The sequence below is a fragment of the Paenibacillus sp. UASWS1643 genome, assembly GCF_008693195.1.
GTDB classification, from domain to species: Bacteria; Bacillota; Bacilli; order Paenibacillales; family Paenibacillaceae; genus Paenibacillus; species Paenibacillus amylolyticus_B.
In genome coordinates this window covers 1-57,671 of the sequence record NZ_VXKZ01000101.1, presented here as the reverse complement: position 1 = coordinate 57,671, position 57,671 = coordinate 1, and the positions used below count along the sequence as shown (strand labels likewise).

Below are 57,671 nucleotides of genomic sequence, written 5' to 3'. Positions count from 1 at the left end.
TTTTAACCAGACACAGGCACTAACGTCTTCCGCTGTCATTGCCGTATTTTACGATGCTAACAACGTTGAATACATGGAAGAGATCTTCAGAAAATCAGTGGAACTTGGATACATGCCACAAGACATCATGGATACGCAGATGCAGCAGGTACAACCTTATTATGCGAACATAAATCCATCCGAACTTCGTGATATGAACCTCATTGATTCAGGCCTCATATCCATGCAACTCATGCTCGTTGCCCGTGCTCATGGCTATGATACGAACCCTATGGCTGGTTATGACAAAGGTCAGATCGCCGAAGCGTTCGGCCTGGATAAAGAACGGTTCCAACCCGTGATGTTGATCTCCATAGGTAAAGCAGCCAAAGATGGCTATCCTTCCTATCGTCTCCCGGTTGAAACGATTACAACTTGGGCATAATCAACAGCTACTCTCAAGACTAAAATGACTATGGATGATGCTATTCTTGAGTATTAGACATAATGAAGTAATATCTCTTGTATTAAATAGTTAAGTGAATATAACAACTATAAGTAAACACTAAGTCTGTAAAATAGATGAAAGTCACTGTGCGTCCCATAATACCAGAGTACTCATCCTATATCAGTTAAAGGCTTTCATTATAATAGCCTCATACTGATTTGGACATAGAAACATTAACGTTCATAAACAAAGGGTCCTGATGACAACTGTCATCAGGACCCTTTGTTACATAACTTAAATACTTTTGTCAGGTGATAAAAAAGTCGTGAAACCACCACAAATTTTCATTACCACTTCCTCAATATACCGAATGTCGCATATAACGTGCTTAAATGATCCATTTTCACCCAAGCCGGGGAAGGGATTAGAAAATAATATCAATGGCTTCTAGCATATCTTGCTCCTGTTCGGATTGCCCGTTCAGGGAAATATCCTTGAGCAGCACCGAAGGCTGTTCGCCAATTTGGGTGATGATCACGAGCAGGTCCTGAGCGAAATTGTCGATCAGATTGCGCGTAAACAACTTGGTGGCATATTCAAACTGCCCATTCATACCCTCATCCAGCAACGAAATGATCAAGGTAAGATCAAATTGGGAAACCGTATGCGTTTCCGGATAAGATTCGATCTGGATATCCCCGAAGTTTTGAACGTTATCTTCCTTCGTTTCCACTGCAAACATGACATCAAATACAGGATTGCGGCTTTGATCGCGCGGTACCTGCAGCTTTTTCACAAGTTCTTCAAACGGATAATCCTGGTGGTCGTAGGCCCCCAGCATCGTTTCTTTGACTTCGTTCAAGTAAGCGAGGAACGTCTTCTCCCCGGATGGATAATGGCGGATCGCCAACGTGTTGACAAACATTCCGATGAGTGGCTCCAGGTCGGCATGTGTGCGGCCCGAAACCGGTGTGCCTACAATGAAGTCTTCTTGTCCCGAGTACTTGCTGAGCAGGATTGAATAGGCCGCCGATAACACCATATATAGGGTAGCACCGTTCTCATCGGCAATACGCTGCAAGCTGTCGGTCTTCTGCTTGTCGATACTGAAAGGCAGCACATCTCCCTCAAAGCTGCGAGCGGCAGGTCTGACAAAGTCCGTAGGCAGCTCAAGCGTTGGCAGTTCACCTTCTAGCATGTCCAGCCAGTAAGCTTCCTGACTTTTCAGCCGTTCTTTTACAGGTTCGGACTGCTGCCAAGCAGCGAATTCCTTGTATTGAATCCGAAGCGGTTCCAGCGTCTCACCGTTATACAGGCGCAGCAGCTCTTCGATGAAGATACCCATCGACATGCCATCCGTGACGATATGATGAATGTCCAGCATAAGCAGATGACGTTCCGCTTCCCATTCAACTAAGCCCACACGCAGCAGCGGCGGCCGCTCCAAATCAAAGACACGTACAAAGGCATCTGCAATGCTTTTTGTTTCACTTTCCGGCGCTTTTTTATACTCGACGGAAAACTCCAAGTCCGAATAAACCCGTTGTACCGGTTCGCCGTCGACCATCTCGAAGCCAGTTCGCAAAACTTCGTGACGAGCGATTAATCCTTGGAGCGCCGCCTCGAATTGATTCCGCTCCAAGCGCCCGGCGAGAACCGTCATGCCGGACATGTTGTAGCTAAGCTCGGCACCTTCCATCTGCTGCTGGATGTACAGCCGTTTTTGCACAGAGGAAAGCGGATAATACTCCCTTTTATCCAGAACCGGAATGGAGAAGAATTCCTGCTGCTCCAATCGGCTAATCACTTCTGCCATCGCTTCAATAGTCGAGTACCGGAATACATCGCGCAGTGGCAGGTCCACGTGCAGCTCCTTGTGCACCTTACTGACCAGCGTTGTCGCCCGCAGCGAGTGACCGCCGAGGTCGAAGAAGTTGTCTGTCACACCAATCGTAACTGACCCAAGCACGTCCTGCCAGATGGAGACCAGTTTCGTCTCCAGATCCGTGCGCGGCCCCACGTATTCGCGCCCTGCACTTGCTCCCTCTTCCGGCGCCGGCAGCGCTTTCCGGTCGATTTTCCCGTTTGGTGTCAGAGGTAAATGCTCCAGCTCCACGAAGTACGATGGGATCATGTAACCCGGCAGCTCGCTGGAGATCGCTCGTTTCAGGTCGGCCACCGTCAGTTCGCTTTCCGTTGTGTAGTACGCGCACAACGCCTTTTGCCCGTTCGCATCACTTCGAACCAGCACCACCGCTTCTCGTATACCTACCACCCGCAGTAGCTGTGACTCAATCTCACCCGTCTCGATCCGGTAGCCCCGGATTTTCGCTTGATTGTCGATCCGGCCGATGAAATCCACGTTGCCGTCCACCATCCACCGTGCCAAATCTCCCGTGCGATACAACCGCTCACCCGCGGTGAAAGGGCTGTCTACAAACTTCTCTTCCGTCAGCTCCGGACGGTTCAAGTACCCGCGCGCCACACCGACTCCGCCGATAACCAATTCGCCCAGCACGCCGACTGGAACAGGATTCAGATGTGCATCCACGATATAGAACTTCGCATTCAACCACGCTTTGCCAATTGGCACATGGCCAGTCTGCGGCAGTTTCGCCAACTCCTCGTCATAGAAACTGGAGTCAATTGCCGCTTCCGTCACACCGTAGGCGTTAATAATGCGGAACGATGAGCCAAACCGTTCCTGCAAGGTCCGGTAATCTGCCACACTGCAGCTGTCCGAGCTTGTGATCAACAGCTCCATCCTGCTCAACTCCAGCCCTTGCTCATGCACGTATTCCATAAACGGCACGATCAGCGCCGGCGTTGATTCAAAGATCGTCACTTGCTCCCGCTCTATCCAGTAGTGCAGACGAGACGGATCGATCCGGTCGTCTTTCGGTACAATGACCATGCTGCCTCCGTTGTACAATGTCCGCGCGATATCGCCCACGAACACGTCAAACGAGAAGCTGGCGAGCTGCAGCAGGCGCACCTGGAACTGATCCAACCGATATTCTCGTCGGTAACCCGCTGCCGTGTTTACCAGGTTGCGGTGCTCAATCATCACACCCTTGGGCTTGCCCGTCGTTCCGGACGTGTAGATGACATACGCCAAATCCTCCGGACGGGCTTCATGGAAGCTGTCCATACCGACAACATCATTTGGATGAATCTCGCCACCACCGTTCACAGCCCCCGTTAGCTTGCCGTTAACTCGATCGGGAGCACTGTTGGAGCCTTGGCCAAAGTCCATTGGCACATTGCTTCGTTCCTCGCTGTATGACGTTTCGTCGTCGAGATACAGCACCTTCGCCAGTGCCAGTTCCTCTTCACCGAGCCAGGCTTCGGCACGCTCTCGCAGCAGCGTTTGTGTCAGGAGCACCTTTGCTCCGCTGTCTTCCAGCATAAACCGCACGCGGTCGGCCGGATAATCCGGGTCAAGCGGTACATACGCCCCTCCCGCTTTCCAGACGGCCAGAACGGCTACCAGCAGGTCCACCGAGCGCTCGGCGAGAATGCCCACAATCTCCTCCCGGCCGACTCCACTTGCGCGCAGCGTGGCCGACAGGCGATTCGCCCTCTCGTTCAACTCCGCATACGTCATCCGATCGTTCTCGTATACGATGGCTTCCGCTTCTGGTGTGTATTCCGCCTGTTCCTCGAACAGGCGATGGAACGCTGCCACAGGAGCCACTTCCGGCTGCCCCGGGTTAAACGCGCCGACAATTTCTTCTTTTTCCGCCGCCGTTAAAATATCCAACTCGGAAATCGTCGCTGACGGGTTGGAGAGAATGGATTCAAGCAACTGCAAGTAGTGTGCAGCCAACTTCTCCACCGTTTCGGTTTTATATAGAGCCGTGGCGTATTCAAACAGATATTCCAAGCCATCCTCAATCTCCGTGACGTCCAAGCTGAGATCAAATTTGGAAACAATTTCTTCGCTGGCATACGTCGACAAATGCAGTCCCGGAAGCTGGATTTCGACATTTTCTGTATTCTGCAAAGCAAACATCGTATCAAACAGGGGATTTCGGCTTAAATCACGAGCTACGTTTACCTTATCCACCAGTTCCTCAAACGGATAATTCTGATGTTCAAAAGCACCCAGCGTTGTCTCCTTGATTTCCTTCAAGTAGTCAAGGAACGTCTTACCGGCAGCCGGGTAACTGCGAATGGCCAATGTATTAACGAACATCCCGATCAGCGGTTGAACGTCGCTGTGATTTCTGCCCGCAATCGGCGTACCTACCACCACGTCTTCCTGACCTGAATATTTATGCAGAAGCACGTTATACGCTGCAAGCAGAACCATGTAAAGCGTTGCGCCGTTCTCAGCTGCAAGCCGTTTCAGACCTTCGCTTTTCTCAATATTCATAAACAATTGCAGCGTGCGGCCCTCATAGCTCTGCATAGCCGGGCGCGGATAGTCCGTCGGCATTTCGAGAACTGGCAGTTCTCCGCGGAACATGTCGTGCCAGTAGGCTTCCTGCTTGGCTAGCTGAGCTTTCTGGTTGTCCGATTGCTGCCATACTGCATAATCTTTGTACTGAATGCGGAGTGGCTTGAGCATCCCCCCGCTGTACAAGTGCACAAACTCTTCGATCAGTACGTCCATTGAAACGCCGTCCGATACGATATGATGTGTATCAAACATCAGAATGTGTCGGTCCGGCGCGAGTTCGGCAATGCCCACCCGCAGAAGTGGCGGCTTTGCCAGATCAAACGCACGAACGAATTGGCTCACCGTTTCTTCCGCCTGCTCACCATTGATCTGCACATATTCCACCTGGAAGGTGACTTCTTCGTAAATTCGCTGAACCGCTTCGCCTTCAACCATCTCAAAGCCGGTACGCAGCGTTTCATGACGAGCTACAAGCCCGCGGAATGCTTCTTCAAACCGCTGCCGGTCGAGCTGCCCTTCGAGTAACATAGCTCCCGATATGTTGTAGCTCAGCTCGCCTCCTTCCAGCTGGTTCAAGATGTAGAGACGTTTCTGAGCAGAAGAGAGCGGATAGTACTCGCTAGGTTCCGCAGCCGGAATAGCCGTAAACGAGCCGACCCCTAACCGCTCCATAGCTACAGTCATTTCCTCAACTGTCGAGTAGCGGAATACGTCGCGAAGCGGGAATTCAATGCCCAGCTCCTTATGCATTTTGCTGACAAGTGTTGTCGCCCGCAGGGAGTGTCCACCGAGATCGAAGAAGTTGTCCGTTACGCCTACCGCCTTCTCCCGAGCAAGCACTTCCTGCCAAATGGCGGCCAGTTTTCCCTCCAGTTTGGTGCGGGGCGCCACGTATTCGCGGCCTCTGCCTGCTCCCCCTTCCGGCGCTGGCAGCGCCTTCCGGTCAATTTTCCCATTCGGCGTTAGAGGCAATTGCTCCAGTTCGACGAAATACGACGGAATCATGTATCCCGGTAGCTCGCTGGAGATCGCCCGTTTCAAATCTGCCGCCGTCAAGCCTTTTTCCAATGTATAATAAGCGCACAACGCTTTCTGCCCCTCTTGATCTTCCCTGACAACAACGACCGTTTCCTTCACGCCATCTACACTCAGCAGCTTCGCTTCGACTTCGCCCGTCTCGATCCGGTAACCCCGGATTTTCGCCTGGTTATCGATCCGGCCGATGAAGTCCACGTTTCCGTCCTCCATCCACCGCGCCAAATCTCCCGTGCGATACAACCGCTCACCCGCGGTGAAAGGGCTGTCTACAAACTTCTCTTCCGTCAGCTCTGGACGGTTCAAGTACCCGCGCGCCACACCGATTCCGCCGATAACCAATTCGCCCAGCACACCGACGGGTACGGAATTCAGATGTGCATCCACGATGTAAAACTTCGCATTTAACCACGCTTTGCCAATCGGCACATGGCCTGTTTGCGGCAGCTTCGCCAACTCCTCGTCATAGAAACTGGAGTCGATCGCCGCTTCCGTCACACCGTAGGCGTTAATAATGCGGAACGATGGGCCAAACCGTTCCTGCAAGGTACGGTAATCCGCCACGCTGCAACTGTCCGAGCTTGTAATCAACAGCTCCATACCGCCTAACTCTAGCCCCTGCTCATGCACGTTTTCCATAAACGGCACGATCAACGCCGGCGTTGATTCAAAGATCGTCACTTGCTCCCGCTCTATCCAGTAGTGCAGACGAGACGGATCGACCCGGTCGTCCTTCGGTACAATGACCATGGTACCACCGTTGTATAACGTCCGCGCAATGTCGCCCACGAACACGTCAAACGAAAAGCTGGCAAGCTGCAACAGCCTTACCGGGAACTGATCCAACCGGTATTCCCGTCGGTATCCCGCTGCCGTGTTCACCAGGCTGCGGTGCTCGATCATCACGCCTTTTGGCTTACCCGTCGTTCCCGACGTGTAGATGACGTACGCCAGATCGTCCGGACGGGCTTCATGGAAGCTGCCCATACCGACAACATCATTTGGGTGACTCTCATTACGGTCGTTCACAGCACCCGTCAGCTCGCCGGAGACCAGACCTGAAACCATGCTGGAGCCCATCGGGGCATTTACCCGATCTTCGCTGTATGACGTTTCGTCGTCGAGATACAGCACCGTCTCCAGTGCCAATTCCTCTTCCCCGAGCCAGGATTCGGCACGCTCTCGCAGCAGCGTTTGTGTCAGTAGCACCTTCGCTGCGCTGTCTTCGAGCATAAACCGCACGCGGTCCGCCGGATAATCCGGATCAAGCGGTACATACGCCCCTCCCGCTTTCCAGACGGCCATCACGGCCACCAACAAATCGACCGAACGCTCGGCGAGAATGCCCACAATCTCCTCCCGGCCGATTCCACTTGCTCGCAGCGTTGCCGACAGTCGGTTCGCCCGCACGTTCAGCTCCGCATACGTCAGCCGATCGTTCTCGTAGACGACAGCTTCCGCTTCTGGTGTGTATTCCGCCTGTTCCTCGAACAGGCGATGGAACGCTGCCACAGGAGCCACTTCCGGCTGCCCCGGGTTAAACGCGCCGATAATTTCTTCTTTTTCCACTGCCGTCAAAAGCTCTAACTCATTTACACGAACATTCGGATTAGCCGCAACCTGCTCCAATGCACGGGCAAAATGACCGTGGATCTGCCTGATGTCATGCTCTCTGAATGTCTGTGCATTGTACGTAAACCGCAGCAAAATATGCTCTTCCGGAATGACGGTAATGTCCAGTTCGTAGTTCGTTTGTTCCGGCGATTGGATATTAGCGATTTTCAGCGCTTCTTGTCCTCCGCTGACAACCTGCTCAATCTGTTCTTCCATCGGATAATTTTCAAAGACCATAATATGGTTGATCAAGTCGCGCTTTTGTTCACTCAGCGACTGAATTTCGAACAGCGGGAACGTTTCGTAAGCTCCCGATGCCAGCGCTTGATCCTGGGTTTTTCTCAAAATATCGGCTACCGTCTCCTCGGCTTTACCTTGAATACGGACCGGGATCGTATTAATAAACAGGCCAATCATGCTTTCAATGCCCGGAATTTCCGCCGGACGGCCGGATACAACAGAGCCGAATACAACATCCTCGCTGTTGTTGTATATCTGTAAGACCAGTCCCCATACAGTCTGCATAAATGTGTTGAGTGTCACCTGCTGCTGGCGTGCCACACGCTCAATCTGCCCAGTCAGTCCTTTGCTGAGTTCCACATCGATTTCAGCCATTTCAAAAGCATGCTGTTTCAGCTGCGTTCTCTCCTGCGGCAGCTTGGTCTGTTGATCGTAACCCGCCAAATACTCAGACCAGTAACCCGAGGCTTTCGCTGCATCTTGAGCTTCCAGCCATTCGATATATCGGGAGTACGAGGTAACCAGAGGGAGCTCTGGCTCTCGCTTCTCCTGAAACGCAAAGTAAGTGTCGAACACTTCCTTGATCATGAAGGACATGCACCAGCCATCCATCAAAATGTGATGATGACTCCAAATCACATGGTAAGACTCGTCGCCTGTGCGCAAAACGGTCACACGCATAAGAGAGTCTTGGGCCAAATCAAACTTGTTCGCTTTATCTGCGCTGACAAAATCGGCTATCGTCTTTTCCGGGTGTTCATCTCTTGCCGAGCGAATATCTTCAAAGTACACTTCACACTTCCGCTCGCGGAATACCACTTGAATCGGCTCGTCTCTCCAGCCGGTAATAAAGTTGGTACGCAGCGCCTCATTTCGCTGTACCAGCGTATCCAATCCACGGGTGAAGGCTTCCACATTCAGACTTCCATACAGATCGAAGGTCACCTGTTCGAAGTAGGCTTCCGAATCGGCATCCAGCAAGCTGTGGAACAACATCCCTTTTTGCAGCGGAGTCAGGGTGTATACATTCTCCAGTTCGCCGAGTGCCGCAGTATGTTCGGACAGTCGCTCCAGTTCCTCCACCGTCACATCTTGAAGCAGTACATCACTAGGCGTAAGCTCCGGCCGCTCTTTCGATACGCAATGGCTGATGACTTCACGCAAACTCGATTGAAGCAGGGTGCCCAAGCGCTCTACCGTTTCTCGTTTATACTGAGTTTCCCCGTAACGGATCGTGAGTTCCAGCGCTCCTTCTGACACCATACCGTTGATATCGAGGACAAAATCCATCAATGCATTCGGGCTTGAATCGGAGCCCGGGCTGAACGGAGAAGGCTGCGAGCCGCTGCTTTCGTAATCCTGGTCGAACTGGCCCAAATAGTTAAAACTGATCTCCGGCTCCAAAACGAAGCGTTCTCCGTCACTCGGCGCCGACAAATAACGCTGGATGCCGTAGCCGATTCCTTTGTTCGGAATGCGGCGCAAGTTTTCTTTCACCTGTTTCACCTGATGACCGAGTGCCTGAGCATGACCTAGCTCCAGAACAACAGGGAATTGGCTTGTAAACCAGCCTACCGTGCGCGTAATGTCCACATCTGGCAAAAGTTCCTCCCGGCCGTGGCCTTCGAGATTCACCAGCACACGTTCCTGACCGCTCCAAGCTTGTACTGAGAGGCCCAGCGCAACAAGCAGCAAATCGTTCATTTCCGTATGGTAAGCACGATGAGCCTGCTTCAGCAACTGTTCAGTTTCGTCCGCTGTCCATCGAACGGTTACCAGCCCGCTGTCCTTCAGTTTGGATCTGCCTTGATCAAAATCTTTTGGAATCGGCTCATAGGACAATTGCTCGATATGCTGCCAATACGCTCTCTCACTTTCCATCGCAGGACTGTTCGCATAATCAGCGAGCTGTTTCGCCCATGTTTGGAATGAATCCGTTTTGAGCGGCAGACGGATCGGCTGCCCTTGCAGCGTCTGCTCATAGGCGGCAGCAAAATCCTCAAGCAGAATCCGCCAGGATACCCCGTCTACGACCAAGTGATGGATTGCGATGAGCAGATGGTCGCCATCGTTGCAGCGGAACAAACCGAGCTTCACCAGCGGACCGTTTTCCAGATCAATGCTCGCTTGAATATCATTTGCCTTAGCCTCTACCGCTTCTTTCACGTCGCGGGCTCCCTTGAAATCAACAACCTCCAGATCGAACAGCACTTCGCTCTTCCCGGCGCCATGGTTCCAAGCGGTATATCCATTCTCGGTTTGACGATAAACCGTACGAAGAGCATCGTGATGCACGATAAGCTGACGCACCACTTGGCGTAAAGCTTTTTCATCAAAGCCTTGCTTGGAGAACTGCATGATCGCCTGATTGCTGTGATGTACATCGACCGGATTTTGTTCAAAGAACCAGCGCTGAATCGGGGTCAGGATAACCTCTCCCGTCACTTCGGCCTGGCTTGCCGTTCTCTCCGCTGTTTGCAACCGCAAACTAAGGGCGGAAATTGTCGGGTAATGGAACAAATCTTTCATGACCAGCTTATACCCCGTTTGCAAAAGACGAGAAGATACCTGTAAAGCTTTAATTGAATCGCCACCAAGCGCAAAGAAATTATCCATGGTGCCAACCTGATCCACGCCTAACACTGACTGCCAGACCAAAGCGAGTGCTTTCTCAGCAGGAGTACGCGGCGCCGTGTATGCAGCCTCGGCACGAATGCTTCCTTCTGGCACAGGCAACGCTTTACGGTCGATCTTGCCGTTCGGTGTAAGCGGCAATTGATCGAGAAGCATGATGCGCGAAGGCACCATATGAGAAGGCAGTACGGCGTCCAGATGGGCCACAAGCCCTTCCAGATTGAAGCTGGAATCCACTACGACATATCCGCACAGATATTTCTGCCCCTGCTCGTCCGTCCGGTCGATGACTAGCGCTTGCCGCACCTCGGCAACATTTTTCATGGCCGCTTCAATCTCACCAAGCTCAATCCGGTAACCGCGAATTTTCACCTGATTGTCGATTCGGCCGATGAAATCTACGTTTCCGTCCGGCATCCAGCGTGCCAGATCACCCGTCCGGTACAACCGCTCCCCAGCGGTGAACGGGCTATCTACGAATTTCTCAGCCGTTAAATCCGGGCGATTCAAGTAACCGCGGGCCACACCCACTCCGCCGATAACCAGCTCGCCGAGCACCCCGATCGGCACCGGCTTCAGATTTGTATCCACGATGTAGAACTTGGCGTTCAGCCACGCTTTCCCGATTGGCACGCTACCCGTTTTCGGCAACTTCTCCAGCGGCTCGTCATAGAAGCTGGAGTCAATCGCTGCTTCCGTTACGCCGTAGCTGTTAATAATACGGAACTGCGAGCCAAAGCGCTCCTGCAAGGTGCGGTAATCCGCTACACTGCAGGCATCCGAGCTTGTGATCAGCAGCTGCATCGAGCTGAGGTCCAGACCCTCGGTATACACATGCTCCATGAACGGCACAACCAGCGCAGGAGTTGATTCGAACACTGTCACGGCGTAGTCGCGAATCCAGCCATAGAGGCGGGTTGGATCAATCCGGTCTTCCTTCGGCACGATGACCATAGTTCCACCGTTGTACAGCGTCCGTGCAATGTCACCAACGAACACGTCAAACGAGAAACTGGCAAGTTGCAGCAGCCGGATCGGAAACTGATCCAGACGGTAGTCCCGCCGGTAGCCCGCCGCCGTGTTCACCAAGCTGCCGTGTTCCACTGCCACGCCCTTCGGACGGCCCGTCGTACCGGAGGTGTAGATGACATAAGCCAGATCACCCGGCTTGTTTACATTTGCCGGATTTGATGCGAGATCCGCCGCTTGTACGTTCTGCTCAGCTTCTGCCGTGACGGACGTTTCAGCTGCAGCCGTTGCCTCTTGCGCCAAAGCCGCCTCCGCCTCTGCGCCCGCTTCGCCCAAAGCTTGTACGCCTACAGCCGTTTCCGCCTCTCCGAGGCTGTACGCCGCGGCGTCATCAAGTGCAAGCACCGTTTGCAGCGTTAAAGCTCCGTTGCAGCGCCAAGTTTCCGCCTGCTCCAACAGGCAGGTCTGAGTAAGCAGCACTGACGCCCCGCTATCCGCGAGCATATATTCGATCCGCTCCGCTGGATAGTCGGGGTCAAGCGGTACATAAGCACCGCCAGCTTTCCATACGGCGAGCACCCCGATCAACAGCTCGGCTGAACGGCCGGCCAGAATGCCGACCACCTGTTCCGGTTTCACCCCACGTGCCCGCAGTACATACGCCAGACGATTCGCTTTGGCATTCAGCTCCGCATATGTCAATTTGCTGTCTTCGTATACAACCGCTAGCGCTCCCGGAGCGCGTTTCGCCTGCTCCTCGAACAGCTCGTGGAACGTTCTCTCTCTCCATGACTCATCCGCTTCCAGACCTGTACCCTCTACGGCGGGTTGCTTCACAAGAGCCGAAGACGACACGTCAAACCCGACCAATAAATTATCCTTTTCGCTGTCCGTCAATATATCCAAATCCGAAATCCGCGCACCCGGCTGAGCCAGGATCGACGCCAAAAGCTGCTCGTAATGACCCGCCAGCCGTACCATCGTGTCCTGTCTAAACAACGAGGTAACGTACTCGATCTTGCAAACCAACTCGTTACCTTCTTCCACGATATCCAAGCTAAGATCAAACTTTGCCGTCTTTTCCTCGATGTCAAACAGTGACCATTGCAAGCCTTCAAGAATTAAATCCAGGCTTTCGTGCTTTTGCAAAGAGAACATGGTGTCAAACAGTGGATTCCGGCTTAAATCCCGGCTCACCTGAAGAGCTTCTACCAGTTCCTCAAACGGATAATCCTGGTGCTCGTAGGCTCCAAGTGTCGTTTCCTTCACTTCCTGCAAGTAATCCATGAACGTCCGCTCTGCCGTCGGACCCAAGCGAAGGGCCAGCGTATTGACAAACATGCCGATAATCGGCTGCAAGTCGGCGTGAGAACGAGCGGCAATCGGAGTGCCGACTACTATATCTTCCTGTCCCGCGTATTTATGAAGCAATACGGAGTACGCAGCCAGCAGAAGCATGTACAACGTTGCCCCCGAATCGCTGGCAAGCTGTTTGAGAGCTTCGCCTTTCTCAGCATCTAGCGTAAACGTGAGCGTTTGACCGTCAAACTGCTGAACAGCTGGACGGGAGTAGTCAAGAGGTAGCTCAAGAACCGGAAGCTCGGAGCTGAATACCCCGCGCCAATATTCCTCCTGTCGTTTGATGCGTTGACGCTGTTCCTCGGATTGCTGCCAAACAGCGTAATCTTTGTATTGAATCCGCAGCTCCGGCAGCTCTTCCCCATTGTATAGCCGCACGAATTCACGCAGCAGCACATCCATGGAAAGGCCGTCGGAAGCAATGTGATGCATATCCAGCGCGAGCAGGAATTTTTCTTTCTCCAATTCAATCAACAGGGCGCGCAGCAAAGGCGGCAGGTTCAAGTCAAAAGGCTGAATGAAGCCTTCAAGAATGGCTGCAACCTGATTTTCGCTTGCTTGAATCTTCTCGACCTTGAGAGCGACGAGCGGATGAATACGCTGAATCGGCTCCCCATTTACGATTTCAAAACCGGTGCGCAGCATATCGTGCCGGGCCATCAAAGTAGTCAGCACATCTTCTACTTTGGCCTCGTTCAAAGCCCCTTCCAATTGCAAGGCGCTTGGAAGGTTATAATTCAGCTCCAAGCTATCCAGCTGATGCAGGACGTACAGCCTTTTTTGTGCAGAGGAAACCGGATAGTACGCTCTCTCTTCCGCTTTTGGAATCGAGCTGTGCTCTGATTCTTCCAAGCTGGCAATAGCCCCAGCCATCGATTCTACCGTCATATAGCGGAACACATCGCGTAGCGGAAGTTCAACGTTCATTTCCTTCCGAATCTTGCTGACAAGGTTTGTTGCCCGCAAGGAATGTCCTCCGAGCTCGAAGAAATTGTCCAGAATTCCAATGCCGGAGTAACCCAGCACTTCCTCCCAGATTTTCACAAGCTGGGACTCCGTAAGGTTACGAGGGGCTACGTATTCGACTCCCGTTTGCAGGCCGTCTTGCGGCTCCGGCAGTGCTTTGCGGTCCACTTTGCCGTTGGACGTCAGCGGCATGCGTTCCAGCTGCACGAAGTACGACGGGATCATATATCCCGGCATTCCCTGGGCCAGCGAGGTTCTCATTTCGCTAACCGTCAGCGTCCGGTCCGCCACAAAGTAGGCAACAAGCGCCTTCTCGCCCCCACTGTCCTGACGGGCGAGCACCACCGCTTCTTCCACACCCTCCACGTTCAGAAGCTGCGTCTCAATTTCGTCCAGCTCGATCCGGTACCCGCGGATTTTGACCTGATGATCGATCCGGCCGAGGTATTCAATGTTGCCGTCCGGCAGCCAGGCCGCCAAGTCGCCTGAGCGATACAGTTTTCCCCCCTCCGCAAACGGGGAATCAACGAACTTTTCCGCCGTCAAATCCGGGCGATTCAAGTATCCTCTCGCCAGGCCCTCTCCGGCTACGTACATTTCACCTGCTACGCCGATCGGAACAGGACGACGGTTTTCATCCAGGACGTACACGCTCAGCGTCGGGATCGGCTTGCCGATATTACTCTTCGCCGCCTCCATCTCGATCCATGTAATTTCCTTATACGTCACGTGAACCGTCGTTTCGGTAATTCCGTACATATTGATCAGCTTTGTCTCCGGGTACTTTGTCTTGAAACCCTTGAGCAACAGCGGGCTGAGCGCTTCGCCGCCGAAGATGACGTTGCGAATCCGCAGATCGTACGGATGGTCCGCTAAAACCTCACGCAGCAGTTGATAGAAATATGTTGGCGTCTGGTTCAAAATCGTGACCCGTTCGCGGCTCAACAGTGCCAGGAATTCGGCCGGATTTTTCGCCGTGAGCGGCGGTACGATAACCAGCCTTCCTCCATTCAGAAGTGCTCCGTACATCTCCCAGACGGAGAAATCGAAGCAGAACGAGTGGAATAACGTCCATGTGTCGGACGTCCCAAAGTCAAACAGGTTCTTGTCGTTGAACAAAAGGCGCACGACGTTTTTATGCTCAATCAACGTGCCTTTGGGTTTGCCAGTCGTTCCCGATGTGTAGATGACATAAGCCAGGTTACCCGGCCCGGAAATCGGCTCCAGATTCGAAGCGTCCAGCTCACCAGCGGAGTCCGCCCCTTTGTTGCTCCAAACGAAATCGTCCAATTCAAGGCGCGTTCCTGCGAAGTTGGTCTTCTCATGCAAGTGCTTTTGAATCAGCAATAACGGTGCGCCCGAATCTTCGATCATGAAGCGGATGCGCTCCTCCGGGTAGTCGGGATCGACAGGCACGTAGGCTCCACCCGCTTTGAGAATCGCCAGAATGCCGACGACCATATCAAGCGAACGTTCGGCCAGAATCGCTACCAACTGATCCCCTTCGACTCCTGTCTCCCGCAGCTTACGTGCAAGGCGGTTGGATCGCTCGTTCAGTTCGCGGTAAGTCAACTGCCACTCATTCATGACGGCGGCCACGTTATCCGGGTAAAGCTTCGCCTGCTCTTCGAACAAGCCATGAATCGTCTGCTGCGGGTAGTCTGCCTCCGAATCATTGAAACCGCACACCAGTTCACGGATTTCCTGCTCCGTTAGCATTTCCAGCGAAGCAATATCCCCTTCCGGCGCTGTTGCGATAGTTTCGAGTAGCTTGTCATAATGTCTGGCGAACCGCTCCGCAGTCTCCTGTTTATACAAAGCCGCAGCGTATTCCAACCGGCATTCGAGCTGACCATCCAGCTCTGAAATATCCAGAAGCAGCTCGAACTTGGACGTTCGATTTTCCAACGGATAAAACGATTGCTCCAGCCCCTCGATGACAATTTGCTCATTCTCCGTATTTTGCAGAGAGAAGAACGTATCAAAGAGCGGATTCCGGCCGGTCGCGCGCGGAATGTGAAGACTTTCCACCAAATCTTCGAACAAATAATTTTGGTGTTCAAAAGCCCCGAGCGTGATGTCCTTGATTTCTTCCAGATACGAAAGGTACGGCTTGGAACGCTCCGGACGGCTACGAATAGCCAGCGTGTTGATAAACATCCCTACGATCGGCTGCACTTCTTCCTGCGTTCTTCCGGCAATCGGCGTTCCCACGATCAGATCTTCCTGACCCGAATATTTATGCATAAGGATGGAGTAAGCAGAGAACAGCACCATGTACAGGGTCGTACCCGTCCGTGCGGCCAGTTCTTTCAGCTTCTCCGTCCGCTCTTTCCCAATATCAAACTTCACGGTCCGGCCATCAAAACTTTGCACCGCAGGCCGCGGGAAGTCCGTTGGCAGTTCTAATACAGGCAGCTCGCCCGACAGCTGTTCCAGCCAGTATTCCTTCTGCGGCTGGATCAACTGCCCGTAGGCTTCGGAATGCTGCCAAACGGCATAATCTTTGTATTGAATATGCAACGGAGCCAGCTCCTCACCCCGATACAGGCGGCTGAACTCGTCGAAAAGCAATGCTGTCGAGATACCATCCGAGACGATATGGTGCATATCGAACAGCAGAATGTGGCGATTCTTGGCGACTTCGATCAGACCAATGCGAAGAAGTGGCGGCATGGTCAGATCAAACGGGTGATAGTATGCTTCCACCACTTGGTCCACTTCTCGCTCGCTCACCTGGAAATAATCTACAGCAAACTCCACCTCGTCATAGATGTGCTGAACAAGCTCGCCTTGAACCTGCTCAATCCCGGTACGCAGCGTCTCATGGCGCTGAATCAGCATCTGGAACGCATACTCTACGCGCGTGCGGTCCAGCTTGCCTTCGAGAAGAAGCGCCGCCGACATATTGTAGCTGCGCTCGGCCGCGTCAAGCTGGCGCAGGACGTACAGACGCTTTTGCTCGGATGAAACCGGATAGTACTCGGCCTCTGCCGCCTTTGTAATCTCATACGTTTCCTGCTGCTTTAAACCGCTAATTCTTTGGGCAAGTTGTTCAATCGTGGTGTAGCGGAAAACGTCACGCAGCGGAACCTCGACTTGCAGCTCTTTTCGAATCTTGGAAACAAGCGCGGAGGCCCGCAAGGAATGACCACCCAGATCAAAGAAATCATCATGAACCCCAACTCGCCCAATACCCAGCACCTGCTGCCAAATAAGAGCAAGTCTTGTTTCCAGCGTTGTGCGAGGAGCCGCATACTCACGGCCTGCTCGTACCTCACCGGTCGATTCAGGCAGCGCTTTACGGTCTATCTTGCCGTTCGGTGTGAGCGGAAGCTGATCAAGAGACACCAGCCGGGCCGGAACCATATGCGCAGGCAGCTCTTGCTTCAATTGGGACAGCAGATCACTCAGCTGCAAGGAAGCATCCGCCGCCACGTATCCGCACAAATACTTTTGCCCCTGCTCATCCGTACGGTCTGTCACCACAGCCTGCTTGACACCCGGAAAACGCAACAAGGCCGTTTCAATTTCGCCGAGTTCGATCCGGAACCCGCGAATTTTCACCTGATAGTCGATCCGGCCGATGAAGTCAACGTTGCCGTCTTCCAGCCAGCGGGCCAAATCTCCTGTCCGATACAGACGTTCGCCAGGCACAAACGGGCTGTCTGCAAACTTCTCGACGGTCAGGTCCGGACGGTTCCAATACCCGCGCGCCACCCCGGCGCCGCCGATGACAAGCTCACCCGGAACCCCTACAGGAACCGGCTTTAACCCTGCATCTACAATGTAAAACCGGGCGTTCAGCCAGGCTTTGCCGATCGGCACATGACCCAACAATGGCAGCTTGTCCAGCGGCTCATCGTAAAAGCTGCTGTCAATGGCCGCTTCGGTAACGCCATAGCTGTTGATGATGCGGAATTGTCCGCCGAATTTTTCCTGCAGCAATCGGTAATCGGTGACACTGCAAGCATCCGAGCTGGTAATCAGCAACTGCATGGAGCTGACGTCCAGCCCTTCTTCATAAATATGCTGCATGAACGGTAGGATGAGCGCAGGTGTCGATTCAAATACCGTAATGTTTTGCTGCCGAATCCAGCCGTATAAGCGGTTCGGATCAATCCGGTCATCCTTTGGCACAATTACCATCGTTCCTCCGTTATACAGCGTCCGCGCGATGTCTCCAACGAACACGTCAAACGAGAAGCTGGCCAGTTGCAGAAGGCGCACCGGGAACTGATCCAATCGGTACTCACGGCGGTACGCATCCGCCGTATTCATGAGACTACCATGCTCGATCATGACGCCTTTTGGGCGTCCCGTCGTACCCGAGGTGTAAATCACATAAGCCAAGTCTTGCGGGGCACTGTCAGCAGATTCAAATTCCACGGCTGAGGTATCCACGTTATACATCTGTTCATCATCCATCGCATAGACAGCTTGAAGCTTCAGCTGGTCATCGGCCAGCCAACCTCCGGTCCCCTCCAACAGATGACGCTGCGTAAGCAGCACCGATGCTCCGCTATCGCTGAGCATGTACTCAATCCGCTCCGCCGGATAATCGGGGTCCAGCGGTACATAAGCTCCGCCGGCTTTCCATACGGCGAGCACACCGACCAGCAGTTCCACCGAGCGCTCCGCCCAGATCCCCGTAATTGTCTCCCTTCCCACGCCCTGTTCACGAAGGAGCGAAGCCAGTCGCTCGGCGCGATTGTTCAATTCGCCGTAGGTCAGCTTTTTGTCCATGTAAACAACTGCCGGGTGATCCGGAATGTCTCGTGCAAACTTTTCGACATACCGGTGAAACGCTATTCCCTCGCTCAGTGCTGCCACCGGCGGGTTAAACACATCCAGAATTCGGCGTCTCTCCTCATCGCCCAGTAGAGAAATCTCGCGTACCCGCAGTTCGGGAGTCTCAAGAAACTGGTCCAAAACGGTTACATACTGTTCCATAATGCGATCAATCTCGGTCGTCTCGAACAGGCCGGTACGATAGGAAGCATGGAGAATGACATGACCTTCATTCAGCATATGGTCGAAGCGCAGCAGTAAATCATCCATCTCGTGCCTAGCAAAGTGAGCCTCCAGACGTACCTTGATTTCTTCGTACTCCACGATTTTTAAAGGCAGATATTCCAGAGACGTGCGGAACAGCTCCGAAAGATCGTTGCGGCCGTGTTGTTCGCGTAAATCCTGGATCAATTGGTTATAAGGATATTTCTGATGCCGCAGATCCGCCGTATTTTCCTTGGAAACCGTTTGGATCAAGGAAAGCACGGACCCATCTGGATTCAGACTAATCCGCGTAGCCACGGTGCTGACGAACATACCGATCGTTTCTTTTTCCTTCTTGCTGGTGCGATTGGCAAAAACCGTTCCGACCGGCACATCGGTGCTGTCGGTCAGCTTGTACAATAAGACGTACATGGCGGACAAAAATAACGTATATAAACTGACCTGATATTGTTCGCTAAAAGCCAGAATGCGGTCGTAGCGGGAATCATCCAAAGTGATTGAACGTTTATTCGATTCGCTGCCAATCGAGAATGGCGGAACCGATTTAATGCCGCTCGTTTCAGGCAAAGTGTTGTACTTGGTCAGCCAATATTCCTTGCCTTTTTGATAACGCTGCGATTGCTCATACTCACGCTCAGTTGAAATATAATCCAGATAGGAAGGTGCCTGACAACTGTTGAAGATACCTTTGCGCAGTTCGAGGTATTTTTCCATCACCGCATGCAGCAAAGCAGTGACGGACAAGCCATCGGCTATGATATGATTTACAGTCAAATTAAGCCATACTTGGCCGTTCGCAAAATGGATCATCGTAAATTGGTAGAGGTGTTCGTCGAACACACTGGCCGGTTTTTCGGTTACTTCTTTCACCCAAGCATAGAATTTTTCGGTCGTGCCTATTTCGAGGTGGCTTATCCTGGTTTGGACATTCTCTGGCTCTTCGAACCACTGCGTTGGATTTTGCAAATCCCCGCTAATGCGGATTCGGAAAGCGTCATAGGTTTTGACAATCTCTGCCGCCGCTTGCTCCAGCAGCTTGGTGTCGATCTCGCCCGTAATCTGGTAGGTCGCGGAAAGCATCGTGATGGATGTGCCCGGATTCATAATTTCCATGAACCATATCCGGCGCTGGGCTTGCGTTAATCCATATTGCTTGTTCGTATTCTCTCTCACATCGACACACTCCCGTATTAGAGATTGTTTGTAGATAGGCTTTATACCTGGATATCAGAAGGAAGCCGCCCGCCGTAAAGCGGGTCTATCCGTACAGCCGTGCGTAATAACCTCCGAGCGCCAGCAGGTCCTGATGGCGGCCCCGTTCCACTACGGTTCCTTGATTCATGACCGAAATCAAATCCGCATGTTCCACCGTGCTGAGACGGTGGGCAATCAGAATGGTGGTCCGCCCCTTCATCAATACGTTCAGGGCTTGCTGTACCCAGTGCTGGGATTCGTTATCCAATGCAGAAGTCGCTTCGTCCAGCAGCAAAATTGGGGCGTTTTTGAGAATCGCCCGGGCGATCGCAATTCGCTGCCTTTGTCCGCCTGACAACGACGCTCCCCTCTCTCCCACCGGCGTTTTATACTGTTCAGGAAGTTCCTGAATGAAATGGTGAGCGTACGCCGCTTTGGCCGCTTCAACCACTTCTTCATCCGTTGCATCCGGGTTGCCGTAGCGGATGTTTTCCTCAATCGTGCCGGTAAACAAAAACGGCTCCTGCGGAACGTATGCAATCAGCCTGCGGATTTCGTCCAGCGTGTAATGGCCGAACGGTTTGCCCTGGAGCAGGATATCTCCGCTGTCCACAGGATAAAAGCCGAGCAACAGCTTGATCAGTGTACTTTTGCCGCTGCCGCTTGCTCCTACGATCGCAGCAACCTGACCAGGAAACACTTGCATGGACATATCGACAAGTACCTTTTTATCCGCCTGATAGGAAAATTCCACATCGCGAAACTCCACCGCAGCCTCCGATACAAGCTCGCTACGAGAAGATCCCAGACGCTCCGGTTCCTCTTCCTCGCTTAGTACCTCTTGAATCCGGTGAGCGCCCGCGAGCGAATTTTGGGTCATCGACAGAACCATCCCCAAGTTCAACAAGGCGTGCGTCAGATTTACTTGCAAAACTGCCAGAGCGGCGACACTTCCCATTCCCATCATTCCGTAGGCATAAAGAAGACTGCCGATGACGATGATGCCGCAAAACGTGACGTAGCTGATAAAATGGTTCACCGCAGCTTGCATACCGTTCTTCTTCGCCGTTTGCCGAAGCGTTTGCGTCATTTGTTCGTTCAACGCCTCGTACTGGCCGTAAATCGTGCGGATGCGGAACAGCTTCACAATTTGAATGCCGCCCATAAAATCTTTGAATTTTTCGGTTATTTTACCGAGCGTTTGCAAGCCTTGTTCGGACAAAGCGCGAATATCCCGTGCAAATTTCAAGCTGACCAGAGAGGACAGCAGCAGAATGACGAAGGATACGCCAGCAAACCGCCAATCGATCACCACCATGGAGGCAATGGAGCCGATGCAAAAGACAACTTGAAGCAGCAAAACGAAGTAAACCTGCGAGAAAGTAAACTCAACGGTAGTTACGTCGTTATTCACCCGAGACAGCAAGTCCCCATGGTGCGTCTGCTCCAGGAATCTCGGCCGCACCCGGCACAGCTTGTCATAAAGACGTTTGCGGATATTCAGCACAGTCAGCTCGACACTGCGCTGGTATAAGTAAATGAACCAGGGAGAAATTATATTTTCCAGGAACAAGGCCGCGCCCAAAATAATAAAGGCTTCCACCATCAGGGACGTATCTCGGGACACGGCGAAATCAACCAAGTTATGTACGACCAAGCTGAAGGCGATCAGAAACAATGTCTGGGTGAGCGCCGTTACAGCAAGGCCAATCGCGTACTGGGTTTTGCGCTTGCGGTTCATAAACGTCAGCAAGTAGCCGAGTTCTTTCACTTGCGATAGCCTTCCGCCCTTTTTCATGTGTACGACACCTCCCTGCGTTCGGCAGACTCGGTAAATTCCTGGTAGTACGACTGGGCGTACAGTCCCTTCCTCTCGAGCAATTGTTCATGAGTGCCCTTTTCGACAATATTTCCTTGTTCCATAACCCAGATTTCATCGGCGTTTTGTACCGTAGAAAGCCGGTGGGCAATAACCATGGTCGTTCTCTGCTTCATCAATACGCCCAGCGCTTCCTGAACCGCGCTTTCCGACTCCGGATCAAGAGCCGATGTGGGCTCGTCCAGCAGCAGAACGGGAGCATCTTTCAGAAAAGCCCGGGCCATTGCAATGCGCTGGCGTTGCCCACCGGACAAAAAGCCCCCGCGCTCTCCGACATACGTCTGGTAGCCACCCTCAAGCTGCATAATGAAAGAATGAGCCTGAGCGGCTTTGGCGGCTTCGATAATCTCGTCCATCGACGCTTCTTCCCGCCCATAGCCGATATTTTCGGCGATTGTACCGCTAAACAAATATGAATCTTGGGTTACCACGGAAAAATGCGACCGAAGCTGCTCCGGATCTGCACCGTGGATCAGGCTTCCAAACACGCGGATCTCGCCCTGATCCTCCAGAAGTGGATAAAAGCCGCATACCAGCTTAAACACCGTGCTCTTCCCTCCGCCGCTCGCTCCGACAAGCGCAATCATCTTGCCTTCCGGCACCGAGAAACTAACATTCCGCAGAATCGGGGAACTCTCTTCATACCCGAAGGTTACGTTCTGAAAATGGATGGGGGCGGCGCTTGCTTTTGGAAGCAAACGGCCATTTTCCGTTTCGGTCGGCTGCTCGACGATTTCGGAGACCCTTCTCAGGGCACCAGTCATTTCGAACGTGCGCGTGATGAGTTCGGGAATATGCTCCAGCGGCTCCAGACATAGATTAAGCAAGTACAGGAAGGCAATCAGTTCTCCCGCGCCTAACTGCTCGTTGTAGATCAAATAGCTACCGTAACTGACGGCGAAAATGATCGGGCTGATCATCAGCGTAGAAAGCAGCGGGTTAACCCAGGCTTCCCGCTTTTTCACGGCCAGCTTTTTTTGAGCCGTCAATTGCAGCAGCACTTGGTAGGAGCGAGATAACATACCAGATAGCAGATAGCTTTTTACAATAGGCATCCCTCCAAGCGTATCCTGGAGGTTGACGTTCATTCGGCCCATGTTCGCCTGGGCTTCCTCCGTCAACTGTTCCAACTGCTTGCCGATCCATTGGGAAACCAGCAGTGCTACGGGAAATAACAGCAGGCTGTACAGCATCAGCTCCCATTGGAGATACATCAAATAAGCGAAACAGCCGATAAACAATAACGGATGATAAAACCACTGGGCGAGGTCCCGAATCATAAATTGCTGGATGAGCTGCAGATCGTTGTTGATCCGCGACAATACGTCGCCGGAGTGCTGCTTTTCCAAATAGGGGACCGGAAGTTTACCGATATGACGCATGACATGGTTGCGAATATCCTGCACCGCAGAGGCGCTGCTTCGCTCCACACCGAAGCTCATGAAAAACTTCGCCGGCACACCGATCAAGATGACCACAAAGACCGTGTACACGATTTGCAGAACGATTGGCCCCGCCCCATTCTCGGCTTGTGTGGTCAGCTGCTCAACCAAACGTCCCGTCCATATCTCAATAACCGCGGCGGCAATTGCGGACAGGATACCGACGATCATCCAGCCTTTGTGACGGCTTACATAGGACATCAGCCAGCGGAACGCTTTCCAGGTGGCATAAGCGGTTCGGCGCTTTGAAGGCGCCGCTGTGCCTTGTTCTTGAACAGACGTCTGCCGGTCAGCTCCCATGCAGAACCCCGGCCTCCGCTTCGATCTGCAGCTCGATTTGCACTAAGATGTCACGGATGACAACGGCCGTTTCGTCCACGCGCGCGAGTTCCAGTAACTCCTCGTGTGCGCCCTCCAGCCGATAATCGGCGTAAGCTTGCGTCGTTGCCCTCTGCCAGGACGGCAACTGGTGCTCCAGGCGGAACGCTTCGCTGTCCTTCGCAATCAGTTCGTAAATCCGGGCAGTTATCGTTCCTGAATTAATAAGCTGCGCTTCGTACGTCAATGTGGCTTTGATCTTCCGATGAACACGCTCCCGCACGAGTGGATTGCTCATTAATTCCTTCTCTTCTTCGTCGAAATCCGCAAGCATCTCTTCAAGCTCTTTCTCAGACGTTTCATAAGGTGTGAGTGTGTCCTTTATCCACGAGTCCACCATGAGCACGTCCGTTACGGAATACCCTCTTCTTTCCATCGTTTTGGCTACCTCGAACGTCAGGTTGCCTCCGAAACAGTAACCGAGCAGCACGTAAGGTCCTTCAGGCTGGATGCGAACAATCTCATCCACATAACGGTTCAGCATGGCCTCGTAATCGATGACATCGTCGATAAAATCAATGCCGTAAAGCACGAATCGGCCGTCTAGCCTGCTTGCAAGCTCTCGGTAACCAATGCCGAAGCCGCTGCCTGGAGGGAAGCAGAACACGTTTAGATCCCCTGTTTTATTCAGCTTAATGAAGGAGTCTCCCCCTTTATCCAGACCCAGATCCTCCTCTCCAAAAGCCATGGCTTCAACGGTTACACTATGAAATTGGCGATTCAGCGGTATCTCGATGCCCGTTTCATCGTAAACGGCTTGAACAAGCCTCATCAGACTTAAGGAATTGCCTCCCAGCTCAAAAAAGTTATCCTTTACGCCGACCTGTGGAATGCCAAGTGTATCCTGCCAGACACGGACGATCTTCATCTCGAGCAGCGTTCTCGGCGCAACATATTTCGCTCCTCCGGCCGCAGCTTCCTCCGGCACTGGCAGCGCTTTGCGGTCGATTTTTCCGTTCGCAGTCAGCGGCATCTGCGAAAGCTGCACAAGATGCGCAGGAATCATATACCCCGGAAGCTGCTTGGCGAGCTGCTCCTTGAGTTCATTCGCCGCCAGCTTTGTTTCCGCGACGTAATAAGCAACAAGTTGCTTATGGCCGTTCGCGTCGTCCCGGGCGAGTACAACCGCTTCTTCCACACCCCGGGCGTTCAGAAGCTGCGTCTCGATTTCGTCCAGCTCGATCCGGTACCCGCGGATTTTGACCTGATGATCGATCCGGCCGAGGTATTCAATGTTGCCGTCCGGCAGCCAGGCCGCCAAGTCGCCTGAGCGATACAGTTTTTCCCCCTCCGCAAACGGGGAATCAACGAACTTTTCCGCCGTCAGATCCGGACGGTTCAGGTATCCTCTCGCCAGCCCTTCTCCGGCTACGTACATTTCGCCCGCTACGCCAATCGGCACAGGGCGGCGGTTTTCATCCAGGACGTACACCCTCAGCGTTGGGATCGGCTTGCCGATATTACTCTTCGCCGCCTCCATTTCGACCCACGTAATTTCCTTATACGTCACGTGAACCGTCGTTTCGGTAATGCCGTACATATTGATCAGCTTTGTCTCCGGGTACTTCGTCTTGAAACCCTTGAGCAAAAGTGGACTGAGCGCTTCTCCGCCAAAAATGACGTTGCGAATCCGCAGATCATATGGATGATCCGCCAAGACCTTACGCAGCAGCTGATAGAAGTACGTTGGCGTCTGGTTCAAAATCGTGACCTGTTCGCGGCCTATCAGTGCCAGGAAATCGGTCGGATTTTTCGCCGTGAGCGGCGGTACGATAACCAGCTTTCCTCCATACAGCAGTGCTCCGTACATTTCCCAGACGGAGAAATCGAAGCAGAACGAGTGGAACAGCATCCACGTGTCGAACCGCCCAAAGTCGAACAAGTTCTTGTCGTTGAACAGGAGGCGCACAACGTTTTTATGCTCGATCAACGTGCCTTTTGGTTTGCCGGTCGTTCCCGACGTGTAGATGACATATGCCAGGTTCTCCGGCCCGGAAATTGGCTCCAGATTCGAAGCGTCCAGCGCACCTTCCGAGTCCGCCCCGCTGTCGCCCCAAACGAAATCATCTATTTCAAGGCGCGTTCCTGCGAAGTTGGTCTTCTCATGCAGATGCTTTTGAATCAGCAATAACGGTGCACCCGAATCCTCAATCATGAAGCGGATGCGCTCCTCCGGGTAGTCGGGATCGACAGGCACGTAGGCTCCGCCCGCTTTGAGAATCGCCAGTATGCCGACAACCATATCGAGTGAGCGTTCGGCCAGAATCGCTACCAGCTGGTCCGCTTCAACTCCCGTCTCCCTCAGCTTGCGCGCAAGATGGTTGGATCGCTCGTTCAGCTCGCGGTAGGTCAGCTGCCGTTCGTTCATGACAACGGCCACGTTGTCCGGGTAAAGCTCCGCCTGTTCTTCAAACAAACCGTGAATCGTTTTCCCCCGCTCAAACCCGGTTTCGGTATCATTAAATCGATTCAGCAACGTCTCCCTCTCATCCGGGGAAAGCACATCGGCTTGTCCAAGCTCCAGATCCGGCTGAAATACAAGCATGGACAGAAGCCGAACAAGGTGGTCGGCCGCCTGTTCCACAAATGCCCAGTCGTATCGATTCCCTTCAAAGCTTATTTCCAGCCCGATAGAGTCGTTTTGGCGGTCGAATCGAAAAACCGTATCGGCCGCCACCCTGTTACCCAGCGGTTCAGGATGAATCGGGACGAAGGATGCAACGGTGTTGACGACTGGGACTCCTTCCCCTGTATAGTCCAGATGGAGCGGCTCCACCATTTTCCGAAAAGGCAGATGCTGATGCTCCAGCGCCTCTCCGATGGAAGCTTTGATACCCCCGAGCAGCGTTTTCAGCGTAGTCTGGCTGCTTACGAACGTTTTGATCACCAGGATGTCATGCGGCGGCTGAGTCACGTCCGGGTCCCCGCTATAAGAAGGCATGCCGACCAGTACTTGATCCTGCCCGGTATATTTGAACAGCAGGCTTTTTACTCCAGCCAAAACAATCATGTACAAAGCCAGATCCGAACCATTGGCGAGGCGAATAATTCTCTCCGAGAGCTCACTCGGCAGGGTACGGTGAAGCAAGCCCGGCTCTGCCGCAGCTTCGCCACCCGCAGATAATTTGGAGGATTGACTGTAGGGAAGGAAGCTCAGGCTGTCATCGTCGTCAAACTTGCTGCTCCAGTACCGTTCTTCCTTTTCAAATAATGATTCCATTCGTACCTCCCCTAAAAATGAAGTGACCGTATGCCCCGGCGCAGATCCGAAAAAACTTGCTTTCGGCCTGCGCGTTTACGGGCTTGATTTACGGACGTGCAAGTTGTTCGCCGTCTTCCATGGGATGCGCACCACTTTCGCTTGACGGCGGAGGCGCGCTTGTAATATTAGAACGCGAATTCGATCGTATCGACGGCACTCTTTGCGCCTGCCGCCGGTTTATGACATTCAATCCGACTTAGCTCAAGTTGTGGATTTTCCGCAATTTGAGAAAGTACCCGCAGGTAATCCTCGGTTAAGGTGCGGATCATCGTTTCTTTGAACAGCTTGGTGGCGTAGAAAAAGCCCCCGCTAAGCGCCCCTTCGTTTTCATACATAAACAGCGTCAGATCAAACTTCGCTTCCTCCAAATGGTCAAGCTCGTAATTCATCAGGCTGACCCCTTCAAGTTCGGCGTCTCGTTCTTCGATATTTTGCAAGTCGAAAACGGCATCGAACAGTGGGAAGCGGCCCAGCTCTCGCTTCACATTCAAACGCTCCACGAGCTCTTCGAATGGATAATCCTGATTCTCAAAAGCTCCCAGAGCCGTTTCCTTGACTTCTTCCAGGTAGGACAGGAACGTTTTGTTGCCCGACGGGCGATTGCGGAGCGCCAGTGTATTAACGAACATGCCGATGACCGGCTCCAAATCAGCGTTAGTTCTTCCCGCCACCGGGGTCCCCACAATTAAGTCTTCCTGCCCGCTGTACTTGGACAGCAGCACAGTATATGCCGCAAGCAGTACCATGTACAGCGTGCTCTCACGCTCGGCCGCCAATTCACGCAGCCGCGCAGAGAGAGAAGCTTCAACGTCGAAATCCAGATGCGCGCCTTCGTAGTTGCGAACTGTAGAACGTTCGTAGTCCATCGGCAGATCCCCCGTCGGCAGATCGCCTTCGAAGGTTTGCAGCCAGTACGCTTCCTGCCGCGCGAACCGCTCTCGGTGAACCTCCGACTGCTGCCAAACGGCATAATCTTTATATTGAATACGTAGTGGCGGGAGTTCTTCCCCGGCGTATAAACTCGAGAACTCATCCATCACAATCGCCATCGATACGCCGTCCGACACAATATGGTGCATATCGAAAAGGAGAATATACCGGTTCGGCTCCAGTTCGATGACTCCAGCGCGCAGCAGCGGCGGCTTGCCGAGATCAAACGGACGAACGAAGTTGCGGACAATCTGCTCTACTTGAGCTGCATCCTCTGTTTCCGCTTGATGATGCTCAATAGCAAAATCGACCTGCGGGTAAATCCGCTGAACCGCTTCGCCCTTCACCATTTCAAAACCGGTACGCAGCGATTCATGCCGTGTTATCAGTTTCCGCAATGCGGCTTCCAAGCGGTCTAAATCAAACTTACCTTCAACCTGCACCAGTTCCGGCATGTTGTAAAGCTGATCCGCTCCATCCAGCGTATGCTGAATGAAAAGCCGTTTCTGCGCGGAGGACAGAGGGTAGTACTCTCTCTGCTCCGCTTGAGGAATGGACTCATGCTCCCGCCGTTCCATCCGGGCAATCGCATCGGCCATCGCCGCAATTGTCGAGTGACGGAATACGTCGCGCAGCGGGAGGTTGACGTTTAGTTCCTTAAATACCTTGCCTGCCAGTAACGTCGCTCGCAGAGAGTGGCCGCCGATGTCGAAGAAGTTGTCGTAAACGCCCATCTCCTTCGTAAGCCCCAGCACCTCCTGCCAAATCACCGCCAGCTTCATTTCCAGCTCATTGCGCGGTGCGACATACTCCGTTCCACTTCCTGCTTCCCCTTCCGGTGCTGGCAGCGCCTTCCGGTCTATTTTCCCGTTCGGCGTCAGAGGCAGGCGTTCCAGCTCCACGAAGTACGACGGGATCATGTAACCCGGCAGCTCCTGCGCCAGGGCACTGCGCAGTTCGTTCACTAACAGCTCCGCACCGGTATCTGGTGTGTAGTACGCACACAGCGCCTTTTGCCCGTTCGCATCACTTCGAACCAGCACCACCGCTTCGCGCACGCCTTCCACCCGCAACAGCTGTGACTCGATCTCACCCGTCTCGATCCGGTAGCCCCGAATTTTCGCTTGGTTGTCGATTCGGCCGATGAAATCCACGTTGCCATCTTCCATCCACCGCGCCAAGTCTCCTGTGCGGTACAGCCGCTCGCCCGCGACAAACGGACTATCTACGAACTTCTCTTCCGTCAGCTCTTGACGGTTCAAGTACCCACGTGCTACCCCAACGCCGCCGATGACCAGCTCGCCCAGCACCCCGACCGGCACCGGGTTCAGGTGCGCATCCACAATGTAGAATTTCGCATTCAGCCACGCTTTGCCAATCGGCACATGACCTGTCTGCGGCAGCTTCGCCAACTCCCCGTCATAGAAACTGGAGTCAATTGCCGCTTCCGTCACGCCGTAGGCGTTGATGATGCGGAACAACGAGCCGAACCGTTCCTGTAAGGTTCGGTAATCCGCCACACTGCAACTGTCTGAGCTTGTAATCAACAGCTCCATACTGCTTAACTCCAGCCCCTGCTCATGCACATGCTCCATGAACGGCACGATCAGTGCTGGTGTTGATTCAAAGATTGACACTTGCTCCCGCTCTATCCAGTAGTGCAGACGAGACGGATCGATCCGGTCGTCCTTCGGTACAATGACCATGGTCCCTCCGTTGTACAGCGTCCGCGCGATATCACCCACGAACACGTCAAACGAGAAGCTAGCGAGCTGCAGCAGTCGCACCGGGAACTGATCCAACCGGTATTCCCGTCGGTAGCCCGCTGCCGTGTTCACCAGGCTGCGATGCTCGATCATCACGCCCTTCGGCTTGCCTGTTGTCCCCGACGTGTAGATCACGTACGCTAGGTCCTCAGAACGAGCTTCATGGAAGCTGTCCATACCGACAACATCAACATCATTTGGATGACTCTCGCCACCACCGTTCACAGCCCCCGTTAACTTGCCGTTGACTGGATTGGGAGCACTGCTGGAGCCTTGGCCGAAGTCCATTGGTGCATTCGCTCGGTCTTCGCTGTATGACGTTTCGTCGTCGAGATACAGCACCGTCTCCAGTGCCAATTCCTCTTCGCCGAGCCAGGATTCGGCACGCTCTCGCAGCAGCGTTTGTGTCAGTAGCACCTTCGCTCCGCTGTCTTCCAGCATGAACCGCACACGGTCCGCCGGATAATCCGGGTCAAGCGGTACATACGCCCCTCCCGCTTTCCAGACGGCCATCACGGCCACCAGCAAATCAACCGAACGCTCGGCGAGAATGCCAACGATGGTCTCCCGGCCAATGCCGCTTCCGCGCAGCGTAGCCGCCAAGCGATTCGCCCGATCGTTCAACTCCGCATACGTCAGCCGATCGTTTTCGCACACAACAGCTTCCGCTTCCGGCGTGTGTTCCGCCTGTTCCTCGAACAACCGGTGGAACGCCGCCACAGGAGCCGGTTCTAGCTGCGCTGGATTAAACGCACTGAGAACTTGTTCTTTTTCCTCTGCTGTCAGCAAGTTCAGCTCGGCAATCTTCGCATCTGGACGGTTTACAATTGTCACGAGCAACTGCTCGTAATGTTTTGCCAGCCGTTCAATCGTCTCCCTTTTATAAAGAGCCGTTGCATATTCGAAGCTGTAATCCAACCCGCCGTTCTCCTCGCCTACATCCAAGCTGATATCGAACTTCGCAGTATCCAGTACGCTCGGATAAGGAATCAGGCGAAGCCCTTCCAGCTCAAATTGCTCGTTCTCCGTATTTTGCATCGTAAACATCGTGTCGAAGAGTGGATTACGGCTTAAATCACGGGTGACTTGCACCTTGTCCACCAATTGTTCAAACGGATAGTTCTGATGCTCAAAGGCGTGCAGAGTTGTTTCTTTGACTTCATTCAGGTATGACAGGAATGTTTTCTCCGAAGACGGATAACTGCGAATCGCCAACGTGTTTAGGAAAATCCCGATCAACGGCTGCACATCTCCATGATTCCTTCCGGCAATCGGCGTTCCAACGATCACGTCTGTCTGACCTGAATATTTGTGCAAAAGCACGTTATACGCCGCAAGCAGAACCATAAACAATGTCGTGCCCGTTTCCGAAGCCAGCTGTTTCAGGCCGTCGGTTTTTGAAGCGTCGAAGAAAAACTCCAGCGTTTGACCTTCATAGCTCTGTACAGCCGGACGTGGATAGTCAGTCGGCATTTCCAGCACCGGAAGCTCGCCCTGGAACATGTCCAGCCAATACGCCCCCTGATGCTGAAGCCGTTCCTGCTGCTCCTGCGAATGCTGCCAAACGGTGTAGTCTTTGTACTGAATGCGCAGCGGCTCCAATTGCTCTCCACCATACAAACGCACGAATTCTTCAACAAAGATTTCCATTGAAACGCCGTCAGAAATAATATGATGCATGTCGTACATCAGAATATGGCATTCCGGAGCCAGCTCAACAAGGCCTACTCTCAACAGCGGTGGCTTAGCCAAGTCAAACGGACGGACGAAACCGTGAACCACCGCTTCGACCTCTTGCTCATCCGCTTGATAGAACTCCACCGCAAAATTCACGTCCTGGTAAACCCGCTGTGATGCTTCGCCATCCACCATTTCGAACCCGGTGCGCAACATTTCATGCCGCGTCACCAGCTTGCGGAAGGTTTCTTCGAACCTTGCCCGGTCCAAAGCACCCTCCAGCAGCATCGCTTCCGGCATGTTGTAACTAAGCTCCGCACCTTCCAACTGATTCAGGATAAAGAGACGTTTTTGAGCAAAAGATTGCGGGTACACCTCTCGGCCATCCGCCACCGGAATGGCAACGAATATCTGCTGATCCAGCCGAGAAATGGCGGCAGCCATGCTCTCGATCGTGGAATGGCGGAACACGTCGCGCAGTGGCAGATCCACGTTCAAGTCTTTATGAATCTTGCTGACCAACGTTGTCGCGCGCAAGGAGTGACCACCGATGTCGAAGAAGTTGTCGTAAACGCCAATCTCCTTCGTAAGCCCCAGCACCTCCTGCCAAATCACCGCCAGCTTCATTTCCAACTCATTGCGCGGTGCGACATACTCCGTTCCACTTCCTGCTTCCCCTTCCGGTGCTGGCAGCGCCTTCCGGTCTATTTTCCCGTTCGGCGTCAGAGGCAGGCGTTCCAGCTCCACGAAGTACGACGGGATCATGTAACCCGGCAGCTCCTGCGCCAGGGCACTGCGCAGTTCGTTCACTAACAGCTCCGCACCGGTATCTGGTGTGTAGTACGCACACAGCGCCTTCTGCCCGTTCGCATCACTTCGAACCAGCACCACCGCTTCGCGCACGCCTTCCACCCGCAACAGCTGTGACTCGATCTCACCCGTCTCGATCCGGTAGCCCCGAATTTTCGCCTGGTTGTCGATTCGGCCGATGAAATCCACGTTGCCATCTTCCATCCACTGCGCCAAGTCTCCTGTGCGGTACAGCCGCTCGCCCGCGACAAACGGACTATCTACGAACTTCTCTTCCGTCAGCTCTTGACGGTTCAAGTACCCACGTGCTACCCCAACGCCGCCGATGACCAGCTCGCCCAGCACCCCGACCGGCACCGGGTTCAGGTGCGCATCCACAATGTAGAATTTCGCATTCAGCCACGCTTTGCCAATCGGCACATGACCTGTCTGCGGCAGCTTCACCAACTCCTCGTCATAGAAACTGGAGTCAATTGCCGCTTCCGTCACGCCGTAGGCGTTGATAATGCGGAACAACGAGCCGAACCGTTCCTGTAAGGTTCGGTAATCCGCCACACTGCAACTGTCTGAGCTTGTAATCAACAGCTCCATACCGCTTAACTCCAGCCCCTGCTCATGCACATGCTCCAGGAACGGCACGATCAGCGCCGGCGTTGATTCAAAGATCGTCACTTGCTCCCGATTTATCCAGTAGTGCAGACGAGACGGATCGATCCGGTCGTCCTTCGGTACAATGACCATGGTCCCTCCGTTGTACAGCGTCCGCGCGATATCACCCACGAACACGTCAAACGAGAAGCTAGCGAGCTGCAGCAGTCGCACCGGGAACTGATCCAACCGGTATTCCCGTCGGTAGCCCGCTGCCGTGTTCACCAGGCTGCGATGCTCGATCATCACGCCCTTCGGCTTGCCCGTCGTTCCCGACGTATAGATTACGTACGCCAAGTCCTCCGGACAGGCTTCATAGCAGCTGTCCATGCCCACAACCTTCGAATGGCTCTCATCTCCGTCATTCACAGCACCCGATAGCTCGCCGGAGACTTTACCGGAAACCATGCTGGAGCCAAGCGGTGCATTCTCCCTGTCTTCGCTGTATGACGTTTCGTCGTCGAGGTATAGTACCTTCGCCAGTGCCAGTTCCTCTTCGCTGAACCAGGCTTCAGCACGCTCTCGCAGGGGTGTTTGTGTCAGCAGCACCTTCGCTTGGCTGTCTTCAAGCATGAACCGCACCCGGTCTGCCGGATAATCCGGGTCGAGGGGTACATACGCCCCGCCCGCTTTCCAGACGGCCAGTACGGCCACCAGCAGGTCCACCGAACGTTCGGCGAGAATGCCAACAATCTCCTCCCGGCCAATTCCACTTGCGCGCAGCGTTGCCGCGAATCGATTGGCCCGCTCGTTCAGCTCCGCATACGTCAGCCGATCGTTTTCGTACACGACAGCTTCCGCTTCCGGTGTGCGTTCCGCCTGTTCCTCGAACAGTCGGTGGAACGCGGCCACAGGAGCCACTTCCGATTGCGCCGGGTGAAACGCACCGAGAATTTTCTCTTTTTCATCTTCCGTCAACATGTTCAGCTCAGCGATCTTTGCATTCGGATGGCTTACAATCGCCGCAAGCAAATGTCCAAAATGAATCGACAGCCGTCGGATCGTGCTTTGTTTATAAAGAGCCGTTGCGAATTCAAAGTTGCACTCCAGTCCGCCATTTTCTTCCGTAACATCCACACTCAGGTCGAACTTGGCCATACCATATTCGCTAGGGTACGGTGACAATTTTAGCCCTTCCAGCTCAAACTCTGACTCCTCCAGGTTTTGCAGGGAGAACATCGTGTCAAACAGCGGGTTGCGGCTCAAGTCCCGGCTAACCTGCACTTTATCGACGAGTTCTTCGAACGGATAATTCTGATGCTCGTAAGCGCCTAATGTCGTTTCTTTCACTTCTTCCAAATACGACAGGAAGGTCTTCTCCGAAGCCGGATAATTGCGGATCGCCAGCGTGTTGACGAACATTCCGATCAAAGGCTGCATGTCGCCGTGCGTTCTGCCTGCAATCGACGTTCCAACGATCAAATCATCCTGACCTGTGTATTTATGCAAAAGCACGGTATATGCGGCAAGCAACACCATATATAGCGTCGTTCCTCTTTGAGCGGCCAGCTGTTTCAAGCCTTCGTTCGTTGCCTCGTCCACGAAGGACGTCAGCGTATGTCCCTCATAGCTCTGTACAGCAGGACGCGGATAGTCCGTCGGCATTTCCAGAACCGGCAACTCGCCCCGGTAACGGTCCAGCCAGTAAGCTTCCTCGCGTTTCAATTGCACTTTTTGCTCGTCCGATTGCTGCCATACCGCATAGTCCTTGTACTGGATGTGCAAAGGCTCTAATGACTCGCCGCCATACAGACGAACGAGTTCTTCAACGAACACGTCCATCGAAACCCCGTCGGAGATGATATGGTGCATGTCAAACATCAGTAAATAACGACCGGCTGCCAGCTCTACGAGCTCGGCACGCAACAACGGTGGCTTCGCCAAGTCGAAAGGTCGGATAAAAGCCTGCACGACTGCAGACGCATCTTCCTCGTTCGCATGACGGCACACGACGGCAAAATCAACGCTCTCGTAAATACGCTGTACCGCTTCGCCTTGTACGATCTCAAATCCGGTTCGCAGCGTTTCATGTCGTTTGATCAGTCCGCAGAAAGCTTTCTCCAGCAAGCTATGGTCAATCGATCCTTCGAGCAGCAGCACACCCGGCATGTTGTAGCTCTGATCGGCTCCTTCCAGCTGATTCAGGATAAACAGCCGCTTCTGAGCTGATGAAAGTGGATAATACGCTCTTTCCTCTGCCAGCGGAATCGACGAGAACGACTGCTCTTCAATCCGGGAGAGGGCGAGAGCCATCTCTTCGATCGTTGAGTAGCGGAATACGTCGCGCAGAGGCAGCTCGACGTTCAACTCCTGATGAACCTTGCTCACCAATGTCGTTGCCCGCAGGGAATGGCCGCCCAAGTCAAAGAAGTTGTCATGAACCCCGATGTGCTCCAATCCAAGCACGCTTTTCCATATTTCAGCCAAGCTGGCTTCCAACGGAGTCCGAGGCGGAGTATGTCCTTCGCCCGGCTGCAAGCTCTCCTCAGGTGCCGGGAGGGAGCGGCGGTCAACCTTGCCGTTCGTTGTCAGTGGAAGCCGTTCCAACTGGATCAGGTACGCCGGGATCATATAGGCAGGAAGTTCCTGGGAAAGAACGCCCTTCAGCTCGGCCGCCGGAAGCTCACGGTCCGCTTCATAATAGGCGCAAAGCTGCTTCTCGCCGGAGGCGTTTTCCCGTGCGAATACCGTCGTTTTCCGAATTCCCTCCACTTTCTGAAGCTGAGCTTCGATCTCGCCCAACTCAATACGGAAGCCGCGGATTTTCACTTGGTCATCCGTACGCCCCACGTATTCAATCGTGCCGTCCGGTAGCCATTTCGCCAAATCCCCTGTCCGGTACATGCGCTCTCCCGGTACAAACGGATGGTCCACAAATTTCTCCGCCGTCAGCTCCGGCCGGTTATTGTAGCCCCGTACCAAGCCTTCTCCGCCGACGCAAAGCTCCCCGGCCACGCCGATCGGCAAAAGTTTATTCTGGCTGTCGACGATATACACCGTCGTATTGCTGATCGGCCGTCCGATGGGTACGGTAACCGCGGATTCATCGACAAAGTCTACTGGAAGGTACGTGGCATAAACCGTGCTTTCCGATGGGCCGTACAGGTGGTTGAGCCTGCCCGGTCCGATAAGAGCGAGCGCTTTACGCACATGGCCGACCGACACGCGCTCTCCTCCGAACAAAATCGCCCGGACATCCCGCAGGCAGTCGACGTTCATATCCACAAGGACGTTGAAGAAAGCCGTCGTAATCAGCATGACCGAAATTCGCTCGCGCTGGATGAGATCGGCCAGCTGGCCGATCTCCAGCAAAGTCTCGTGGGGAACCAGCACCAGCCGTGCCCCGTTGGTCAAAGCGCCGAAAATATCAAAAATCGCTCCGTCGAACGAATAGCTCGAAAGCTGGAGGACATGATCCCGCTCAGTGATGTCGATATAATTCGTATTTCGCACGATCCGCACGATATTGCGGTGTGAAACAAGGTTGCCTTTGGGCTTGCCCGTCGTGCCTGACGTATAGATGATGCAAGCCAGATCTGTCGCTTCGTTGCCCGGATTTAGATTTGTGCGGTCCTCGTGATAGAAGGACTCGTCATCCAGTAACATCACGGAGTAAGAACCCGCCAGGCGCTCGCGCAATCGACTTTGCGTCAGCATGACCTGCGCACCCGAATCCTCGATTAAAAAACGGATACGCTCCTCGGGATATCCCGGGTCAATCGGTACGTAAGCCGAACCGGCTTTGTGTGCCGCCAGCATTCCCACCACCATTTCGATGGAACGCTCAGCCATAATGGCGACCAGACGGTCTTTGGATATCCCGTGGCTACGCAAAGTACGAGCAAGGCGGTTAACGCGTTCGTTCAGCTCGCGATAGGTCAGCTCTTGCCCATTCAAGGAGATGGCAGCTGCATTCGGGATGCGCTCCGCCTGCTCTTCGAACAATTGAATGAGCGTTTTCCCGCGCGGAAATTCCGTTGTGGTGTCGTTAAAACTTCCGAGAAGGTCAGCCTTTTCCGCCTCCGTCACAAGTTCCAGCTCTCCCACGGTAATTTCCGGGTTATCCGCCACCTGCTCCAGCAAATGAACGAGATGCCCCTTGAGCCGCTCAATACTATCTTTATCAAACACTTCGGCGTTAAAGTCGAACCGTATTTCAATCTCGTCTCCCGGCACCACCGTGACGTTGAAGTTATAGTTTGTCTGCTCCTCCATCTGAACATCGGCAATCGTCAGGTCGCCGTGCTGTTGGTCCCCCGCCTGCTCCATCTGCTCATCCACCGGATAGTTCTCGAAAGCGATGATATGGTTGATCAGGTTCTGCTTTTGCACGCTGCGGGCCTGAATTTCATACAGCGGATAGTAATCATAATGCCCGGACTCCAGCGCCCGCTCTTGAAGCTTCGCCATCAGGTCGGCGAACACGGTGTCCGCTTCACTCGTGACCCGGACCGGCACCGTATTGATGAACAGCCCGATCATGGACTCAATACCCGGGATTTCCGCCGGTCTTCCGGCCACAACGCTGCCGAATACGGCATCGTTTGTTCCGTTATATTTTTGCAGCATCACGCCCCAAATAGCTTGCAGCAGTGTATTGACCGTAACCAGGCGCTGTTTCGCCACCCGGTCCATCCGCTCGCTCAAGTCCTTGCCCAGCTCGGCGGTGACGTGTTCAGCCGTAAATCTGCCGTTGGGCGCCAGTTCCTTTTGTCCCGGGAGTACGGTTTGCCCTTCATAACCTGCCAGGAATGCCATCCAATAGGCTGATGCCGCCTGATCGTCCTGTTTCTCCAACCATTCGATATAGGCGCCATAATCCGATCCCTTATCTCCCGCTGACTGCTCGCCCGATGCCAAGGCCGAGTATGCCTCAAACAGCTCCTGCGTCAGCTGAGCCAGGCACCAGCCGTCCATCAAAATATGTTGGAAACTCCACAGTACATGATAACTTTGCTCTTCGGTGCGCAGGATCGTGAACCGAACAAGCGCGTCATGTTCCATGTCAAAGCCGCGAAGCTTGTCCTCCTCGGCCTTTTTATCCAAGTAAGCTTGTTTTTCGTCCACCTGCAAATGAAGCAGCTCTTCATATTCAAAACCGGCCGGCTTGTCGCGGTATATGATTTGCAGCGGCTCGCCTGCCGGTCCTTTCACAAAATTCGCCCGCAGAACCAGATGACGTTTCGCAAGTTCCATCCAACTCCTCTCAAAAAGCTGGACGTCGAGCGCTCCCCGCATCGTAAACCGCGTCTGCTCAAAGTAAGCTGCCGTTTGCCGGTCAAGCGCGCTGTGGAACCACATCCCCTTCTGCATCGGCGTAAGTGAGTAAATATTTTCGATTTCCCCGAGATGGCCCGAGCGCTGGGCGATGTGCTCCAATTCTGCAATGGTCAAGCCTTTAAATTGCACGTCGCTCGGCGTCAATTCAGTGGTTTCTTTGCCTGCACAGTGGATAATGAGGTCTCGGAGACTTTGCTCAAGCTGCTGAGCGAGGGCTTCCATCGTTCCCTTTCGATACTGCTTCCGGCTGTAGCTGAGATCGAGCGATAAAGCGCCGTCCAGCACCATACCGTTGATATCCAGCACAAAGCTGCGGGCCTGCCGGTCGCTAGCCGGGCTGCCGCTGGAATAAGAAGATATGCCGATCTCGTCCTGGTTGACATCATCGTCGAACTGGCCGAGGTAGTTAAAATTAATTTCTGGCTCTGCGCCCCAAACCAAGCCATCCTCCGATTTCGAAAGATAGCGGCATATGCCGTACCCAAGCCCCTTGTTCGGAATACGGCGCAAGTTTTCCTTGACCTGTTTAATCTGATATGCCAAATCTCGGTCGGTTTCCGGCTCCAGGACGACTGGAAACTTGGTCGTAAACCAGCCAACTGTACGCGTGATGTCGATATCCGTTCCGATCGATTCACGTCCGTGTCCTTCGAGATTGATCCGCACCCGTTCGTGTCCCGTCCATTTGCGTAAGGCTATTCCGAGCGCCGTTACCAAAATATCATTCATTTCGGTGTTGTAGGCACGGTGAACCCGCTTCAGTAGCAGCTCCGTTTCGTCGGGAGTCAAACGGACAAACAGCGATTCGCTGTCCTGCTGCGTCGTAACGTCCGGCTCCATATCCTTCGGCACGGCCAGAACCTCCATTTGTTCCACGGCCTGCCAATAGGCCCGTTCCTTTGCCATCTCCGGGCTTTGCGCGTAAGCAACCAGCTGCTTGGACCAAGTGCGGTACGCATCTGTTTTCGCCGGGAAACGAATTTCCTCGCTTTTGCCAGTCTGCTCGTAACCTAGAGCGAAATCCTCCATCAAAATGCGCCAAGACACGCCGTCTACCACGGCATGATGAACCGCGAGCAGCAAATGATCACCGTCCTCGCACTGGAACAGTCCCGCCTTCATGAGGGGCCCGTTCTCCAGATCGATGCCTGCTTGAATGTCCGTTGCCTTCGCTTCCACAGCCTGCGTCGGATTCTCCGCATCTTTAAAGTCGAACACGTCCAGCGTGAACAGCCCACCACCATCCTGAATCGCTCGGGTTAACGCACCAAACCCTTGTTCCGTCTTGCAGAACACCATTCGCAAGGCGTCATGATGCTCGGCCAGCTTTTGCAGCACCTTATACACTGTCTCTTCGTTGAACCGTTCCTTCCGATAAAACATCACCGACTGGTTGAAATGATGCGGGTCCGCAAAGGAACTCTCAAAAAACCAATGCTGAATCGGCGTCAACGCCGTTTCACCCGTTATTTCGCCTTGATCAATGGTACGTCTGATCGGTTTCACATGCAGGCTGAGCTGTGAAATCGTCGGATATTTGAACAAATCCCGGATTTCCAGCTTGTACCCGGCTTGATGAAGCCGCGAAGATACTTGAATGGATTTGATCGAGTCTCCGCCCAACTCAAAGAAATGATCCGTTACCCCAACACGATCGGCGTTCAACACCGCCTGCCACACATCAGCAAGCGTTCGCTCAGCTTCATTGCGGGGAGCTACGTACACGCCGCCGGTCAGTGCGTTTCCTTCCGGGGCAGGCAAAGCCTTACGATCGATTTTGTCGTTCGGCGTGAGCGGCATCCGCGGAAGCTGAACAAAATGCGCCGGAATCATGTAATTCGGCAATTTTTGCGCCAGCGCGCTTCTCAGCTCGCCGAGCGTAAGAGGGAGACTCGCGACCAGGTAAGCGCACAGTTCTTGCCCGCTTTTGCCTTCCCGCGCGATTACAATCGTCTCCTGCACGGAGTCGATCTTCAGAAGTTGCTCTTCAATCTCACCGACCTCGATTCGGAATCCACGGATTTTCACCTGATGGTCGATTCGGCCCAAGTACTCCATATTTCCGTCCGGCAGCCAGCGGGCGAGATCTCCTGTCCGGTAAAGGCGTTCTCCCGGCGCAAACGGATGTTCCACAAACTTCTCTGCCGTCAGCTCCGGTTGGTTCAGGTAACCTCTCGCAAGCCCCACGCCTGCCACGCACAGCTCGCCGTCAATTCCCGGAGGCACAAGTTGCAGGTGGGCATCCAAAATAAAAATTTGATGATTAGCCAGCGGGCGCCCAATCGGAATGACTCTGCGTTCCGGCTGCTGCTCATCCGCATCCCAAAGCGTCGTAACAATCGAAGCTTCGGTAGGGCCGTAAGCATTGAAATAGTGAACCTTCGCTTTCCACTGCTGCACGAATTCGGCCGATACCGCCGAACCTCCCGTTACAAGCTTTGTTAAGCTGGGAAGACGGTCCGGGTTCAAATGAGCGCTGTACGTCGGGGGCAGAATCGCCGCCGTAATCGCATGCTCGTTCATATAACTCTCGAACAGACGAGTGTCGAGAATTGTCTCGGCCGTCGGGATGTACAAAGCCGCGCCAAAATAGAGTGCTTTGAACACTTCCCAGCAGGATGCGTCGAAGGACAAGCTCGCAAATTGAACGATCCGGTCATGCTCCGTGATGCCCAGCCTGTCTGCGAACATCAGCTTCAAGCTGACCAAACCACGATGCTCCAGCATGACCCCTTTCGGTTTCCCCGTTGTACCTGACGTATAAATGACATAAGCAAGATCGTGTGGACCACTGGCCGCCTCCAGGTTCGAGCCATCGTCGCTATAGGCTTGTTTATCATCTAGCGCCAATACGGTCCCTTCGAACGGGACTTGCTGTAACAGCTCTTTTTGAGTCAGCAGCAGCTGCGCGTTCGAGTTCTCCAGAATGTAGCGAATACGTTCTTCCGGGTACTCCGGGTCGATCGGCACGTAGGCACCGCCAGATTTCAGAACCGCCAGAATGCCAATGACCGTCTCCAGCGATCTCCTGACCATCAAGCCTACCAACTGATTGGGCAGAACACCGAACGATCGTAGCGTACGCGCCAGCCGGTTCGCCCGTTCATTTAGCTCTGCATATGAAAGCTGCTGCCCCTCAAAAACAACTGCCGTCGCCTCGGGCACACGCTTCGCTTGCTCCTCCACAAGCTGATGAATCGTCCGATCACGAGGATAGTCCTTCTCGGTATCGTTAAAGCTTTGCAGTAATTGAAATTTTTCGTCCTCCGACAGCATGTCCACTCGCACGATGTCCAGCTCCAACTCATGAAGCCCCACGGACAGCAGGTGATTCAGATGGCCGACGACCCGAGTCATGAACTCGGAGTCATATAAGTGCTCGTTATATGATAGCGCTAGCTGTATCGTCCCGCCGGTTAAACTGAATTCGAAGGAACAGTCTGTGACCACGTTTTGCCCAATTTCGTCCAGATGCAGCTCCTTAAGGGATACTAGCGTATGGACGAAGGGTATCCCTTCTGCATATTGCAGATCCAGCTTCTCCGTCATTTTTAAGAACGGAATATGTTGATGCTGAATGGCTTCCGGCAAGGAAGTCCTCAGTTCGTTCAGAAGCGTTTTAAAAGTTGCCCCCACCGAAAGCGAGTTTTTCAAAATGACCGTATGATTAACGGATCGACGCGTCTCCGCCTTTTTCCGCACAACCGGCATGCCGACCAGAATGTCTGAAGCGCCTGTATATTTATGCAAGAGTGCCTGAACACCGGCGAGCAAAATCATAAAAGCGGCCAGCGGAGCACCCTTGCTCATTTGAAGGACGCGCTGCGCCGCTTCCTCCGAAAGCGAACCGCCAACGGTTTTCACATTGGGCACCAGGGAGTTTGGAGCTTTGCTGTAAGGCAACCGCGTCAAGGTATAATCGTCACTACTGAATTTTTCGTTCCAAAACAACGTTTCTTTTTCAAAAGCCATCTGGATCGTTCCCCTCTCTTCATCGGTAAAAGCAATCCGGCAGAGCATATGCCGAAGCAACGCTCCCCTCCTATTCAAACATCTGACAATAACATCAATGGCTTGCGCAATGTCACCGCTTCAATTGCCCGGTTGATCGCATGCGGCAATCCTCTGCCTACCAGCTGTCCCGCTTGGCTCCCATGCGTAAAGGACAACAACAAGCATCGTTCTACGCAAGAGATGCGGTTACTTCGGACTTCTCTGCTTCAATAAGATTGCTGCGGACGAGCCATCCGAAGACGGGATTTGGTTTAACATGGGATTCGGAATTGGATTTGGGGATAGACGACAAGGAATGTTCCTCCTGTCGATGTAAGGCTTGCCGCAGGGTTCTCCAGCCGCCCAGCAGGAAGTCGACCGTACCTCCTGATTTGACACCCGAGCTGCCTTTGACGAAGCCTATGTTTAAGGGGTATTGATACACTCTATGTACGATTTGCTTATTCCCCCACAGCCCTAGTGTGGATAAGTAAAGATTCGACTGCGGGGTAGTGAGCTTTTCCTGACGATTAAATTGAACGAGGGTACTGCATGAGACTCAAGGAATGCTCCGTATGGCACGAATGGTACTGCCCTTGGATTGCCGGAGAATTCCATGTTGATTGAAGTTACCGCAGGTAGCATGCGGAGAAAGTTTCCCACTGAGGAGAAGGCGCTACCTTAACATCAAGTCCGCACGCCCTCCGGAAGGCACTTTCGTGCCTTTTGCCGGGAGCGGCCATCGGCTTAGCCAAGCTTAGGTCGTTACTAACAAATCCTTGGTCTCCTGAGAGATCACCTGCTGCATACTGGACTTGATAATGGTGCAGCCAGCGGCCAGATGCTCCATCGAGACGGTCAGCGGAGGCATGATCTTCAGTACACAGTCTCCTCTGCCGGCTCTCTCAATGATGAGTCCGTTCTCGAAGCTGATATCCGTCACCCGCTTCGCCCCGGCTTCATCCATGAACCCCGAGACGTCAATGCCCCAGATCAGGCCGAGTCCGCGGATGGCGATGGACGGATGCAGAGGCTTGATTTCTTGATCAAGGAACGAGCGCACAAACTCTTCCTTCTGCTTCACCTGAGCTTCCAGCTCGGTTCTGTCCCGGAATTCGAGAGCAGCCTTCGCGGCCACAAAAGCCAGCTGGTTGCCGCGGAAGGTGCCGTTGTGCTCGCCCGGCGTCCAGATATCCAGTTCGGGCTTCAGCAGCAGCAGGGACATTGGCAAGCCGTACCCGCTGATCGACTTCGATAGGGTAATGAGATCCGGCTCGACCCCCGCACGTTCGAAGGAGAAGAATTCGCCTGTCCGGCCGCACCCTACTTGAATCTCGTCTGTAATGAGCAGAATATCGTGCCTGCGGCAAAGTTGCTGCAACTCGCGTAGCCACTGCGCGTCGACAACGTGAATTCCGCCCTCAGCTTGTACCGTTTCAAGCAGAATCGCAGCCGGCTTGTCGATTCCGGAGTGCGAATCAGTCAGGATATTCTCGATATAGCCGAGCGTATCCATTTCTGCGAAAGCCCCGCTTGGGTGCGGCATGAACGTAACTCCGTCCAGAGGAAGCCCCGCCCCTTCTCTCATGGACTTGGAGCTTGTCGCCGACAGACTGCCGAGCGACATGCCGTGGAAGCCACCCATGAATGCGAATATTCCACTTCTCTTCTTCGCCTTGCGTGCGAGCTTCAGGGCCGCTTCCACCGCATTCGTCCCTGTTGGACCGCAGAATTGAAGCTTGTAATTCAGCTTCTTCGGCTCCAAGATCCGCTCAGAGAAGCTCTGGATGAATTCACGCTTGGCCATTGTATACATATCCAGACCGTGCATAATCCGGTCGGAGGTCAAGTAATCGAGAACCCGGTCTTTAATATAATCGTTGTTATGGCCGTAATTGAGTGCCCCGGCACCTGCAAAGAAATCAATATATGCTCTTCCGTCCTCAGAATATAAAAGGTCTCCCTTGGCCCGGTCGAATACCACCGGAAAGCTTCTGCAGTAAGATCTTACGTTGGATTCCAGCTTTTCAAAAATGCTCACTCACTTCATCCTCCATCGGAATTGGGATAAGGTTGGCTCCATCTTTCTGAACCTTCCTTTCTGAACCTTCTGACGTCATGGAGCAACATATTCTAGGCTGTCATTTTCCACAATTGTTGGTCCCCGCATGCCGGCTTGTTGGTTAGCCAGTATACTGGTCTCTCGCACACAGCTTGGATGGTATAAAAAACCCTACAATTCCATTTACTAGAATAATAGGGAATAAGACCTAGGTTGAATTATATCAAAATTTACAAGAATGTATAGTAATTTTTTTGTTAAATTTAGTCATTATATTGTTAAATTTGGTTCATAAAACATAATGTGTTAACATTTTTCGTTAAAAAAGTGTATGGAAAAGAAACATTGGGAATGATTTGACATCAATCGAGGAATTCGACGAGTGTTGACATTCAGCCATTTAACAAATAAATTTGGTATATATTCCCTTTAAATATTCTTTGCCGGTTTTCCGATTCCTTGTATTTTGTAATAACTTAACATGATTACCTGACCAATTTCTGAAAGTCTGGCTGGAAACAGGCCACAGCGTCCGCACGGATGGCAGCAGACATAGTTTTGTATCACGCCTTCTTTTCTGCACCTCTGTTAGAGTAAAGGGTAAATATATTCTGCTCCTCATTAAACCGTACGTGAGGTTTTCCCTTATACGCTATCCGATGTCCTTCACTCATTTACATGAAGATTACAATAGCGTTCTGGATCCAAGTTGAACGGACAATGATTTCACTTCGTGTAATAAGCTTCTTCATCGAGCGCATTGTTACTTCTTGGCATACCATTTTGTAAGTTGCTGAAAGATGTACCAGTCACGTTCAGTCATCTTCCTTTATCATTCAAATGATCTTTTATGCCCGATCCGCATCCTTCTTGGAGATATATTTGCACTTAGGAGTTGCGATTGTTAATGACTTTCTTTAAGAAGTTGATTACATTCTTGCTCGAAGAATATTTCAAATGTAAGAATTACAAAAAGATACTTTTCCTAAGTTACTCTATAATCTGGGTGGATTTTCGTAAATGAATGACCGCAATTTTACAATGCACAAACACAAATAAGATGGTTCTAATATTCAAAACCACCCTCCTGAAACATCAAAAAAGTCCTGATGACTTAGAGTCATCAGGACCATTATTTTGTTCATCATACTTTATTAGTTTACTGAATCTATTGATCACCCCGTTGTCCATGGCATCGGACAACAGTTCGTATAGTTCCATGCTTTTGTTAATGGTTCTACACTTATTTATCATTGGACAATAAACTGATTTTTATAGAATACCTTACTCAACCGTTACACTTTTCGCCAGGTTACGTGGTTTATCCACATCATGACCCAGTGCCAGGGAAGCATAGTATGCCAGCAATTGCAGAGCAACTACAGACAAAGCAGGGCTAAGCAGTGGCAGCGTCTTAGGAATCGCAAACGCTTGGTCTACGGATTTCAGCAATGGTGCTACGTGCTCTTCGTACGTAATTGCCAATACATCTGCGCCACGTGCTTTTACTTCCTTAATGTTGCTCACTGTTTTCTCAAGTACGTTCTCCTGCGTTGCCAGGGCAATAACAGGGATACCGTCTTCGATCAAGGCAAGCGTACCATGTTTCAACTCACCCGCAGCATACGCCTCAGAGTGAATATAAGAGATCTCTTTCAGTTTCAACGATCCTTCTTGAGCTACTGCATAGTCAAGACCACGACCGATGAAGAAGAGATGTTCATGTTTGGAGATTTGCTCTGCATATCCTTTGATTGCTTCCGCTTGCTCCAACATGGATTCCACTTGTTCAGGCAATGCTTGCATCGCTGCCAGCGTGTGTGCAATCTCTTCTGCAGATTGAGTACCACGAACTTGTGCAAGGTACAGACCAAGCAAGTTGAAAGCAATCAACTGCGAAGTATACGCTTTGGTAGAAGCTACTGCAATTTCAGGACCTGCCAATGTTGCGATAACATCATCTGCATCACGTGCAATGGAGCTGCCCACTACGTTTGTGATTGCCAGTACATGTGCACCATTGGATTGTGCTTCACGCAATGCAGCAAGCGTATCGGCAGTTTCACCGGATTGGCTCACTACGATTACAAGTGTATCTTTGTGCACAATTGGGGAACGGTAACGGTACTCGGAAGCCACATCTGTTTCAACCGGAATACGTACCAATTGCTCAATCACTGTACGTCCAACCAGACCTGCATGGTACGCTGTACCACATGCAATAATTTGAACGTTACGGATATTTTTAATTTGTTCTTCAGTCATTTTCAACTCAGGAAGTTGAACTTTTTTGCCTTCATTATCGATGCGACCCAGCATAGTATCACGATATGCTTTTGGTTGCTCATGAATTTCTTTCAGCATGAAGTGCTCGAATCCGCCTTTTTCTGCGGTTACAGCATCCCAATCGACACGAATCATTTCCCGAGAAATAAAGTTGCCTTCAATCGTCATCAATTCGACAGCATCATGTGTCAATACAGCCATTTCACCATCATTCAGAATGTACACGTTACGTGTATGTTCCAGAATTGCAGGGATGTCGGAACCAATGAAGTTCTCGCCTTCACCAATACCAATAATCAATGGGCTTGCTTGACGCACAGCTACGAGTTTCTCAGGCTCATGCTCTGTCAATACACCCAGTGCAAATGCGCCACGCAACAACGTGATCACTTTTTGTACTGTTTTGACGATATCACCATTGTATTCACGTGCGATCAGGTGAGAGATAACCTCAGTATCTGTCTCGGAAGTGAACGTGTGACCTTGAGCCATCAATTCGTCCTTCAGATCCAGGTAGTTCTCAATAATACCGTTATGCACAACAGAGAACTTCTGGCTTCCATCCGTGTGTGGATGAGAGTTCTCATCCGATGGTTTACCATGAGTTGCCCAACGTGTGTGTCCGATTCCGGCATTACCTACCAGTGGTGCACCATCCAGCTTGGCTTCAAGATTCGCAAGACGACCAAGAGCTTTCGTGATTTGCAGACCTTCCGGTGTAAATACCGCGATACCTGCAGAATCATAACCACGATACTCGAGTTTCTTCAATCCTTCGACCAATACCGATTGAGTGTTCTTATTACCAATATATCCAACAATACCGCACATAGTTTATTTCCTCCGTTTGTATATGAATACTGTGTCACGAAGAGAAACAGGCAGAGGCGGCATATCGGAAAAATGAGTGATTGCCTAGCGTTTCATGAATACTTGGTACTTATTCAATTATCAATGATCAGAGCGACCTCGTGTCGCCCCGCTGTGATCATAAGCTGTTATGAATGCAATCATGAATGTACATCATTTTCCCGTCCGCGTACTGTTTACGCTCTTCACGCACATTCATTTGAATTTTAGTTTAACTCTTGCACCTGCACCGGCGCGTTGTGTGGACAGTCACCTATCCATTTTCCGCAATCCGGTTTACGGCTCTGGTGCTTCACCGGGAGGTCCCCGCCGAACAATCCGAACACCTCCACCTCGTCAGCTTGATTGCCGTTGATCTTAATCAGCCGTTCTTCAACCTAGAAGAAATCCTGATCAACATCATCCCGCGCAACTCCAAGCTCTGGCGCTTGTGTAACTGTAATTTTACGTTCCTCACTTTCTGTGTCTGAATGACGACTCCACTCATTATATGCACGTCAGGTCCATTTTGCAATGGAGCAAAGTACCTGTGACAATTTTAGCATATTTACCTACAATCCCGACCGGATAAACGGACCTATGGTCTCATCAGGCCGGGACGCAGGAATATCCATGCATAAGTCCTAAATCTTGTTATATAAGCCTCGTTCCACACAACAATTCCCTTAAGAAAACCGTATGCAGAAGGTATCTCTTACATCTTCCAGTCCTATACCAGTTCTTTTTGCACTACATCTGCGATTTGAGACACAAATTGTTCAAGTTCGTCTTTATCTGGTCCTTCTGCCATAACACGGATCAGAGATTCAGTACCTGAAGCACGAACGAGTACACGTCCATTATCGCCGAGTTGCTGTTCTACTGTAGCGATAGCTTGCTCGATTGCAGCATTGCCCTCGTATTTGCTCTTATCTTCAACACGCACATTCACCAATACTTGTGGGTACTGGGTCATTAGTGCTTTTAGTTCACTCAGTTTTTTACCGGAAGCCTTGAGCGTATCCACGAGTTGAATCGCAGTCAGCATACCGTCTCCAGTTGTATTGTAATCCAGGAAAATAACATGGCCAGATTGCTCTCCACCCAAGTTGTAACCGCCGCGACGCATTTCCTCCATCACATAACGGTCACCTACTGCCGTTTTAGCTGTTTTCAGTGCAAGTTTCTCCGTTGCTTTGTAGAATCCGATGTTACTCATAACAGTTGATACAACGGTACTGTCCTTCAACTTGCCTGCACGATTCATCGCATCACCGCAGATACACAAAATGAAGTCTCCATCCACCTCAGCGCCTGTCTCATCAATAGCAATCAGACGATCCGCATCCCCGTCAAAAGCAAGACCCAGATCTGCTTTATGTTTGAGCACTTCTTGTTTCAGGTTCTCTGGATGAGTTGATCCACATTGCTCATTAATATTCAAGCCGTTAGGCTCAGCGCCAATGGCAATGACTTCTGCACCTAGCTCACTGAACAATTTAGGGGCCAGTTCATAAGCTGCTCCGTTTGCACAGTCCAAAACAATTTTAAGTCCAGAGAACGACTCATTTACAGTCGTTTTCAGGAAGTCGAGGTAACGATAACGAGACTCTTCATCTGTCATTACAGTACCCAACCCGCCACCAACTGGCCGTGGCAATTGATCTGTCTCCGCATCCATCAGTTCTTCAATCCGGTTCTCTGTTTCATCAGACAGCTTGAAGCCATCTCCACCAAAAAACTTGATTCCGTTATCTTCAACCGGATTGTGGGAAGCCGAGATCATCACGCCCGCGTCAGCTTTCAACAAACGTGCAATATACGCCACTCCCGGAGTGGATACAACGCCCAGACGGATCACATCAGCGCCAATGGACAACAGACCTGCAACCAGTGCGGATTCCAACATCAATCCCGAAATACGAGTATCCATGCCGATAACCACTTTTGGTCTTTCCACACCACCTGCAAGCACGTAACCACCACAACGTCCAATGCTGTAAGCCAGCTCTGCCGTTAACTCTTTATTGGCAACCCCTCTTACACCGTCTGTACCAAAATATTTCCCCATGATTTAACTCCTTCTATTCGCATCATAACGAGCACTATTATTATTTTTTGAGAATTTTAAAATTAGAACGTTTACGGATTCGCGCCACTTTTACTGCCAGTACCGCTGTTATTATTATTTAAATTACCTCGACTGCTTGTGCTCTCCTGTTGGCCCTGATCCTGAGTATCCGTATTCGATTCCGTTTCTTCTTCATCAGGAACAGGCTCCGTTTCCCCGTTTTCGACCTCGGCTGGTGAAGGGTCAGGTGCTACCGTTCCCTCGTCAGTCGGATCTTCGCTAGGAGTAGTTGTGGTGTCTTCAGCCTTTTCGCTAATTTTGACCGTCGCACTCAATGCAGTGGATGATTCATCCAGTTTGGCATAACGGGGCAGGTCGGCTTCAAGCTTGATCTCATGCGTTCCGACCGCAAGTCCAGTGAGATCCCCGGTCAACGTGAGATCATCACTACTTAGACCCTCAAGCATACTAGCTGAGCCTGTGAGTGTGAGGTTCAGACCTCCGCTTTTAGGCGTAACCAGCGTCCCTTCCAGTCCATTCCCCGCACCGGTAAGTGTGATGGGGACGTTCGGAAAGACCTTGGTTGTCTCCTCTGCCTCGTCAAATGGTGATATGGCTACCTTGATCTGAATCGAACTAGGCTCGATTTTCTCAAAACCGGAAGGCGGCGTCAAGTCCACGTTAACTGTCGATGTACCCGACTGATCAAACTGTGTAAGATCAAGGGTTACTTGGTCGTAGGACTGTATACCCGCAAGCGCATCCTCTGATCCATAAACCGAGACTTCTTTCACGCTTGGCTCTACCGTGGAGAGTACCAGGCCTTCCGGAAGCTGTCCCGAATATTTGATTCTTAAGGGTACAGATGTATAGGGCTGATTGACCGGAACTCGGACTTCAACCGTTTGAGGCGTTATAATCGCATTTTCAAGGACCTTACCTTCAGCATCGTATGCTTGAAGTTTCACTTTTTTCTGTATGACATCTTCCTTGGCATCTTTCACGCTCACACTGCCCTGGACCTTCGCTACGGCCTCGAGTTGCCCTTCGGGCAGAGTTACCTTAACCGGCGTCGAAGGTTCAATTACGGGCGTTCCAGCGCTGTATCCAGCGAATGGCTCCCCTTCGGGTACAATATTCACATTGAAGGATTTGGTGCCCAATTTTTCTACATTCACCGTTACCATGGAAGGTTCCATGCTAACCACTTCTACCCCGGAAGGCAAATCAGGTACGAGTGGCAGTGTATTGGACCCATCTTTCACCTGACTCAGATCGACCAGTACCTTGTAATCATCATTCGTAAAAATCGATGTTAACATCGAGCGCTGTCCTTTGATCTCCAGCCGGACCTCATCCGTACTTAATGAAGTAAGCACATAGCTGTTGCTGTCTAATCCATAAGGTTGAACAGGCACCGTACGTTCCACAACCTTGTGGGTTGTCCCTGTTGTAATCGTAGGGGTGGTTGGTACTTCATCCAGATGAATCATGAACCAGAGCAGCAGGCTCACCGCAAGCGCAAGTATTTTGGCAAAGTTATTATTGTTAAACCACTTATCCATTGTTACGTCCTCCCTTCCGTTTCCAGAAGGTTGTCCAGCCATTCTTTTTCAGATTGGATGTAGGGCGCAACTCCTCATACAGTTTGGCAATCAGCGATTCTTCCTTAATATCACGAACGACCTGTCCATTCATTGCCAGTGACACTTGTCCTGTCTCCTCGGAGACAACCAAACAGATCGCATCTGCAACTTCGGTAATCCCGATTGCTGCACGGTGACGTGTTCCCAATTCCTTACTGATAAAAGGATTCTCTGATAATGGCAAATAACAAGCTGCCGCCGAAATCTGTTTTCCCTGTATAATAACGGCTCCATCATGGAGCGGTGTATTTGGAATAAAGATGTTAATCATCAGCTCCGAGCTGACCAGAGAGTGCATCTTAATGCCCGATTCCGTGTAATCGTTCAGACCCGTTTCACGTTCAAATACGACCAAAGCGCCAATTTTACGCCGTGACAAATAATTAACTGACTTGATAATCTCACCAATTAACACCGTTAATTCTTCATCACTCGCTGCCGCTGAACGTCCAAACAGCTTACCTCGTCCCAATTGCTCCAGACCACGACGCAGTTCCGGCTGAAAGATAATGAACACCGCAACGACACCAAACGTAAACATCTGGTTCATTAACCATTTGAGCGTATACAGGTTTAGCCACGTACTTAATGCCCAGATTAGCACAAGGAATAGAATCCCTTTCAGGAGCTGAACCGCACGTGTCCCCCGCACAAGCAAAATCAGTTTGTACATAATATAGGTAACGATCAATATATCGATAACGTCCTTAATGGACTCTGTCCACGTTAAGTCAGCAAAATAATTCATAAGCCAGCCCCCGCTATCCCCATTGATGAGTAAACCCTGATCTCATATTAACCCATTAGGATTTTATATAATCCTTTGTCTCCGCGTTTTTGCACCATTCGATTTGTGCAAAATGCGTATCTATATGTAGTAGTATGTTCTCTTTAGTATCTAGGTTATAACGTTAACGTTCAGGTTGCAAGTTACGGCAGTCTCAAACTGCACATAAACATCACATTTACCATGAATTACAAAATTTTGCGTATAAAAAAAGAGTACCCCATGCAATCTGGAGGTACCCTGCTTGGTATATACCATTGAAGATTTTACCCTGTTCTAGCGATAAGCCACTTCATTTACCATATTGGTTATTTTGTACCAGAACCAGTCCAGCGCCTGATCAATACTTTTCACCTGACCTGAAATATGCGCTGTTGAAGCCTGAAACAGTTGTCCGTCGATAACCGTCAGATTGCCGTTCACATCACCATATACTTGTGCGGTTCCATTTTCTATCGTAAGATCGCCAGCAATTGACTTACCTTCAGGAACAATAACCGTGTTACCCTGAATCACGATCTGGTCCAGATTATTTCCCTTAACAACCATTTCGTTATTCTGATTCCAGAAATTCAAGGCGCTAAAGAGCATCACGACCAAAAAGAAGGCTGCCGCCGTCAGCGCGGGATGTCCTTTGACCCATTTGAGCCATGCTTGCTGTCTCTTGGGCTGGGGCAGAGCATTCATAATTCGATTGGTCAGCTCATCAGAGGCAGACGGTGAATAGTGTTTCATGGCAAAGAGTAACATTTCCGTCTGTTCCAACTCTTTAAAGCGCATGCGACAATCCGGACAGATCACAAGGTGACTTTTCAGTTCAACCTTCTGGGCCGGGGACAACGACTCATCCAAACATTCATGCATTAAAGAGACGGCCGAGTTGCAATCCATATGAGAGCCAATCCTTTCTTAAATCACTTAGTCCATGTGCCATTAAAAAGCACGCATAAGACTTGCATACATTACATACGCATCCGTTTCGGATATGTTTCAAATAATTTCGCCCATATTTAAAGGCGTTTAACATTTATAACTTATACTCCAATTTTTTACGTAGAAAATCACGGCCCCGATGAACGCGTGTCTTGATCGTTGTTACGGGCATACCTGTCACGTCACTGATTTCCTGTAGCGACAAGTCCTGTAAATATCTCAGAATCATAACGGACTTATACTTGGCTGGCAAACTGTCAATGGCCTCACGAATGAGTGTCTGCGTTTCTGACAGGAGTGCTTCACTCTCCGGTGTACGATCATCACTCGGGAGCATCGCATAACCATCAGATCCTTCCTGGTCATTCAGTTCAGCATCCAAAGAGTATGAAGGTTTCTTCCTGCGCAGTCGGTCAATACACAGATTCGTTGCGATCCGATAAATCCAGGTTGAGAACTTCTGATTCGGATCGTACTTCTCCATATTACGAAACACACGCAAAAACGTCTCCTGCACAACGTCTTCAGCTTCATGACGATTGTTCAGCATCCGGTATGCCAAATGAAATAGCTTGTCCTTATATAGTTCAACGATTTCTGCAAAGGCTCTCTGGTCGCCCTTGAGCACCAGTTTCACAAGCCTGTTCTCCAAATTGTCCACCCTTATTCCCCCAGACATGCTGATGGGTCTTCCGTCTTCTGATACCCGTCCACACTTGTAATTCACCAATCAAATCGTAAATCAACTTTGGTCAAAAATCAAGACTGTATGACAAATATCCGCCAAAAACAGTAAAAACGGGAACTCCCGCAGGAGTCCCGTTTCATCTCTCACTCCGTAGAGCAGAGAATGGAGCTATTATTCAACAACGTAATGGGTACTTTGTTACATATAATCATTCATATGCATCAATTCAATAATCAACCTGTATTCCGCAGCCCTGCAGCGATGCCATTGATTGTCAGCAGCACTTCTCTGAGCAGTTCCGTATCATCCTCACCACGTTCACGCATATCTCTAAGCTCGCTCAAAAGTTGAACTTGCATGTAGGATAACGGATCCACATAAGGGTTACGAAGACGAATGGATTCTTGAATAACCGGTACATCATCCAGAATTTCAGCTTCTCCGGTAATTTTCAGAATCAGCTCTTTTGTAAGCTTGAATTCAGATTCAATTTGTCCATATATGCGATCTCGAGCTTCCTTATTGGAAGTCATGGCTGAGTACTCCTTGGCAATCACCAGATCTGCCTTGGCTACAGCCATCTGAACCGTATCAATCAGCGTGCGGAAGAATGGGAAGCTTGCATACATTTCTTTTAGGACAACCAGATTTTCCTCTTTATCCTGATAGAAACTTTGTAGCCCTGTTCCTGCCGCATACCATGCCGGAAGCAGATAACGACTTTGCGTCCATGCAAATACCCAAGGAATTGCTCTCAGATCTTCGAACTTGTCGCTACCTTTCCGCTTGGACGGACGTGAACCAATATTCAGTTCACCCACCTCTGGAAGCGGTGTGGATTCCTTGAAGAAGGTAAAGAAGTCCGGATCACGGAAAATCAGATCCTGATATTTAGTCAGGGATACTTCCGAAATCTCTTTGATGATGCTGTCCCAATGACGCTCGGATTCTGATTCTTGCGGCTCAAGACCATTCAGTGCTGCTGTAATCAAAGCAGAAGTTGCCTGCTCCAGACTACGGTATGCGATCCCTTGAAGGGAATAACGAGAAGAAATAACCTCTCCCTGCTCTGTAATCTTGATGCCTCCGCCAATGGTATGCGGTGGTTGAGCAAGAATACTGCGATTGAGTGGCATGCCGCCACGTCCAAGAGCTCCGCCACGTCCATGGAAGAACTTCAGCTTAACGCCATGTTCATTACCTACAGCCGTGATCGCATTCATTGCTACACGCAGTTCCCAGTTGGCTGTAACCACGCCGCCATCCTTGTTACTGTCGGAATAACCTAGCATGATTTCATGCAGTTCATTCCGTCCTTTTACGCTTGCGCGGTATACAGGAAGGTTAAACAGCTTCTGCATAATGTCCGAAGCCGCATGAAGATCATCAATCGTTTCAAACAGCGGTACCGCTTGAAGTGTAGCTTCAACCTCACCATTGTTTCCTTTGGTGAATAACCCTACTTCCTTGGCAAATACCATAACCTCCAGCAAGTCACTTGCGCCCTGCGTCATACTGATCAGGTAACTTGTGATACAGCCGGTCCCAAATTCGTTCTGGGCACGCTTAATGGTACGGAAGACATCCAGACACTCTTTGGTTCCCTCCGTGTATTGGTGATAAGGAGAAGTAAGAGGACGCGGATCATCCAGCAAACGAGCAAGCAGATCGATTTTACCGTCTTCAGTTAGACGCGCATAATCTTCTACAATGTTCATTTTCGCCAGAATCTCCGACATCGCATTTTCATGTTCCTGACTGTGCTGACGCACATCCAATGCTGCGGTATGGAAACCAAACAACTCAACTTGACGAATCATTTTGCGAATAGTTGTATCCGCTACGTAATCGGCAAAATGATGGCGCAGACTTCGATCAATAATCATCAGATCATCAATCAAATCCTGAGCGCTATGATAACGGTCAGCCTGACCTAATTTGTTCTCATCCAGTACATTGTTCAACTTGGCAATCATATAGGCCAATTTGATGCGATATGGCTCTTTTTCATTCCGCCACATATCCACTTTTTTCAACGTTACACAACTACGGTCCTGCTCAATAGACTGCACCAGCTCATCTGATACGTGGATGATGTTCGTGCTGAAGCTGAGATGGCCCATAAGTTCAATCATAATCCGTTGGTATTCACGCAAAGCGAGCTTGCGTTGCATCAACAACGTCTGCCATGTTACATCTGAAGTTACCGAAGGATTTCCATCCCGGTCTCCACCGATCCAGGAACCGAACCGCAAATACGTCGGTACATGCCAGTCATGGTCAGGATAAAATTTGTTCAGGCAGCGTTCCAGCTCCTGATATACATCCGGAAGTACGTGGAACAACGTTTCATGAAAGTAATACATCCCGTTCCGCACTTCATCGAGTACAGTCGGTTTGCGGTCGCGAAGTTCATCTGTCTGCCAAAGTGTAATAACCTCATTCAGCAGTTTCTCACGCAACTGTTCACGTTCACGCAACGTCAGCGTAGGATTATCAAGTAGCATGACATCTTCGGATATCCGTTTATGGATGTCCAGAATAACCCGGCGCATGGCTTCGGTTGGGTGAGCTGTCATAACGAGTTCCAACGACAAATCGTCGAGAATCTCTTCCACCTCTGTATGAGACAGTCCACGTTCCTTAAGATCCTGTACTGCTTTCTCAATCGATCCTGGCTGCACAGCGTCCCCTGCAGAACGTTCATAATCCCGTTTACGCCGGATCCGATGGTTTTGTTCAGCAATATTAACTAATTGAAAATAAATAGCGAAAGCCCGAATAACCTGGTGACGATTGTCCGAGTCTAATTCCTGGATCATCGTTTTGAACTCTGCATAGAGTTCTGGCAGAAATTCTGCACGCAACGATTTGCTCGTTTCCCGAATCTTCTCAACGATATCTAGAAGCTCCGTGCCGCCTTGATGGACAAGAACTTCTCCGAGTATATTGCCCAGGAACCGCACGTCTCGCCGAAGCAGGTTGTTGGATTGGCTTTTGCTGGCGGTTACCATAGTTTCAGTCATGCTTATCCTCCCATCTGATCGTTCCATTCGTACACGTAAATTTGACACCTTCATAACATCATACAATAAAATGGTACGAAAATCTTTATTTTTCTACTAGAAAAAATGGGGATTATCCCCGATTTACAGCACAAAAACACGCTTTTTTATTCATTTTCTTGTTCTGCTTCAATTAATGGTCATATGCTGTCGCATGATACCTTTTTCACGTACTTTAGATAAATCAAATGTCTCATACCTATGCTTAAAAATTTATAAATATACAGTTACTTTAGATATGATTCCATGGTACCTGATCGTAAGGTTAAACCGCATAATTTCATTATTTGAGAACAGATGATATACAAAGAAACATGACCGGCAAAGCAAGCTTTTGTATACTTTACCACAGTGACGCAATAAATTAAAGATATAATTATAAATTTCTTCCCACTACAAGTCTGCTTATTAGGGGAGGTTCTTATGTATGTTCCTAACCTACTGTAAACATAGGGATATCTTAACAGACCATTTCTACATAATGTTCTTAGCTTTTTGGGCAGATTAATCTATAGCTCTTACTAAAAAGGAGGAATCCAAATGATGAAGAAAGGTACAACAATTATTGCTTCCGTGCTTCTGGTGGCCGCGATGGCTGGCCCTGCTGCTGCTGATGGTCAAATGTCAAAAGGAATGGATACCAACACTAACGGATCACGTGTCCGGTCTTATCAGGACACCAACTACATGGATCGCACAAACACCAACCTGAACATGGATGGAAACTACCGCAACAATGGTGACTATCGTACCAACAGTGTCCGTGCAAACGCCACAACAACCGACCGTGACAACGGCATGGATTGGGGCTGGCTCGGTTTGCTGGGATTGCTTGGATTAGCTGGCATGCGTAGAAGAGTGACGGATCACAACGAACGTTAAATTGTACTCACGTCACGTTACAATAACTGCTACGTCTTTTGAAGCAGCTCATCCACAGAGATAAACAGAAGAGCCAAGACCTCCCTATTTGGATTGCAAAGGGTCTTGGCTCTTTTTTAATTAAACCTGTACTGTACCTTACATAAAATATTATATAAAATAACTGCTAATTATTACGTTAATAAAAATAAAAAAGCCTCTGCATCTGCAAAGGCTCTTTCATTATATCCTGTAAGCGGGTGATGGGAATCGAACCCACGCTATTAGCTTGGAAGGCTAAAGTTCTACCATTGAACTACACCCGCATAAACAAAAATCGGGATGACACGATTTGAACATGCGACCCCCTGGTCCCAAACCAGGTGCTCTACCAAGCTGAGCTACATCCCGATACTAAAAAAATAATGGCGCGCCCTGAGAGATTCGAACTCCCGGCCTTTTGATTCGTAGTCAAACGCTCTATCCAGCTGAGCTAAGG

17 protein-coding genes and 2 tRNA genes (1 of these 19 running past the window's edge) are annotated in these 57,671 nt (G+C 51.4%); 2 read left to right on the top strand and 17 right to left on the bottom strand.

Annotated features, from left to right (window positions below; all coding sequences use genetic code 11):
• On the top strand, positions 1-424 hold the 3' portion of the coding sequence (locus FE296_RS08475; RefSeq protein ID WP_124118217.1) for a nitroreductase family protein. It extends 227 nt beyond the left edge of the window; the window shows 424 of its 651 coding nt (coding positions 228-651); its start codon lies beyond the left edge, outside the window; it ends in the stop codon at positions 422-424.
• A 427-nt stretch (positions 425-851) separates the two neighbouring features.
• Here FE296_RS08475 and FE296_RS08470 read toward each other — a convergent pair whose 3' ends face one another.
• The 15 genes from FE296_RS08470 to ppc form a co-directional block, all read right to left on the bottom strand.
• On the bottom strand, positions 852-19,838 hold the full coding sequence (locus FE296_RS08470) for a non-ribosomal peptide synthase/polyketide synthase (RefSeq protein ID WP_150364735.1): 18,987 nt from the start codon (positions 19,836-19,838) through the stop codon (positions 852-854).
• A gap of 85 nt (positions 19,839-19,923) precedes the next feature.
• Entirely contained in the window at positions 19,924-21,657 is a 1,734-nt protein-coding gene (locus tag FE296_RS08465; RefSeq protein WP_150364734.1) for an ABC transporter ATP-binding protein, read from the bottom strand.
• Positions 21,654-23,480 (bottom strand): ABC transporter ATP-binding protein, encoded by a 1,827-nt coding sequence (locus tag FE296_RS08460; protein WP_150364733.1) that lies wholly within the window; start codon positions 23,478-23,480, stop codon positions 21,654-21,656. Before FE296_RS08460 ends, FE296_RS08465 begins: the two co-directional genes overlap by 4 nt.
• The gene (locus FE296_RS08455; RefSeq protein ID WP_150364732.1) at positions 23,470-26,778 is read right to left on the bottom strand and encodes a non-ribosomal peptide synthetase; all 3,309 of its coding nucleotides are present in this window, start codon (positions 26,776-26,778) and stop codon (positions 23,470-23,472) included. Before FE296_RS08455 ends, FE296_RS08460 begins: the two co-directional genes overlap by 11 nt.
• Positions 26,779-26,945: 167 nt before the next feature.
• Positions 26,946-41,951: a non-ribosomal peptide synthetase gene (locus FE296_RS08450; protein ID WP_150364786.1), complete on the bottom strand. Its 15,006-nt coding sequence runs from the start codon at positions 41,949-41,951 to the stop codon at positions 26,946-26,948.
• A 26-nt stretch (positions 41,952-41,977) separates the two neighbouring features.
• Positions 41,978-42,100: a hypothetical protein gene (locus tag FE296_RS33715; RefSeq protein ID WP_263364144.1), complete on the bottom strand. Its 123-nt coding sequence runs from the start codon at positions 42,098-42,100 to the stop codon at positions 41,978-41,980.
• Positions 42,101-42,114: 14 nt separating this feature from the next.
• Positions 42,115-42,369 carry a hypothetical protein gene (locus tag FE296_RS32675; protein WP_124118222.1) on the bottom strand — a complete coding sequence of 85 codons (255 nt, stop codon included), beginning with the start codon at positions 42,367-42,369 and terminating at the stop codon, positions 42,115-42,117.
• A gap of 312 nt (positions 42,370-42,681) precedes the next feature.
• Complete coding sequence (ectB, locus tag FE296_RS08445; RefSeq protein WP_124118223.1) at positions 42,682-43,965, bottom strand: diaminobutyrate--2-oxoglutarate transaminase; 1,284 nt, start codon at positions 43,963-43,965, stop codon at positions 42,682-42,684.
• 1,305 nt (positions 43,966-45,270) lie between these two features.
• Entirely contained in the window at positions 45,271-47,103 is a 1,833-nt protein-coding gene (gene glmS / locus FE296_RS08435) for a glutamine--fructose-6-phosphate transaminase (isomerizing) (RefSeq protein WP_076217241.1), read from the bottom strand.
• Between the two features lie 748 nt (positions 47,104-47,851).
• The gene (gene glmM, locus FE296_RS08430; RefSeq protein ID WP_150364731.1) at positions 47,852-49,192 is read right to left on the bottom strand and encodes a phosphoglucosamine mutase; all 1,341 of its coding nucleotides are present in this window, start codon (positions 49,190-49,192) and stop codon (positions 47,852-47,854) included.
• A 71-nt stretch (positions 49,193-49,263) separates the two neighbouring features.
• The gene (locus FE296_RS08425) at positions 49,264-50,757 is read right to left on the bottom strand and encodes a CdaR family protein (protein ID WP_190945091.1); all 1,494 of its coding nucleotides are present in this window, start codon (positions 50,755-50,757) and stop codon (positions 49,264-49,266) included.
• Entirely contained in the window at positions 50,750-51,586 is an 837-nt protein-coding gene (gene cdaA, locus FE296_RS08420) for a diadenylate cyclase CdaA (RefSeq protein WP_017692119.1), read from the bottom strand. Before cdaA ends, FE296_RS08425 begins: the two co-directional genes overlap by 8 nt.
• Before the next feature lie 315 nt (positions 51,587-51,901).
• A complete protein-coding gene (locus tag FE296_RS08415; RefSeq protein ID WP_036614042.1) occupies positions 51,902-52,516 on the bottom strand; it encodes a zf-HC2 domain-containing protein in 615 nt (204 codons plus the stop codon).
• A 136-nt stretch (positions 52,517-52,652) separates the two neighbouring features.
• Positions 52,653-53,219, bottom strand: coding sequence for an RNA polymerase sigma factor SigW (sigW, locus tag FE296_RS08410; RefSeq protein ID WP_017692117.1), 567 nt, complete (start codon positions 53,217-53,219; stop codon positions 52,653-52,655).
• Between the two features lie 260 nt (positions 53,220-53,479).
• The gene (gene ppc / locus FE296_RS08405; protein ID WP_124118227.1) at positions 53,480-56,272 is read right to left on the bottom strand and encodes a phosphoenolpyruvate carboxylase; all 2,793 of its coding nucleotides are present in this window, start codon (positions 56,270-56,272) and stop codon (positions 53,480-53,482) included.
• A gap of 579 nt (positions 56,273-56,851) precedes the next feature.
• On the opposite strand from ppc, the gene FE296_RS08400 reads away from it, so the two are divergent.
• The gene (locus FE296_RS08400; RefSeq protein ID WP_091038383.1) at positions 56,852-57,193 is read left to right on the top strand and encodes a WGxxGxxG family protein; all 342 of its coding nucleotides are present in this window, start codon (positions 56,852-56,854) and stop codon (positions 57,191-57,193) included.
• A gap of 234 nt (positions 57,194-57,427) precedes the next feature.
• Here FE296_RS08400 and FE296_RS08395 read toward each other — a convergent pair.
• Together FE296_RS08395 and FE296_RS08390 are read right to left on the bottom strand one after the other, a co-directional pair.
• A tRNA-Gly gene (locus FE296_RS08395) sits at positions 57,428-57,498 on the bottom strand.
• 11 nt (positions 57,499-57,509) lie between these two features.
• A tRNA-Pro gene (locus FE296_RS08390) sits at positions 57,510-57,583 on the bottom strand.
• Positions 57,584-57,671: the final 88 nt, after the last annotated feature.

What these genes read in the sequence shown, in the direction of transcription:
- FE296_RS08460 (WP_150364733.1), bottom strand. Translation starts at nt 23,480, where the DNA reads ATGGGAGCTGACCGGCAGACGTCTGTTCAAGAACAAGGCACAGCGGCG.
- FE296_RS08415 (WP_036614042.1), bottom strand. Translation starts at nt 52,516, where the DNA reads ATGGATTGCAACTCGGCCGTCTCTTTAATGCATGAATGTTTGGATGAG.
- FE296_RS08425 (WP_190945091.1), bottom strand. Translation starts at nt 50,757, where the DNA reads ATGGATAAGTGGTTTAACAATAATAACTTTGCCAAAATACTTGCGCTT.
- FE296_RS08465 (WP_150364734.1), bottom strand. Translation starts at nt 21,657, where the DNA reads ATGAAAAAGGGCGGAAGGCTATCGCAAGTGAAAGAACTCGGCTACTTG.
- glmS (WP_076217241.1), bottom strand. Translation starts at nt 47,103, where the DNA reads ATGTGCGGTATTGTTGGATATATTGGTAATAAGAACACTCAATCGGTA.
- FE296_RS08450 (WP_150364786.1), bottom strand. Translation starts at nt 41,951, where the DNA reads ATGCTCTGCCGGATTGCTTTTACCGATGAAGAGAGGGGAACGATCCAG.
- FE296_RS08455 (WP_150364732.1), bottom strand. Translation starts at nt 26,778, where the DNA reads ATGGAATCATTATTTGAAAAGGAAGAACGGTACTGGAGCAGCAAGTTT.
- ppc (WP_124118227.1), bottom strand. Translation starts at nt 56,272, where the DNA reads ATGACTGAAACTATGGTAACCGCCAGCAAAAGCCAATCCAACAACCTG.
- glmM (WP_150364731.1), bottom strand. Translation starts at nt 49,192, where the DNA reads ATGGGGAAATATTTTGGTACAGACGGTGTAAGAGGGGTTGCCAATAAA.
- FE296_RS08400 (WP_091038383.1), top strand. Translation starts at nt 56,852, where the DNA reads ATGATGAAGAAAGGTACAACAATTATTGCTTCCGTGCTTCTGGTGGCC.
- cdaA (WP_017692119.1), bottom strand. Translation starts at nt 51,586, where the DNA reads ATGAATTATTTTGCTGACTTAACGTGGACAGAGTCCATTAAGGACGTT.